At 70.6% G+C, this 57671-nt stretch carries 49 protein-coding genes and 1 riboswitch (1 of these 50 running past the window's edge); of the genes, 30 read left to right on the forward strand and 19 right to left on the reverse strand.

Annotation, left to right across the window (positions count from 1 at the left end; genetic code table 11):
• Both lpdA and AB0D85_RS05445 read right to left on the reverse strand, forming a co-directional pair.
• Nucleotides 1–1370 carry the 5' portion of a dihydrolipoyl dehydrogenase gene (gene lpdA, locus AB0D85_RS05440; RefSeq protein ID WP_362313951.1) on the reverse strand. The gene continues 19 nt to the left of window position 1, outside the view, so 1370 of the gene's 1389 nt are visible here — the first part of the coding sequence; it begins with the start codon at nt 1368–1370; the stop codon falls past the left edge of the window.
• Nucleotides 1371–1705: 335 nt separating this feature from the next.
• Nucleotides 1706–3241 (reverse strand): leucyl aminopeptidase, encoded by a 1536-nt coding sequence (locus AB0D85_RS05445; protein ID WP_362313953.1) that lies wholly within the window; start codon nt 3239–3241, stop codon nt 1706–1708.
• 239 nt (nt 3242–3480) lie between these two features.
• Here AB0D85_RS05445 and AB0D85_RS05450 point away from each other — a divergent pair, with 239 nt between their 5' ends.
• Entirely contained in the window at nt 3481–4290 is an 810-nt protein-coding gene (locus AB0D85_RS05450) for an endo alpha-1,4 polygalactosaminidase (protein ID WP_362313956.1), read from the forward strand.
• A gap of 6 nt (nt 4291–4296) precedes the next feature.
• On the opposite strand, the gene AB0D85_RS05455 is transcribed toward AB0D85_RS05450, so the two are convergent.
• Nucleotides 4297–5088 carry an adenosylcobinamide-GDP ribazoletransferase gene (locus AB0D85_RS05455; protein ID WP_362313958.1) on the reverse strand — a complete coding sequence of 264 codons (792 nt, stop codon included), beginning with the start codon at nt 5086–5088 and terminating at the stop codon, nt 4297–4299.
• A 72-nt stretch (nt 5089–5160) separates the two neighbouring features.
• On the opposite strand from AB0D85_RS05455, the gene AB0D85_RS05460 reads away from it, so the two are divergent.
• Nucleotides 5161–5928: a hypothetical protein gene (locus AB0D85_RS05460; protein ID WP_362313962.1), complete on the forward strand. Its 768-nt coding sequence runs from the start codon at nt 5161–5163 to the stop codon at nt 5926–5928.
• On the opposite strand, the gene AB0D85_RS05465 is transcribed toward AB0D85_RS05460, so the two are convergent.
• The 3 genes from AB0D85_RS05465 to cobT form a co-directional block, all read right to left on the reverse strand.
• Complete coding sequence (locus AB0D85_RS05465) at nt 5865–6590, reverse strand: hypothetical protein (protein ID WP_362313964.1); 726 nt, start codon at nt 6588–6590, stop codon at nt 5865–5867. The two genes, AB0D85_RS05460 and AB0D85_RS05465, sit on opposite strands and share 64 nt — an antisense overlap.
• 10 nt (nt 6591–6600) lie before the next feature.
• Entirely contained in the window at nt 6601–8406 is a 1806-nt protein-coding gene (locus tag AB0D85_RS05470; protein WP_362313967.1) for a phosphatidylglycerol lysyltransferase domain-containing protein, read from the reverse strand.
• A 463-nt stretch (nt 8407–8869) separates the two neighbouring features.
• Nucleotides 8870–9940 carry a nicotinate-nucleotide--dimethylbenzimidazole phosphoribosyltransferase gene (cobT, locus tag AB0D85_RS05475; protein ID WP_362313969.1) on the reverse strand — a complete coding sequence of 357 codons (1071 nt, stop codon included), beginning with the start codon at nt 9938–9940 and terminating at the stop codon, nt 8870–8872.
• 153 nt (nt 9941–10093) lie between these two features.
• On the opposite strand from cobT, the gene AB0D85_RS05480 reads away from it, so the two are divergent.
• A complete protein-coding gene (locus AB0D85_RS05480; protein WP_362313971.1) occupies nt 10094–11068 on the forward strand; it encodes a class I SAM-dependent methyltransferase in 975 nt (324 codons plus the stop codon).
• 12 nt (nt 11069–11080) lie between these two features.
• On the opposite strand, the gene AB0D85_RS05485 is transcribed toward AB0D85_RS05480, so the two are convergent.
• The gene (locus AB0D85_RS05485; RefSeq protein WP_362313974.1) at nt 11081–12280 is read right to left on the reverse strand and encodes a bifunctional adenosylcobinamide kinase/adenosylcobinamide-phosphate guanylyltransferase; all 1200 of its coding nucleotides are present in this window, start codon (nt 12278–12280) and stop codon (nt 11081–11083) included.
• Between the two features lie 212 nt (nt 12281–12492).
• Between AB0D85_RS05485 and AB0D85_RS05490 the strand changes: the two genes are divergently transcribed.
• Nucleotides 12493–12705, forward strand: coding sequence for a hypothetical protein (locus tag AB0D85_RS05490; RefSeq protein WP_362313977.1), 213 nt, complete (start codon nt 12493–12495; stop codon nt 12703–12705).
• A gap of 58 nt (nt 12706–12763) precedes the next feature.
• Here the strand turns inward: AB0D85_RS05490 and AB0D85_RS05495 are convergent, their stop codons facing one another.
• The 3 genes from AB0D85_RS05495 to AB0D85_RS05505 all read right to left on the reverse strand — a co-directional run bounded on the left by AB0D85_RS05495 (nt 12764) and on the right by AB0D85_RS05505 (nt 15390).
• A complete protein-coding gene (locus AB0D85_RS05495) occupies nt 12764–13843 on the reverse strand; it encodes a trypsin-like peptidase domain-containing protein (RefSeq protein ID WP_362313980.1) in 1080 nt (359 codons plus the stop codon).
• 87 nt (nt 13844–13930) lie between these two features.
• Entirely contained in the window at nt 13931–14632 is a 702-nt protein-coding gene (locus AB0D85_RS05500) for a methyltransferase domain-containing protein (protein WP_362313982.1), read from the reverse strand.
• Between the two features lie 83 nt (nt 14633–14715).
• Nucleotides 14716–15390 (reverse strand): DUF3043 domain-containing protein, encoded by a 675-nt coding sequence (locus AB0D85_RS05505; protein ID WP_362313985.1) that lies wholly within the window; start codon nt 15388–15390, stop codon nt 14716–14718.
• Between the two features lie 166 nt (nt 15391–15556).
• On the opposite strand from AB0D85_RS05505, the gene AB0D85_RS05510 reads away from it, so the two are divergent.
• The 6 genes from AB0D85_RS05510 (at nt 15557) to AB0D85_RS05535 (ending at nt 24315) form a co-directional block, all read left to right on the forward strand.
• The gene (locus tag AB0D85_RS05510; protein WP_362313987.1) at nt 15557–16348 is read left to right on the forward strand and encodes a PspA/IM30 family protein; all 792 of its coding nucleotides are present in this window, start codon (nt 15557–15559) and stop codon (nt 16346–16348) included.
• Nucleotides 16349–16376: 28 nt separating this feature from the next.
• A complete protein-coding gene (locus AB0D85_RS05515) occupies nt 16377–16655 on the forward strand; it encodes a hypothetical protein (protein WP_362315177.1) in 279 nt (92 codons plus the stop codon).
• A 70-nt stretch (nt 16656–16725) separates the two neighbouring features.
• Nucleotides 16726–17970, forward strand: coding sequence for a sensor histidine kinase (locus AB0D85_RS05520; protein WP_362313990.1), 1245 nt, complete (start codon nt 16726–16728; stop codon nt 17968–17970).
• Nucleotides 17967–18650 carry a response regulator transcription factor gene (locus tag AB0D85_RS05525; RefSeq protein WP_362313993.1) on the forward strand — a complete coding sequence of 228 codons (684 nt, stop codon included), beginning with the start codon at nt 17967–17969 and terminating at the stop codon, nt 18648–18650. Before AB0D85_RS05520 ends, AB0D85_RS05525 begins: the two co-directional genes overlap by 4 nt.
• Before the next feature lie 172 nt (nt 18651–18822).
• Nucleotides 18823–21936, forward strand: coding sequence for an efflux RND transporter permease subunit (locus AB0D85_RS05530; RefSeq protein WP_362313995.1), 3114 nt, complete (start codon nt 18823–18825; stop codon nt 21934–21936).
• A 114-nt stretch (nt 21937–22050) separates the two neighbouring features.
• Nucleotides 22051–24315, forward strand: a complete 2265-nt coding sequence (locus AB0D85_RS05535) for a PQQ-binding-like beta-propeller repeat protein (protein WP_362313997.1) — start codon at nt 22051–22053, stop codon at nt 24313–24315.
• Nucleotides 24316–24331: 16 nt separating this feature from the next.
• Here the strand turns inward: AB0D85_RS05535 and nadA are convergent, their stop codons facing one another.
• A complete protein-coding gene (gene nadA, locus AB0D85_RS05540; protein ID WP_362314000.1) occupies nt 24332–25516 on the reverse strand; it encodes a quinolinate synthase NadA in 1185 nt (394 codons plus the stop codon).
• A gap of 304 nt (nt 25517–25820) precedes the next feature.
• Between nadA and AB0D85_RS05545 the strand changes: the two genes are divergently transcribed.
• Nucleotides 25821–26177, forward strand: coding sequence for an iron-sulfur cluster assembly accessory protein (locus AB0D85_RS05545; RefSeq protein ID WP_030951236.1), 357 nt, complete (start codon nt 25821–25823; stop codon nt 26175–26177).
• 67 nt (nt 26178–26244) lie between these two features.
• Here AB0D85_RS05545 and AB0D85_RS05550 read toward each other — a convergent pair whose 3' ends face one another.
• Both AB0D85_RS05550 and AB0D85_RS05555 read right to left on the reverse strand, forming a co-directional pair.
• On the reverse strand, nt 26245–28266 hold the full coding sequence (locus AB0D85_RS05550) for a hypothetical protein (RefSeq protein WP_362314004.1): 2022 nt from the start codon (nt 28264–28266) through the stop codon (nt 26245–26247).
• A 113-nt stretch (nt 28267–28379) separates the two neighbouring features.
• The gene (locus tag AB0D85_RS05555; protein WP_362314007.1) at nt 28380–28589 is read right to left on the reverse strand and encodes a hypothetical protein; all 210 of its coding nucleotides are present in this window, start codon (nt 28587–28589) and stop codon (nt 28380–28382) included.
• Between the two features lie 133 nt (nt 28590–28722).
• Here AB0D85_RS05555 and AB0D85_RS05560 point away from each other — a divergent pair, with 133 nt between their 5' ends.
• Nucleotides 28723–29697, forward strand: coding sequence for a carbohydrate kinase family protein (locus AB0D85_RS05560; protein ID WP_362314009.1), 975 nt, complete (start codon nt 28723–28725; stop codon nt 29695–29697).
• A gap of 61 nt (nt 29698–29758) precedes the next feature.
• Here AB0D85_RS05560 and AB0D85_RS05565 read toward each other — a convergent pair whose 3' ends face one another.
• A complete protein-coding gene (locus AB0D85_RS05565) occupies nt 29759–31135 on the reverse strand; it encodes an aminotransferase class V-fold PLP-dependent enzyme (protein ID WP_362314012.1) in 1377 nt (458 codons plus the stop codon).
• 300 nt (nt 31136–31435) lie between these two features.
• Between AB0D85_RS05565 and coxB the strand changes: the two genes are divergently transcribed.
• The 4 genes from coxB (at nt 31436) to AB0D85_RS05585 (ending at nt 35949) form a co-directional block, all read left to right on the forward strand.
• Nucleotides 31436–32398 carry a cytochrome c oxidase subunit II gene (gene coxB / locus AB0D85_RS05570; protein ID WP_362314014.1) on the forward strand — a complete coding sequence of 321 codons (963 nt, stop codon included), beginning with the start codon at nt 31436–31438 and terminating at the stop codon, nt 32396–32398.
• On the forward strand, nt 32395–34128 hold the full coding sequence (gene ctaD, locus AB0D85_RS05575; RefSeq protein WP_362314016.1) for a cytochrome c oxidase subunit I: 1734 nt from the start codon (nt 32395–32397) through the stop codon (nt 34126–34128). Before coxB ends, ctaD begins: the two co-directional genes overlap by 4 nt.
• Nucleotides 34125–34523: a cytochrome c oxidase subunit 4 gene (locus tag AB0D85_RS05580; RefSeq protein WP_362314019.1), complete on the forward strand. Its 399-nt coding sequence runs from the start codon at nt 34125–34127 to the stop codon at nt 34521–34523. The genes ctaD and AB0D85_RS05580 overlap by 4 nt, the downstream gene beginning before the upstream one ends.
• A gap of 163 nt (nt 34524–34686) precedes the next feature.
• Nucleotides 34687–35949: an Ig-like domain-containing protein gene (locus AB0D85_RS05585; protein ID WP_362314022.1), complete on the forward strand. Its 1263-nt coding sequence runs from the start codon at nt 34687–34689 to the stop codon at nt 35947–35949.
• 121 nt (nt 35950–36070) lie between these two features.
• On the opposite strand, the gene AB0D85_RS05590 is transcribed toward AB0D85_RS05585, so the two are convergent.
• Nucleotides 36071–36472 carry a hypothetical protein gene (locus AB0D85_RS05590; RefSeq protein WP_362314025.1) on the reverse strand — a complete coding sequence of 134 codons (402 nt, stop codon included), beginning with the start codon at nt 36470–36472 and terminating at the stop codon, nt 36071–36073.
• Nucleotides 36473–36650: 178 nt separating this feature from the next.
• Here AB0D85_RS05590 and AB0D85_RS05595 point away from each other — a divergent pair, with 178 nt between their 5' ends.
• From AB0D85_RS05595 to AB0D85_RS05620, 6 genes are all read left to right on the forward strand, one after another.
• Nucleotides 36651–37271: a heme-copper oxidase subunit III gene (locus AB0D85_RS05595; RefSeq protein ID WP_355723383.1), complete on the forward strand. Its 621-nt coding sequence runs from the start codon at nt 36651–36653 to the stop codon at nt 37269–37271.
• A 75-nt stretch (nt 37272–37346) separates the two neighbouring features.
• Nucleotides 37347–38159, forward strand: a complete 813-nt coding sequence (locus AB0D85_RS05600; RefSeq protein WP_362314030.1) for a cytochrome c — start codon at nt 37347–37349, stop codon at nt 38157–38159.
• Nucleotides 38156–39214, forward strand: coding sequence for a Rieske 2Fe-2S domain-containing protein (locus AB0D85_RS05605; RefSeq protein WP_362314032.1), 1059 nt, complete (start codon nt 38156–38158; stop codon nt 39212–39214). Before AB0D85_RS05600 ends, AB0D85_RS05605 begins: the two co-directional genes overlap by 4 nt.
• Nucleotides 39211–40848, forward strand: a complete 1638-nt coding sequence (locus AB0D85_RS05610; protein ID WP_362314035.1) for a ubiquinol-cytochrome c reductase cytochrome b subunit — start codon at nt 39211–39213, stop codon at nt 40846–40848. The genes AB0D85_RS05605 and AB0D85_RS05610 overlap by 4 nt, the downstream gene beginning before the upstream one ends.
• Before the next feature lie 133 nt (nt 40849–40981).
• Nucleotides 40982–42046: an anthranilate phosphoribosyltransferase gene (gene trpD, locus AB0D85_RS05615; RefSeq protein WP_362314038.1), complete on the forward strand. Its 1065-nt coding sequence runs from the start codon at nt 40982–40984 to the stop codon at nt 42044–42046.
• Nucleotides 42047–42200: 154 nt separating this feature from the next.
• A riboswitch (SAM riboswitch) is annotated at nt 42201–42317 on the forward strand.
• A gap of 164 nt (nt 42318–42481) precedes the next feature.
• Nucleotides 42482–43846, forward strand: coding sequence for an aminotransferase class V-fold PLP-dependent enzyme (locus AB0D85_RS05620; protein WP_362314041.1), 1365 nt, complete (start codon nt 42482–42484; stop codon nt 43844–43846).
• Between the two features lie 118 nt (nt 43847–43964).
• Here AB0D85_RS05620 and AB0D85_RS05625 read toward each other — a convergent pair whose 3' ends face one another.
• Both AB0D85_RS05625 and AB0D85_RS05630 read right to left on the reverse strand, forming a co-directional pair.
• Nucleotides 43965–44246 (reverse strand): Lrp/AsnC ligand binding domain-containing protein, encoded by a 282-nt coding sequence (locus AB0D85_RS05625; RefSeq protein WP_355723363.1) that lies wholly within the window; start codon nt 44244–44246, stop codon nt 43965–43967.
• Nucleotides 44243–44986, reverse strand: coding sequence for a rhomboid family intramembrane serine protease (locus tag AB0D85_RS05630; protein ID WP_362314045.1), 744 nt, complete (start codon nt 44984–44986; stop codon nt 44243–44245). The genes AB0D85_RS05625 and AB0D85_RS05630 overlap by 4 nt, the downstream gene beginning before the upstream one ends.
• A gap of 152 nt (nt 44987–45138) precedes the next feature.
• Between AB0D85_RS05630 and AB0D85_RS05635 the strand changes: the two genes are divergently transcribed.
• The 5 genes from AB0D85_RS05635 to AB0D85_RS05655 all read left to right on the forward strand — a co-directional run bounded on the left by AB0D85_RS05635 (nt 45139) and on the right by AB0D85_RS05655 (nt 50514).
• Nucleotides 45139–45378, forward strand: a complete 240-nt coding sequence (locus AB0D85_RS05635) for a hypothetical protein (RefSeq protein WP_207821641.1) — start codon at nt 45139–45141, stop codon at nt 45376–45378.
• Nucleotides 45379–45418: 40 nt separating this feature from the next.
• Nucleotides 45419–46762 (forward strand): NYN domain-containing protein, encoded by a 1344-nt coding sequence (locus AB0D85_RS05640; RefSeq protein ID WP_362314048.1) that lies wholly within the window; start codon nt 45419–45421, stop codon nt 46760–46762.
• Between the two features lie 210 nt (nt 46763–46972).
• Nucleotides 46973–48007: an NlpC/P60 family protein gene (locus tag AB0D85_RS05645; protein WP_362314051.1), complete on the forward strand. Its 1035-nt coding sequence runs from the start codon at nt 46973–46975 to the stop codon at nt 48005–48007.
• Between the two features lie 266 nt (nt 48008–48273).
• Complete coding sequence (locus AB0D85_RS05650; protein ID WP_362314053.1) at nt 48274–49287, forward strand: NlpC/P60 family protein; 1014 nt, start codon at nt 48274–48276, stop codon at nt 49285–49287.
• A 30-nt stretch (nt 49288–49317) separates the two neighbouring features.
• On the forward strand, nt 49318–50514 hold the full coding sequence (locus tag AB0D85_RS05655) for a hypothetical protein (protein ID WP_362314055.1): 1197 nt from the start codon (nt 49318–49320) through the stop codon (nt 50512–50514).
• A gap of 14 nt (nt 50515–50528) precedes the next feature.
• On the opposite strand, the gene AB0D85_RS05660 is transcribed toward AB0D85_RS05655, so the two are convergent.
• Complete coding sequence (locus AB0D85_RS05660; protein WP_362314058.1) at nt 50529–51764, reverse strand: glycosyltransferase 87 family protein; 1236 nt, start codon at nt 51762–51764, stop codon at nt 50529–50531.
• A gap of 115 nt (nt 51765–51879) precedes the next feature.
• On the opposite strand from AB0D85_RS05660, the gene AB0D85_RS05665 reads away from it, so the two are divergent.
• The gene (locus AB0D85_RS05665) at nt 51880–53022 is read left to right on the forward strand and encodes a glycosyltransferase family 4 protein (RefSeq protein WP_362314061.1); all 1143 of its coding nucleotides are present in this window, start codon (nt 51880–51882) and stop codon (nt 53020–53022) included.
• A 127-nt stretch (nt 53023–53149) separates the two neighbouring features.
• Entirely contained in the window at nt 53150–54733 is a 1584-nt protein-coding gene (locus AB0D85_RS05670) for a GMC oxidoreductase (RefSeq protein WP_362314064.1), read from the forward strand.
• A gap of 24 nt (nt 54734–54757) precedes the next feature.
• Here AB0D85_RS05670 and AB0D85_RS05675 read toward each other — a convergent pair whose 3' ends face one another.
• Complete coding sequence (locus AB0D85_RS05675; RefSeq protein WP_362314067.1) at nt 54758–56554, reverse strand: AMP-dependent synthetase/ligase; 1797 nt, start codon at nt 56552–56554, stop codon at nt 54758–54760.
• A gap of 316 nt (nt 56555–56870) precedes the next feature.
• Between AB0D85_RS05675 and AB0D85_RS05680 the strand changes: the two genes are divergently transcribed.
• Nucleotides 56871–57668: a metallophosphoesterase gene (locus tag AB0D85_RS05680; protein ID WP_362314070.1), complete on the forward strand. Its 798-nt coding sequence runs from the start codon at nt 56871–56873 to the stop codon at nt 57666–57668.
• The last annotated feature ends 3 nt before the right edge of the window (nt 57669–57671 follow it).

Genomic DNA, 57671 nt, shown 5'->3' on the forward strand with positions numbered 1-57671 from the left:
GGCTTGCCGGCCAGGGCCAGGTGGGCCTCGCCCATCGCCTCGTTCTGCGTCGGGTGGGCGTGGATGAGCTGGGCGACCTCGGCGGGCAGCGCTTCCCAGTTGTAGATCAGCTGGGCCTCGCCGACCTGCTCGCCCATGCGGTCGCCGACCATGTGGACGCCGACCACGGCACCGTCCTTCACCTGGACGAGCTTGATCTCGCCCGAGGTGTTGAGGATCTTGCTCTTGCCGTTGCCCGCCAGGTTGTACTTCAGGGCGACGACCTTGTCCGCGCCGTAGATCTCCTTGGCCTTGGCCTCGGTGATGCCGACGGAGGCGACCTCGGGGTGGCAGTACGTCACCCGCGGCACGCCGTCGTAGTCGATCGGGACGGCCTTCAGACCGGCCAGCCGCTCCGCCACCAGGATGCCCTCGGCGAAGCCGACGTGCGCGAGCTGGAGCGTCGGGACGAGGTCGCCGACGGCGGAGACGGTCGGGACGTTGGTCCGCATGTACTCGTCGACGAGGACGTAGCCGCGGTCCATGGCGACACCCTGCTCCTCGTAGCCGAGACCGGCGGAGACGGGGCCGCGGCCGACGGCGACGAGCAGCACCTCGGCCTCGAACTCCTTGCCGTCGGCGAGGGTGACCTTGACGCCGTCGGCGGTGTACTCGGCCTTCGAGAAGAAGGTGCCCAGGTTGAACTTGATGCCGCGCTTGCGGAAGGCGCGCTCAAGAAGCTTGGAGGAGTTCTCGTCCTCGACCGGGACGAGGTGCTTGAGGCCCTCGATGACGGTGACGTCCGCACCGAAGGACTTCCAGGCGGAGGCGAACTCGACGCCGATGACACCGCCGCCCAGGATGATCGCGGACTTGGGCACGCGGTCCAGGACGAGGGCGTGGTCGGAGGAGATGATCCGGTTGCCGTCGATCTCCAGGCCCGGCAGGGACTTCGGCACGGAACCGGTCGCGAGGAGCACGTGGCGCCCCTGGATCCGCTGGCCGTTGACGTCCACGGAGGTGGGGGAGGACAGCCGCCCCGTCCCCTCGATGTACGTCACCTTGCGGGAGGCGATGAGACCCTGCAGGCCCTTGTACAGACCGGCGATGACGCCGTCCTTGTACTTGTGGACGGCCGGCACGTCGATGCCCTCGAAGGTGGCCTTGACACCGAACTGCTCGCTCTCGCGGGCCTGGTCGGCGATCTCGCCCGCGTGCAGCAGGGCCTTGGTGGGGATGCAACCCCGGTGCAGGCAGGTACCGCCGACCTTGTCCTTCTCGATCAGGGCGACGTCCAGGCCCAGCTGCGCCCCGCGCAGGGCCGCGGCGTAACCACCGCTACCACCGCCGAGGATCACTAGGTCGAAAACGGTGCTGGCGTCGTTCGCCACGTCACGTCCTCCATGCATGTGCGCCGTACGCCGGTCAACGGTGACCGGTCGGCGGCTGGTGTCCGGCCGCTCTTCTTCGGCCCTGTGGGTGGGGCCCTGTCCTGCCGAGCCCCATCTTCGCACTTGTCGGAGGTGAACGAGACGCGGGGCCGGGGTGTGAGACACCACACGCTCACTTGATAACGCAGGGGAGGACAGCGCCCCGACAGGGGCGCGGGGAACTGCGCGACCAGCCCCCACCGGCCCGCAGTCGCCGTACGACGTCACGGACCGAGTCAATGGGCGACGGGGCCTCGCCCTACCCGCGCGCGAGGCCCCGCCCACAAAACCCGACGTCAGCCCAGGTCGCCGGCCGCGGTCAGCTCCGCCAGCCGCACCAGCGTCCGCACCGCCGACCCCGTGCCACCCTTCGGCGTGTACCCGAACGCCCCGCCCTCGTTGAACGCGGGCCCGGCGATGTCGAGGTGCGCCCAGGTGATCCCCTCACCCACGAACTCCCGCAGGAAGAGCCCGGCGACCAGCCCGCCGCCCATCCGCTCCCCCATATTCGCGATGTCCGCCGTCGGCGAGTCCATCCCCTTGCGCAGGTGCTCCGGCAGCGGCATCGGCCACGCCGGCTCGCCGACCTCCTCCGCCGCCTCGTACACCGCGGAGCGGAACGCGTCGTCGTTGGCCATGACACCGAACGTCCGGCTGCCCAGCGCCAGCATCATCGCCCCGGTCAGAGTCGCCACGTCCACGATCGCGTCCGGCTTCTCCGCCGACGCCGCCCACAGCGCGTCGGCGAGCACCAGCCGCCCCTCCGCGTCCGTGTTGAGCACCTCGACCGTCTTGCCGCTGTACATGCGCAGCACGTCACCGGGCCGCACCGCGGACCCGGACGGCATGTTCTCGGCCAGCGCCAGCCACCCGGTCACATTGACCTCGAGACCGAGCCGCGCCGCCGCGACGACGGCCGCGAAGACCGCCGCCGCCCCGCTCATGTCGCACTTCATCGTCTCGTTGTGGCCGGCCGGCTTGAGGGAGATGCCGCCGGAGTCGTAGGTGATGCCCTTGCCGACGAGGGCGAGGTGCTTGTCCGCCTTGGCGTGCGTGTACGACAGCTTCACCAGCCGCGGGGTCGCGGCCGAGCCGCCGCCGACGCCGAGGATGCCGCCGTAGCCGCCCTTGACGAGCGCCTTGTCGTCGAGCACCTGGATCTTGAGCCCGTGCTCCTTGGCCGCGTCCTGCGCGATCCCGGCGAAGATGGCCGGCGTGAGGTCGTTCGGCGGGGTGTTGATCAGGTCACGGGCGCGGTTGAGCTCCTCGGAGACGGCGGTGGCGCGGGCCAGGGCCGCCTTGTGGGCCGCGTCCCGCGGCTTGCCGCCGAGCAGCGCGGCCTCGGCGAGCGGCGCCTTGCCGTTCTTCGCCTTCGCGGCGCCCGCCGCCTGACCGCCGTTCTCCTTGTACGTGTCGAAGGAGTACGCGCCGAGCAGCACGCCCTCCGCGATGGCGCCGACGGCGGCCGCGTCCTCGACGGGCAGCGCGAAGGCCGCCTTCTTCGCCCCGTTCAGCGCGCGGGCGGCGACACCGGCCGCCTTGCGCAGCGCCTCGGCCGGGTAGTCGTGGTCCTCGGACTCGGCGCCCAGGCCGACCGCGATGACGAGCGGGGCCTTGAAGCCTGCCGGTGCGGGCAGCTTCGTCAGTTCGCCCTCGGCACCCGAGGCACCGAGGGTCTCCAGGACGCCGGCGAGCTTGCCGTCGTAGGCCTTGTCCACGGCCTCTCCGCCCGGCGCTACGGCCGGGCCCTTGGCGCCCTTGGCGACACCGATCACGATCGCGTCGGCCCGGAGGCCGGGCGCCGCTGAGGTGCTGAGAGTGAGAGCAGTCACGGTGGTGGAATCTCGCTTCCGATGTTGAGTTGCTGTGGCCGAGTGGGTGGGTCGACCGGGCCCGGGAAGCGACCCTAGGCGTGTCCTCAGGGCGCGTTGCGACCGGGGCCTTCACCCTGTCGGCGAACACCCGGGACGAGCCTACGCGTGTGTGTGCGTTCGCTCATTCCTACGGGCGTTCACCTGAGGGTGGCGTCGTCGCCATGTGCGGCCCCTCTGCACGGGATGAGAGATCATCCATGAGGTACCGTGCCGCACACCCAGGAGCCCGACCGGTGAATCCCCGCGCCATACCCCTGCTCGCCCTCCCGGCCCTGCTCGCCGGCTGCACCCAGGCCTCCGACGACGCCGGGCGCTGGCAACCGAAGCCCGGGGTCAGCTGGCAGTGGCAACTGAGCGGCCGTGTCGACACCTCCGTCAAGGCGTCCGTCTACGACATCGACGGCTTCGACCAGTCGAAGGCGACGGTCGCCACGCTGCACCGCGCCGGCCGCAAGGTCATCTGCTACATCTCCACCGGCGCCTTCGAGGACTGGCGCCCGGACGCGAAGAAGTTCCCCAAGTCGGTGCTGGGGCGCGGCAACGGCTGGGAGGGCGAGCGCTGGTTCGACATCCGCCGTACGGACGTCCTGAAGCCGTTGATGGCGGCGCGCCTCGACATGTGCAAGGACAAGGGCTTCGACGCGGTGGAGCCCGACAACATGGACGGCTACAAGAACCGCACGGGCTTCCCCCTCAAGGCGGCCGACCAGCTCCGCTACAACCGGCTCATCGCCCGACTCGCCCACGACCGGGGCATGTCGGTGGGCCTGAAGAACGACCTGGACCAGATCCCGCAGCTGGTGGGGGACTTCGACTTCGCGGTGAACGAGCAGTGCGCCCAGTACGGCGAGTGCGACGACCTGAAGCCGTTCATCGAGGCGGACAAGGCGGTCTTCCATGTGGAGTACGAACTGCCGACGAGCAAGTTCTGCGCCCAGTCACGGAAGTTGGGGCTGAGCTCGCTGGAGAAGAAGTACGAACTCGGGGTGTGGCGCAAGGCCTGCTGACCTCGGTCAGCCGAGGCAGAGAACGACCAGCGCGGTCGTCGCGGCGGTCTCGGCGAGCGCCCCGAACACATCGCCGGTCACCCCGCCGAACCGCCGCCTGCAGTGCCGCAGCAGTACGTCGGTCGCCATCTCCGCGGCCACCACCGCGAGCAGCGCCCGCAGACTCTCGCCCGAGCCGATCGCCGCCCCCGCGCCCGCCGCCGCCACCATCACCGCGACCGTGACCACCGAGGCCCCGACCTTCGGCACCACCCCCGCGACCGCCGCCCCCAGCCCCTCCGGCCGGGCGGCGGGCACCCCGTCCACCGCGGCCAGCGTCAGCGCCAGCCGCGCCACCGTCGCCGAGACGACCGCGGCAAGTGCCCCCCGCTGCCACGAGTCCCCGTACGCCTGGGCCAGCGCGGCCACCTGCCCGAGCAGCACGAGGAGGAGCGTGATCACGCCGAACGGCCCGATGTCCGACTGCTTCATGATCCGCAGCGCGTCCTCCGCGGGCTTGCCGCTGCCCAGCCCGTCGGCCGTGTCGGCGAGGCCGTCCAGGTGCAGCCCCCGGGTGAGCACGGCCGGTACGGCCACGGCGGCGACCGCGGCCACCAGCGCACTCGCACCGGCCGCGAGCAGCAGCGCGCCGACCGCGCCCGCGCAGACGCCGACCGCGAGGCCGGCCAGGGGAGCGCACAGCATGCCGCCGCGGGCCGCCTCGCGGTCCCAGCGGGTGACCTTCACGGGGAACACGGTGAGGGTGCCGAAGGCGAAGCGGAGGCCGTCCGGCCAGGGAGTCGCAGAGGTCGCAGCCACCGGCGCAGGTTACCCGGTGGTCAGGAAGGCCCGTCTCCCGGCCGTACCCACGCCCGGGGATAAAGTGCGCACATGGGACATTGGCTTGAACGGAACATCATCGAGCCGGGCAAACTCCCGCTGCTGCTGGCCCTGACCGCCTTCGTCCTGACCTTCGTGATCACCCGGGTCATCACCCGGCTGATCCGGGCGGGAAAGGGCCCGTTCGGCAATGTGAGGGCGGGCGGGCTGCACATCCACCACGTGGTCCCCGGGGTCGTCCTCATCGTCGTCGGCGGTTTCGGCGCGGTCGCCAGCGCCCGCCAGGGCCTCGGTGCGGCCCTCGCCGCGATCGTCTTCGGCGTCGGCGCGGGGCTCGTCCTCGACGAGTTCGCGCTGATCCTGCATCTCGACGACGTCTACTGGACCGAGGAGGGCCGCAAGAGCGTCGAGGCCGTCGTCATCACCGCGGCCCTGGTCGGGCTGCTGCTCGCCGGGTTCTCGCCGTTCGGCGTCAACGACCTCTCGGCCGACGAACTCCAGAGCCGGGGGACCGTCATCGCGAACATCGTGGCGAACTTCGCCTTCTCGCTCGTCGCCCTGAGCAAGGGCAAGGCCCGCACCGCGATCTTCGGCGTGATCGTCCCGCTGGTCGCGATCGTCGGCGCGGTCCGGCTGGCCCGCCCCGGCTCGGCCTGGGCCCGCCGCTTCTACGGCAACCGCCCCCGCGCCCGGGCCAGGGCCGGACTGCGCTCCTACCACCACGACCGCCGCTGGGCCCGGCTCAGTCGGACGCTTCAGGACTGGATCGGCGGCAAGCCCGACCGCCCCGAGCCGGTACGGCTGCCCGGCCGCCGCTGACCGTACCGGTTCCACAGCCGCCGCCCCGCCACCACCGCCCCGCACAGCGCCGCCACGCCCGCCATGGCCGCCAGGTGTTCCTTGCCGGCGAGGTTCCCCTTCACCGCCACCTCGACCGTCATCGCCGCCGCCACCGCGCCCGCGGTGACGTACGCGCCGTACCGCCACCCGAGATAGACCGCGAGCCCGACGACGGCGGCCGACGGCCCGGTGTCCACGACCCGCGCGTCCGAGGCGGGCAGCCCCAGCAGGCCGTCCGGGCCGAGCGCGATGCCCAGGCGGGCGTACAGCGTCCCGGCGAGTGTCGCCACGTACGCGATGGTCAGGGTCCGCCACCAGCCCAGGCACACCTCGGCGATGCCGAGCACGACCAGGATCTGCACCAGCGCACCCCACACCGGCAGGTCCAGCGCCGGTACGAACAGCGACAGGGGAGTGCGCAGCAGGGCCAGCCGGAGCGGGTCCTCGGCGCGTACCGCCCCGATGTCCTGGACGAACCGGTAGCCCCACGGCTGGTTCTGCGTGAACTGCAGCACCGTCGTCAGGCACACCGCCGCGACCGTCATCGGCACCGCCCCCAGCCCCCGCTTCGCCAGCGGGCCGTGCACGGTGGCGTACAGCAGCTCCCACTCGACGCGGGCCCAGCGGGCGAGCGGCTTCATGCGGTGGTCCTCATCCGTGCGAATCCCTGTGCGTGTCCAGGTGCTTGCGGTGCACCCACTTCGGCAGGCCCGGTGACACCGGCCCCAGGAACCCCTCCGCGCGCGCCGACGCGAGGCCGATGCGGGGAAGGTCCGCGCTCTTCTCGAAGAGCAGGAACCGGGGCTCCCAGATGGGCCGGTACTTGGCGTTCGCCCGGTACAGGGACTCGATCTGCCACCACCGGGAGAAGAAGCTCAGCAAGGACCTCCACAGCCGCAGCACCGGCCCCGCGCCGAGACGCGCACCACGTTCGAAGACCGACCGGAACATCGCGAAGTTGAGCGAAACCTGCGTGATCCGGATCTCTCCGGCGCGCCGCAGCAGTTCGATGACCATGAACTCCATCAGCCCGTTGTCGGAGTCCCGGTCCCGGCGCATGAGGTCGAGGGAGAGCCCGCCGGGCCCCCACGGCACGAAGGACAGCAGGGCCCGCAACTCCCCCTCCCCGTCCGTGCACTCCAGCATCACGCACCGCCCGTCCCGGCCGTCCCCGAGCCGGCCGAGCGCCATGCTGAACCCGCGCTCGGTCGCCCCGTCCCGCCAGTCGTCGGCGCGCCGGATCAGATACGACATCTCGGCCGCCGGGATGTCCTCGTGCCGGCGGATCCGCACCGCGTACCCCGCCCGCTGCACCCGGTTGTAGGCCTGCCGGACGGTGCGCATGGCCCGCCCCTCCAGCGTGAACTCGGCGACCTCGACGATCGCCTCGTCACCGAGCTCCAGCGCGTCCAGCCCGTGCCGTGCGTAGACGGTCCCGGCTTCCTCGCTCGCCCCCATCACCGCCGGAATCCACCCGTGCGCCCGCGCCTCGCCCAGCCACGGCGCGATCGCCCCCGGCCAGGCCTCCGGGTCCCCGATCGGATCCCCGGAGGCGAGCGACACCCCGCCCACGACCCGGTACGCCACCGCCGCCTTGCCGGTGGGCGACCACACGACGCTCTTCTCTCTCCGCAGCGCGAAGTACCCGAGGGAGTCCCGCTCCCCGTGCCGCTCCAGCAGCACCCGCAGCCGCTTCTCGTCGTCCTCGGTGATCGGGTCGACGGCACGGCGGGAGCGGAAGGCGGCGTAGAGGACGGCGAGCACGAGAAGCGTGCTGAGCACGTTGATGGAGACGTTCACCCAGTTGGGCGGTGCGATGCCCGGGAACCGGGAGGGGTCGGCGGCGACCGACACCAGGCGCAGGGTGCCGTAGTGCCAGCGCTCCGCGAACGTCGAACGCCCGGCGTGCGGGGCCTCGTTGGTGACGGTCACGAGAAGGGCGGCGAGCAGCGAGGCGGCGATCCCACCGCCGACGGCGACCGTGGCGGCGAGCCGGGGATTCGACCGGTCGCCCTTCGCGTAGAACTCCCGCCGCCCGACGAGCAGCGCCCCCACGAACGCGGCGGTCAGCACGATCGAGATCCAGTTCTGCGCGTACCGCCGGATCTCCGGGAAGGCCATGGCGAACGCGAACAGTGCGAGGAACAGCCCGCTCAGCACGAGGTTGAGAATCCAGGCGGCCCGTTTCCGGCGCCGCATGGTGATGGCGAGGAACGCGGTGAACACGCCGGAGGCGAAGCCGGCGGTCAGCAGGTAGGGCGTGAAGAAGTTCTCCTGGTTGTGCCGCCGCACGTCCTGCCCCAACGACACCCACACCGCGCTGAGGAAGTTGACGAAGGCGACGCCCCGCAAATACCACACGGCAAACGCGGCACCCCGCTGGGAAACCCCGCCGCCCCACCGCCCCCGCTCTTCACGTCCATCACGCTGCTCAACGGCAATTCGGGCATCTCCCATGGAGAAGGATCATATGGGCGTCCCCATGACGAACCCGACCATCCAGCCCAACGCCACCACTTCTCGCGACCCCCTTTCACCCAACCCCCACCCCAGGCCTTTTCACCCCGCCGGTCTCTCCTGCCCGCCGCAACGGCGATCAGCCGGGACGGCGTTTGCCGGCGGTGCCGTCCCGGCCGTGACCACCGGCTCTCGACTTCCCCGCCGGTCCCTCTCCTGCGCCGGTTCCCCGCTCCGCAGGCCCCCTTCTCCACCGGTCTCTTCTGTCCACCGGCTCTTCTGTCCGCCGCAACGGCGATCAGTCGGGACGGCGCTCTTCGGCGGTGCCGTCCCGGCCGTGACCCACCGGTTCTCTGCTTCCCTGCCGGTCCCTCTCCTCCGCCGGTCTCTCATGTCCGCCGCAACGGCGATCGGCCGGGACGGCGCTCTTCGGCGGTGCCGTCCCGGGCGTGGCTCGGCGGGGCTACTCCTCCGGCTTCTGTTCCGGTTCCGGCTTTTCCGGGAGTTCCGCCGCCAGTGCCGCCGCCGCCTGGACCAGCGGCAGGGCGAGCAGCGCGCCCGCGCCCTCGCCCACCGTCACGCCCTGCTCCAGGAGCGGCTCAAGCGCCATCCGGTCCAGCGCCTTCGTCTGGCCCGGCTCCCCGCTGTCGTGCCCGGCCAGCCACCAGTCCGGCGCCCGGAACGCGACCCGCTGCGCGACCAGCGCACACGCGGCCACCACCACGCCGTCCAGCACCACCGGCAGCTTCCGCACCGCCGCCTGCAGCAGGAACCCGGTCATCGCCGTGAGGTCCGCCCCGCCGACCGTCGCCAGCAACTGCAACTGGTCCCCGAGCACCGGCCGCGCCCGCCGCAGCGCATCCCGGATCGCCGCACACTTCCGCATCCACGCGAGGTCGTCGATGGCGAGCCCGCCCCGCCCGGTCACCACCGACGCGTCGGTCCCGCACAACGCCGCGACCAGCACGGACGCCGCCGTGGTCCCGCCGACGCTGACGTCACCCAGCACCACCAGGTCCGTCCCCGAGTCGGCCTCCTCGTCGGCCAGCGCGACGCCCGCCCGGAAGGCCGCCTCCGCCTCCTCCGCGGTCAGCGCGTCCTCGATGTCGATACGGCCGCTGCCGCGCCGCACCCGGTGCCGTACGACCTCCTCGGGCAGCGAGTCCGGGTCGCAGTCCAGCGCCATGTCCACGATCCGCACCGGCACCCCGAGCCGCCGGGCGAGCACCGCCACCGGGCTGGCGCCCTCCAGGATCTCCCGCACCAGCAGCTCGGCACTGCCCGCGGGCCGCGCGGAGACGCCCAGTTCGGCGACGCCGTGGTCACCGGCGAAGAGCAGCACCCGCGGCCGTTCCACCGGCCGTACCGGTACGGAACCCTGCGCGGCGGCCAGCCACTCACCCAGGTCGTCGAGGCGGCCCAGCGACCCGGGCGGCACGATCAGCCGCTCCCGGCGCGCCTCGGCGTCACGGCGCACACCGCCGTCGGGGCGCTCGATCAGATCGGTGAAGTCGTCGAGATTAAGCGAGCTCATTCGCCGAACAGTACCGGCACGGAACGAACGGTTCGGCGTCAGATCGCCACCACACCCGCACGGCGTCTTGGCACACAAGATCGGTATCCCATACGTTCCGGTTTGAAGTGGATTGCGTACAGGGAGCAGTACAGGGAGCACAGGGAGCCGCCCATGCCGCCCACACCCGAACTCGCCCCGGGCACCGACCGGTTCCACGAGCCGTGCCGTGAGGACTGCCCCTGGTGCGGCTCCAGACGCCTGCGCAGCCGGCTGCGCGCGCCCGACCTGCTCCACCACAGACCCGGCAGCTTCGCCGTCGACGAGTGCCGCGACTGCGCCCACGCCTTCCAGAACCCCCGGCTGTCCCTGGAGGGCTTCACCCTCTACCACCGGGACTTCTACGAGGGCCGCCTGGAGGACTACGCCGAACGGTTCCGCGCCACCCGCACCGGCCGCCGCCGGCACCGCGCCGCGGCCCGCGCGCTGCTGGCGCTGCCGGAGCCGGAGAGCTGGCTGGACGTGGGGACGGGCCACGCCCACTTCCCGCGCACGGCGCGGGAAGTCTTCCCGTACACGTCCTTCGACGGCCTGGACGCGACCCTCCGCGTCACCCGGGCCCAGGCCGAGGGTCATATCGAGGAGGCCCACTGCGGCCAGCTGACCGCCCCCGAGGTCCTGGCCCGCCTCCGCGCCCGCTACGACGTCGTCACCATGTTCCACCACCTGGAACACGCCCCCGACCCGCGCGCCGAACTCCGCGCCGCGCTCGCCGCGCTGCGCCCCGGCGGCCACGTCCTCATCGAAGTCCCGGACCCCGGCAGCGTGTTCGCCCGGCTGCTGGGCAAGTGGTGGCTCCCGCACGGCCAGCCCCGCCATCTGCATCTGATGCCACTGGACAACCTGCGGGCGGAACTGGAGTCCCAGGGCTGCCGGATCCTGAAAACCGACCGGAAGACCCCCCACCTGCCGTACGACATCTCGGCGGCGCTCTTCCTCGCCCTGGGCCGGCTCCTGCCGAAGCCGTGGCTACGGGCGACGGTCCCGTTCGTGTCCCTGGCGGCGGCCGTCGACCACGCCCTGGCCCCGCTGCTGCGCCGGACGCGCTTCTCGAACGCGTACCGGATCATCGCGAGAAAGGAGGAATGACGGCCGCCCCGGTCAGCGCAGTACGACCGCCTGCCCCGCCACCACCAGCACCACCTGCTCGCACTCGCCCGCGAACGCCGCGTTCAGCCGCCCCAGTTCATCCCGGTACCGCCGCCCCGACGCCGTCGCCGGCACGATCCCCGACCCCACCTCGTTCGACACGGCGACCACCGTCCGCCGGGTCGCCCGTACCGCCTCCGTCAGCTCCCGCACCCGCTCCCGCAGCGCCTTCTCCCCGCCCGACGCCCACTCCGTGTCGTCCCATGCCCCCACCGCGTCCATCGCGTCCGTCAGCCACAGCGACAGACAGTCCACCAGCAACGCCGGCCCGTCCTGCGCCAGCAACGGCACCAGGTCGCACGTCTCCGTCGTACGCCACGAACCCGGCCGCCGCTCCCGGTGCGCGGCCACCCGGTCCGCCCACTCGGTGTCCCCGCCGCGCGTCCCGCCCGTGGCCACGTACAGCACGTCCGGGAAGGACTCCAGGCGCCGCTCGGCCTCCACCGACTTCCCGGACCGCGCCCCGCCCAGCACCAGCGTCCGCCGCGGTACGTCGGGCACGTCCTCGTACACCCCCACCGTCAGCGTCGTACCGTCCGGCACCGCCCGCGCCCCGGCCGCGGCCAGCCGCCGCCGCAACTCCGCGCCCGGCGGCACGTCGTGGTCGAGATGCACGGCGACCACATCCGTGGCCGGCCCCACCGAACCGACCGCCCGCAGCCGCGCCAGCGCGTCCGGCCGCCCCACGACGTCCAGGAGCACCATGTCGTACGACTCCGCGCTCCCGTTCTCCAGCCCGGCCGGCGCACCGCCCGGCGGCAGGTACAGCAGCCGCTGCCCGTCGGGACCGGTCACCGCGTACCCGGTGCCGCCCGCGTCCATCGCCACCGCCCGCACCCGATGCCCCGTCAGCAGCGCCAGCTCCCGCCCGTCCGGCACCCGCGCCGGCTGCGGCAGCCCGGCCGGCACCTCGACGGGGGGCCCGTCGTGCGGATGCGACAGCAGCGCCTGCCGTACGCCCCCGAGCGACCGCCCGGCCCGGGCCGCCGCGAACGCCGCGCCGGGCGTCAGGTCGAGCAACAGCGTCCCGTCGACGAGCAGCGCGGTGGCGGCCCGGGCATCCTCCCCGACGGCACACGCACAGGCCGCACAGGAACAGCCGGGGCGAGGCAGCCCCGCAGGAGCACCGGTACCGAGCAAAGTCACTTCCACGCCCTGATTTTCACCCGTCCCAACGGTTCTCGCTTCAGCGGGCGCCCCGTACAGCGCGCCCCCAAGGGGCGCGGGGCTGTATTCATATGCGGCTCCGCCGCGTGGGCGCGACCAGCCCCACGCACCCGCAGACACCCCACAACCTGCGGAGTTATATCGGCACCCTCACCACACGGCATACGATGCATCAGTTGGATCAAAGGGAGGCCTACATGGCGGCATGGACGTGGCGGTTCGAGAAGGCCGACGGGACGGAGGTCCAGCCCGCGGTGGAGCCCGAGGAGTTCACCACACAGGGCGACGCCGAGTCCTGGATCGGCGAGCAGTGGAAGGCCCTGCTGGCCGGCGGCGCCGATCAGGTGCGCCTCTTCGAGGACGCCACCGAGATCTACGGCCCGATGAGCCTGCACGCGGACGAGGCCTAGGACCCGTCCGCGCACGTCGGTCGGGGCGGCCGCGGTCGGCCGCCCCGCCGGCGCCGTGTCACTGCTCGCTCAGCGTCACATCCGCCGTCTTCTGGACGCCGTTGCGGCTGTACGCCACCGTCGTCCGCTGCCCCGGCCGGTCCGCGGCGAGCGACTCGGCCAGTGAGGTGATCGTGGTGATGTCGTCGCCACCCACCTTGGTGATGATGTCCCCGGGCTGGATACCCGCCCGGCCGGCCGCGCCGTCCGGTTGCACGGTCACCACGGCGACCCCGGCCGGCTGGTAGTTCTCGTCGACGACCGTACGACCGGTGATGCCGAGCGCGGCCCGCCCCGAGTCGACGACCGTGCCGTGCTTGATGATCTGGTCGGCGACCGTCTTCACCATCGACGCCGGGATGGCGAACCCGATCCCGGGCGCCGCGCTGCCGCCGAGGTCGGGGTCGCTCGCGGCGAGCGTCGGGATGCCGACGATCTGACCGTTCAGGCCGACCAGGGCGCCGCCGCTGTTGCCGGGGTTGATGGCGGCCGAGGTCTGCACCATGTTGGCGATGGTGGCGCCCGTACCGCCGCCGGAGGGGTTCTCGCTGACGGTCCGTCCGGTCGCCGAGACGATGCCCTCGGTCACGCTGGACGACAGTCCTAGCGGCGAGCCCATGGCGAGCGTGATCTGACCGACCTGGACCTTCTCGGAGTCCCCGAAGGAGGCCGCCTTCAGTCCGTCCGGGACCTTGTCGAGCTTGATGACCGCCAGGTCCTGCTCGGGGTAGGAGTGGACGAGGGACGCGGTGAGCGGTTCCTCGTTGTTTGCGGTCGTCACCTTGAACGTCTTCTCGTCCCCGACGACGTGCGCGTTGGTGACGATGTGCCCGTTGCCGTCGTAGACCACGCCCGACCCCAGGTCGCGACTGGCCTGGATCTGTACGACCGACGGCAGGACGTCCTTGATCACCTTCTGGTACTGGTTCTCCAGGTCGGTCGCCGCCATGGGGACGGCCGCCGCCCGGGCGGCCCGGTCCGCCGAGGTGTCCTCGGCGGTGTCGGTCCCGAAGGCGGAGCATCCGGAGACGAGGGCGAGGCAGCAGCAGCCGAGCACGGCGGTCGTGCGGAGGGTCCGGCGAGCGGGGGAAGCGTCCATGCCCCGAGTCTCGCGTCGGCGGTGAAGGACCGGCTCGCGCTGCTGACCCGAACGAGCAGCCCCCGGACGAGCTGCACCCGGACGAGGTCAGCCGCGGACCCCGCACAGGTGCAGCAGCGCGGCGACCGACCGGTACGGATCCGTCCGCCCGGCCCGCTCCTCCGCCGCCAGCAGCGTCTGCATGTCGGCCGGCACCCCGGTGTCGTCGGCGGCCGTGTCGGTGAACACCCGCACCCCGTACCAGGAGTGCAGCGGCGCCCCGATCCCGGCGAGGGTGGCCGTCAGCGTGCCCAGCCGGTCCGCCCGTACATCGAGGCCGAGCCGGTTGCGGTAGGAGACGGTGTCGAACGCGCCGAGCGCCCCCGCCCAGTCCCCGGAGAGCCCCGGCCGCATGGCCAGCGCCTCGGCGTTGCGCACGAGCAGTGACAGCAGCCCGCCCGGGGCCAGCATCCGGGCCATCCCGGCCAGCAGCGCGTCGGGCTCCTCGACGTACATCAGCACACCGTGGCAGAGCACCACGTCGAAGCTGCCGGGCAGGAAGTGGACGCCGGTGTCCCGGCCGTCCCCCTGGACGATCCGCACGCGCTCGCGGATCCCCTCCGGCTCACCGGCCAGGGCCTCGCGCGCGGCCGCGATCATCGCCGGTTCCTGCTCCACGCCGGTCACCTGGTGCCCGGCGCGGGCCAGCCGCAGCGCCTGCGTGCCCTGGCCCATCCCGACGTCGAGCACCCGCAGCCGCTGCCCGACCGGGAACCGTCCCGTTATCTGCTCGTCGAGCTGCCGGGCCACCAGTTCCTGTCGTACGACATCACGCAGCCCGCCCAGTCTGGTCAGCCAGGCCTTCGCCGCACCTTCGGAGAACGGCTCTGTGCTCAGGGCCGCTCTCCGCGCTTGACCTGCGGTTTGGGCAGCCGGAGCCGGCGCATCTGGAGGGAGCGCATCAGACCGTAGGCGACGGCGCCCTTCTTGTTCTGGTCCGGGAAGCGCTCGGCCAGGCGCTTGCGCAGGCGGAAGCCGCTGACGGCCGCGTCGAGCACGATCAGCACGATCACGACCAGCCACAGCAGCAGCGCGAGGTTCTTGATCGCGGCGTTGTTGACCACGCTCATGACCAGGATGACCACGGCCAGCGGCAGGAAGAACTCCGCCACGTTGAAGCGCGAGTCGACCCAGGCACGGGCGAACCTGCGGACGGGGCCCTTGTCACGGGCGGGCAGGTACCGCTCGTCGCCGCTGGCCAGCGCCTGGCGCTGTCGCTCCATGGCGGCGCGCCGGTCGTCGCGCTGACGCTTGGCGGCGTCCTTGCGCGTCGTCGGCGTACTGGCCACGCTGCGGCGCTGGGACTGGGCCTCACTGCGCTTGGGCGTGGGCCTGCCCTTCGGGGCCTGCGGGTCACGGGTCTGCTTGGAGTCGGTCACCGCCGCCTTGTCGGCGGGGGCCTTCTCATCCTTGGCACGGCTACGGAACACAAAACCCAAGGGTACGGGGTGGTGGGGTGTGAGCCCTAGTCCGGGCGGGAACGATCCCGCAACGCCGGGCGTCTCCATGGGGGAGACACCTACTACCTGTGCCGGAGCGGAGCGGTCCGTAGTCGTCCTTGGGGATGAGCGCATCGGCCCCCGAACAGTGCGGTAATGGAGGCAGGGCCCGTACTGTGGGTCCTGTCGCAGGATCTGTGAGCTGGAGTCCGTCAGAAGGGGGCGCGCGAAGCCCATGAGCGGTGTCATGAAGCGTATGGGGATGATCTTCCGCGCGAAGGCGAACAAGGCCCTGGACAGGGCCGAGGACCCGCGCGAGACCCTCGACTACTCGTACCAGAAGCAGCTCGAACTGCTGCAGAAGGTCCGCCGCGGCGTCGCCGACGTGGCGACCAGCCGCAAGCGGCTCGAACTCCAGCTGAACCAGCTGCAGCAGCAGTCCACCAAGCTGGAGGACCAGGGCCGCAAGGCGCTGGCGCTCGGCCGCGAGGACCTCGCCCGTGAGGCGCTGTCCCGCCGCGCCGCCCTCCAGCAGCAGGTGACCGACCTGGAGACGCAGCACGCCACCCTCCAGGGCGAGGAGGAGAAGCTCACCCTCGCCGCCCAGCGGCTGCAGGCCAAGGTGGACGCCTTCCGTACGAAGAAGGAGACCATCAAGGCCACCTACACCGCCGCCCAGGCCCAGACCCGCATCGGCGAGGCCTTCTCCGGCATCTCCGAGGAGATGGGCGACGTCGGCCTCGCCATCCAGCGTGCCGAGGACAAGACCCAGCAGCTCCAGGCCCGGGCCGGTGCCATCGACGAACTCCTCGCCTCCGGCGCCCTGGACGACCCGACCGGCATGGCGAAGGACGACATCGCCGCCGAGCTGGACCGCCTCTCCGGTGGTACGGATGTGGAGCTGGAACTGCAGCGCATGAAGGCCGAGCTCGCCGGAGGTCAGCCCCAGCAGGCGATCGAGGGCGGCACCGGCCAGGGCCAGCAGTCGCAGCAGCCGCAGGACACCCCGCGCTTCGACAAGCAGTAGCCGACGCCTGGAGGGCGACATGGCCGACATGGTCGTAAGGATCATGGGGGAGGGCCAGGTGAGGCTGGCCGACAGCCACCTCACCGAACTGAACAAGCTGGACGACGAACTCCTGCACGAGATGGAGACCGGCGACGAGCCCGCGTTCCGCCGCACCCTGACCGCCCTCCTGGACAGGGTGCGAGAACGCGGCGAGCCGCTGCCGGACGACGCCCTGGAACCCTCGGACCTGATCCTCCCGTCCCCGGACGCGACCCTGGAGGAGGTCCGGGCGCTACTGAGGGACGACGGCCTCATTCCGGGCTGATCCGGGCGGTGCGGGGAGCGGGCCGAAGCCATGGTTCCGGCCCGCGACAACCCGCCGTACCGTTCAGAACGTGAGCACATTCGACAAGGCCCGCTGCAGAGCCGACGCCCACCCGCTCGCGGTGGACGCGGCGGTCGCCGTCGGCGTCCTCCTCTGCATGGTCGCCGGCTCCTTCGTCGTCCCCCACGGGGCGCACGGCGTCAAGTGGGGCGTCCGCACCCCGGACCCCCTCAGCCTCGTCCTGATGACGCTCGCCGCCGCGGCCCTGGTGTTCCGCCGGCACGCCCCCAGGTCGGTCCTCGCCTTCACCGGCGCCGCCTCCGTCGTCGAGTGCCTCACCGGCAACCCCCGCGCCCCTGTCGCGATGGCGGCCGTGATCGCCCTCTTCACCGTCGCCGCCACCACCGACCGCCGTACCACCTGGCGCTGCGGTCTGCTCACCATGACCGTGCTGACCACCGCCGCGATGGCCGCAGGACCGCTGCCCTGGTACGCCCAGGAGAACCTCGCGATCTTCGCCTGGACCGGTATCGGCGCCACCGCCGGGGACGCCGTCCGCAGCCGGCGTGCCGTCGTCCGGGCCATCCGGGAGCGCGCCGAGCGGGCCGAACGCACCCGTGAGGAGGAGGCCCGCCGCCGGGTCGCCGAGGAGCGGCTGCGGATCGCCCGCGATCTGCACGATGTCGTCGCCCACCACATCGCCCTGGTCAACGTGCAGGCGGGCGTCGCCGCGCACGTCATGGACAAGCGGCCCGACCAGGCCAAGGAAGCCCTCGCCCACGTCCGCGAGGCCAGCCGCTCCGCGCTCAACGAACTGCGGGCCACCGTCGGCCTGCTCCGCCAGTCCGGCGATCCCGAGGCACCGACCGAACCCGCGCCCGGTCTGCACGTCCTCGAAGAGCTCGCCGACACGTTCCGCAACGCGGGCCTCCAGGTCGAGGTCGCCCGCGCCGACCAGGGCACCACCCTGCCCGCCGCCGTCGACCTGGCCGCCTACCGGATCGTCCAGGAGGCCCTCACCAACGTGCAGAAGCACGCGGGCCCGGATGCCAAGGCCGAGGTCAGCGTCGTACGGGTAGGACCGGACATCGAGGTCACCGTCCTCGACAACGGCTCCGGCGAGGACACCGCCCCCGAGGCCGGCGGCGGCCACGGCCTGCTCGGCATGCGCGAGCGCGTCACCGCCCTGCGCGGCACCCTCACCACCGGCCCCCGCTACGGCGGCGGCTTCCGCGTCCATGCGATCCTGCCGGTCAAGGCCGACACCGACGGCCGTACGGACCGCCGTACGGCCGCCCTGGGGGATTCCGTATGACGATCCGTGTCCTGCTCGCCGACGACCAGGCACTGCTGCGCAGCGCGTTCCGCGTGCTCGTCGACTCCGAGTCCGACATGGAGGTGGTCGGCGAGGCCTCCGACGGCGCCGAGGCGGTGCGGCTGACCCGGGAGCGGCAGGCCGACGTCGTCCTGATGGACATCCGGATGCCGGGCACGGACGGGCTGGCCGCCACCCGGCTCATCAGCGAGGACCCCTCCCTCGCCCGGGTCCGTGTGGTGATCCTGACCACCTTCGAGGTCGACGACTACGTCGTGCAGGCGCTGCGCGCGGGCGCCTCCGGGTTCCTCGGCAAGGGCAGCGAGCCCGAGGAGCTCCTCAACGCCATCCGGGTCGCCGCGGGCGGCGAGGCGCTGCTCTCCCCGACGGCCACCAAGGGCCTGATCGCCCGCTTCCTCGCCCAGGGCGACGCGGGCGACGACGGCCGCGACCCGGCCCGCACCACGCGGCTCGACGCGCTCACCTCCCGCGAGCGCGAGGTCCTGGTCCAGGTCGCCGGCGGGCACTCCAACGACGAGATCGCCGAGCGCCTGGAGGTCAGCCCGCTGACCGTGAAGACGCACGTCAACCGGGCCATGGCCAAGCTGGGCGCCCGGGACCGGGCACAGCTCGTGGTCATCGCGTACGAGTCGGGGCTGGTCCGCCCGAGGATGGAGTGATCTCCACCCGGGCGTACTGCGGCGGGAGTAGGAACCGGATAAGGGAACGGCACCCAGGGCCTACGTGAGCAGGGCCTTCGATGGGCGAGGGTGGTGGGGTGGGCGCTCACAGGTGCCCCCTGTGCAGCTCATCCGCCGCTCACAGCAGCTCACCGGAAAGAGACCCTGACCCATGTCCTGGCTGTCACGATTCAGCCTCGCGCAGCGGGCCCTGATAGGCCTCGTGTCATTGATCGCGCTCGTCTTCGGGGCGATCGCCATCCCCCAGATCAAGCAGCAGCTGCTGCCCACCATCTCCCTGCCCGTGGTGTCGGTCGTCGCCCCCTACCAGGGAGCGGCGCCCGACGTCGTCGAGAAGCAGATCGTCGAGCCCATCGAGAACAACCTCGAAGGCGTCGACGGCATCACCGGTGTCACCTCCACCGCGAGCGAGGGCAACGCCGTGATCATGGCGTCCTTCGACTACGGCAACGACACCAAGCAGCTGGTGGCCGACGTCCAGCTGGCCGTCAACCGCGCCCAGCTCCCGGACTCCGTCGACCCGCAGGTCATCTCCGGTTCCACGGACGACATGCCCACCGTGGTCCTCGCCGTCTCCTCCGACAGGGACCAGCAGGCCCTCGCCGACCAGCTGGACAGGACGGTCGTCCCGGACCTGAAGAACATCGACGGCGTCGGCCGCGTCCAGGTCGCCGGCGTACGGGACGTCCAGGTCACCGTCACCCCCGACGACGCGAAGCTGGCCAGGGCCGGTCTCACCTCCGCCGCGCTCGCCCAGTCGCTCCAGGCGGCCGGCGCGACCGTCCCGGCGGGCTCCTTCGACGAGAACGGCGCCAACCGCACCGTCCAGGTCGGCGGCGGTCTCACCTCGCTGCAGCAGATCGAGGACCTGATGGTCACCGGGCAGGGCGTCAAGAAGCCCGTGCGCCTCGGCGAGGTGGCCGCGGTGGAGCAGCAGGAGGCCCCGGCCGACTCCATCACCCGCACCGACGGCCGCCCCAGCCTCGCTGTGAACGTCACGATGGACCACGACGGCAGCGCGGTCTCCATCTCGAACGCGGTCAAGGACAAGCTGCCCAAGCTGCGTCAGGACCTCGGCTCCGGCGCCACCCTCACGGTCGTCAGCGACCAGGGCCCGGCGGTCTCCAAGTCCATCAAGGGCCTCACCACCGAGGGCGCCCTCGGACTGCTCTTCGCGGTCCTGGTCATCCTGGTCTTCCTGGCCTCGGTCCGCTCGACCCTGGTGACGGCGGTGTCCATCCCGCTGTCCGTGGTCCTCGCGCTGATCGTGCTGTGGACCCGCGGACTCTCCCTCAACATGCTCACGCTCGGCGCGCTCACCATCGCCATCGGCCGGGTCGTCGACGACTCGATCGTGGTCCTGGAGAACATCAAGCGCCACCTCGGCTACGGCGAGGAGCGGCAGTCCGCCATCCTCACGGCGGTCCGCGAGGTGGCCGGCGCGGTCACCTCCTCCACCCTCACCACGGTCGCCGTCTTCCTGCCGATCGGCCTGGTCGGCGGCATGGTGGGCCAGCTGTTCGGCCCCTTCAGCCTCACCGTCACCGCAGCCCTGCTGGCCTCCCTCCTGGTCTCGCTGACCGTCGTACCGGTCCTCGCGTACTGGTTCCTGCGTGCCCCCAAGGGCACCCCCGAGGACACCGAGGAGGCCCGCCGCAAGGCCGAGGAGAAGGAGGCGAACAGCCGCCTCCAGCGCGCCTACGTGCCCGTCCTGCGCTTCGCGACCCGGCGCCGCCTCACCAGCGTGCTGATCGCGATCGTGGTCCTGGTCGTCACGTTCGGCATGTCCGGGCTGCTGAAGACCAACTTCTTCGACCAGGGCGACCAGGAGGTCCTCACCGTCAAGCAGGAGCTGAAGCCCGGCACCAGCCTGGCGGCGACCGACACCCAGGCGAAGAAGGTCGAGAAGCTGCTCGCCTCCATCGACGGGGTGAAGGACTACCAGGTCACCGTCGGCTCCTCCGGCTTCATGGCGGCCTTCGGCGGCGGCACCGACACCAACCAGGCGTCGTACTCGGTGATGCTGGACGACGCGAAGTCGTACGACAGGGTGCAGAACGCCATCGAGGACGGCCTGCACAAGCTGTCCGGGATCGGTACGACCACGGTGTCGGCCGGTGACGGCTTCGGCAGCCAGGACCTGAGCGTCGTCGTGAAGGCGGCCGACGGGAACGTGCTGCGCAAGGCGTCCGAGCAGGTCCGGGCCGCGGTCGCCGGGCTGGACGACGTCACCGACGTCACCAGCGATCTGTCGACGAGCGTTCCGCGTATCTCGGTGAAGGCCAACTCCCGGGCCGCGGCGGCCGGGTTCGACGACCAGACGCTGGGCGCCGCCGTCACCCAGGCGGTCAAGGGCACGACGGCCGCGAAGGCCACCCTCGACAACACCGAGCGGGACGTCGTCGTGAAGTCGGCGAAGCCCGCCGAGACCCTGGCCCAGCTGCGCGCCCTGCGCATCGGCGGGGTGCGGCTGGGCGACATCGCCACGGTGAAGCCGGTCGCCGGACCGGTGTCGCTGACCCGGATCGACGGCCAGCGCGCCGCGACCGTCACCGCGAAGCCCACCGGTGACAACACGGGCGCGGTCAGCACCCAACTCCAGTCCAAGATCAAGGCGTTGAAGCTCCCGGCGGGCGCGACGGCCTCGATCGGCGGGGTCACCTCGGACCAGGACAGCGCGTTCAAGAACCTGGGCCTGGCGATGCTCGCGGCGATCGCGATCGTCTTCATGCTCCTGGTCGCGACCTTCCGCTCCCTCGTCCAGCCGCTGATCCTGCTGGTCTCCATCCCGTTCGCGGCCACCGGCGCACTCGGTCTGCTGGTCGCCACCGGCACCCCGATGGGCGTCCCCGCGATGATCGGCATGCTGATGCTGATCGGCATCGTGGTGACCAACGCGATCGTGCTGATCGACCTCATCAACCAGTACCGGAGCCAGGGCCACGGCGTCGTCGAGGCGGTGATCGAGGGCGGTCGGCACCGTCTGAGGCCCATCCTCATGACGGCCCTGGCGACCATCTTCGCCCTGCTCCCGATGGCGCTCGGCGTCACCGGCGAGGGCGGCTTCATCGCCCAGCCGCTCGCGGTGGTGGTGATCGGCGGTCTGATCACCTCGACGCTGCTCACGCTGCTGCTCGTGCCGACGCTGTACGCGATGGTCGAACTCCGCAAGGAGCGCAGGGCCAGGAAGCGGGCCGCGAAGAAGGGCCCGACGGTCACGGAGTCCGCCCCGGCCTCCGAGGAGCCTGAGCCCGCCTCCGTGTGACGGTCCCGTGATCGGCGGCCGGTTCCCGGAAACCCACCGGGAACCGGCCGTCGGCGCGTTTCCGTTCCGTATGCTGACGCATCGAACAGCCATGCGGCGAAGAGGAGTTTGAGCGTGCCGCTGCGCAAGGACGACCCGAGGTCCGTCGGCGGTTACAAGCTGATCGACCGGCTCGGGGCCGGCGGCATGGGGGCCGTCTACCGGGGCCGGTCGCGCTCCGGGCGTGAGGTCGCCGTCAAGGTGGTGCACGCCCAGTACGCCGAGGACCCCGTCTTCCGCTCCCGGTTCCGGCAGGAGGTCGAGGCGGCCCGCCGGGTGAGCGGCGCCTTCACCGCACCCGTCGTGGACGCCGACCCGGAGGCCGCCCGGCCCTGGATGGCGACCCAGTACGTGGCCGGACGCTCGCTCGCCGACCGGCTGCGCGACCGCGGTTCCCTGCGCGGCGCCGAACTGCGGCGGCTGGCCCTCGGGTTGACGGAGGCGCTGCGGGACATCCACCGGGCCGGGGTGGTGCACCGGGACCTCAAGCCGGCCAATGTGCTGCTGGCGGAGGACGGTCCGCGCGTCATCGACTTCGGCATCTCCCGCGCGGCCGAGAACCACCACACCCTCACCGAGACCGGCCAGATGATCGGCACCCCGCCGTTCATGTCCCCGGAGCAGTTCACCGACGCCCGTACGGTCGGCCCCGCCTCGGACGTCTTCTCGCTCGGCGCGCTGCTGGTGTACTGCGTCACCGGGCGCGGCCCCTTCGACGCCGACAGCCCCTATCTGACCGCCTACCGGGTGGTCCACCACGAGCCCGTGCTCGACGGCGTGGGCGAGCCGCTGCGCACGGTCCTGGAGGGCTGTCTGCACAAGGAGGCCGCCCGGCGGCCCGGACTCGACGAGCTGGCGGGGCAGTTGGCGGCCGTCCTGCCCGAGCCGACGGAGGACGAGTCGGGGGCGCTCGACCACCCGGCCGAGGGCGACCTGGCCACCATGGGCCTGCGCGGGGAGGCCTGGCCGGCCGACGCGGCGACCGGCCCGGTGAGCGGCGAGCGCTCCCGCCGCCGGCGCCGCGCCCGCCCCCTGTGGGCGGCGGCCGGCACGGCCGGGGCGCTGGGCCTCGGCCTGCTGGCCTACGGCACGTACGGCCCCGGCCTCCCGCAGTTCTGGAACAGCGAACCGAGTCCAGGGGCGACCGCGCGCTGGGCCGCGGTGCCCACCGGCTGGCGGCCCTGGAAGACAACGGTGTACGAGCCGGCGACCCGGGGCGAGGTCAACGCGCTGGGCGCGGGCGACGGCCGGCCGGCGGGCACCCGGCCCGGCTGCCTGAGCCAGGGCGACGGCGTCTACTGCGGCGGCGACGGCATCCTGCCGGTACGGCTGGACGGCCGGACCGGAGAGACGCTCTGGCGCGCCTCCCTCGGGGCGCCCGGCAACGACCCCTCCCAGTACAACTCGACGGTCCTCGGCGTGTACGACGGCACGGTCGTCGTACGGGAGACCATCTCCAAGGAAGGCGCCGCGAACAACCCGGCCTACGTCGTCGCCCTCGACGCACAGAGCGGCAACGAACTGTGGACCCGCAGGGTCGACGACGACAACATGGACCTGATCATGGCCGGCGACGTCGTCCTGACCGCCGGCACCGACGGCCGCACGGTGGTGGCCCGCTCCCCGCGTACGGGCAGGGCCCGCTGGGCGCTGGAGCTGCCCGCCACCACCTACTGCACGTTCCTGTCGTCCGGCACCGACGTGTTCGTCCAGTGCTACCCCACGCAGCAGAACGCCAAGTACTCCTCGCTCCTGAAAGTGAGCCGCACCGACGGAACGGTCGTCGCGCGCCAGCAGATCCCCTTCGAGAGCGGCTTCCTCGGTGTCGTCGAGGGCCTCGTGGCCATGGTCCTCGCCGACGGCCAGAGCGGCTCGGTGTCCCTGTCGGACTCCACCTTCGACAAGATCCTCCTGACGGAACCGAAGACCGGGGGCCAGACGACGACGAAGCTCGCGAAGACGTACGAGGGCTCGGTGACGCTGGCCGCGGGCACCGTGTGGATCACGGGCTCGAACGGCCAGGTGACGGCGGTGTCCCCGCTGACCGGCAAGGAACTGTGGAGCACCCGCACCAGCGTGGAGAACTCCGGCTCCCCGACGTACGACTCCCGCACCCACACCCTCTACCTGGCCAGCCCCAGCGGCCGGGTGGCGGCCCTGGACACCCGTGAGGGCACCCTGCTCTGGCAGACCAACCCCCGGGTGCAGGGAGCCTCGACGGGCGACTCGGCCGACCCCGAGGCCCTCCTCGACGGCGGCGCCCTGGCCGTGCTGACCCCCGACGGCACCCTCTTCAGCATCGACCCCGCCCACCCCGACCGGACGTCCGCGTCGGGGTGACGGCGAGGCCAGGGACCTACGGCAGGGCGAGCATCCGCTCCAGCGCCAGCTTGGCGAACGCCTCCGTCTCCTTGTCGACCTCGATCCGGTTGACCAGGTTGCCCTCGGCCAGCGACTCCAGGGTCCAGACCAGGTGGGGGAGGTCGATGCGGTTCATGGTCGAGCAGAAGCAGACCGTCTTGTCGAGGAAGACGATCTCCTTGCCCTCCGGCGCGAAACGGTTCGCGAGGCGGCGGACCAGGTTCAGCTCCGTGCCGATCGCCCACTTGGAGCCGGCCGGGGCCGCCTCCAGGGCCTTGATGATGTACTCGGTCGAGCCGACGTAGTCGGCAGCGGCGACGACCTCGTTCTTGCACTCGGGGTGGACCAGCACGTTGACACCCGGGATGCGCTCGCGCACGTCGTTGACCGAGTCCAGGCTGAAGCGGCCGTGCACCGAGCAGTGGCCGCGCCACAGGATCATCTTCGCGGCGCGCAGCTCGTCGGCGGTCAGGCCGCCGTTCGGCTTGTGCGGGTTGTAGACGACGCAGTCCTCCAGGGACATGCCCATGTCCCGGACGGCGGTGTTGCGGCCCAGGTGCTGGTCGGGGAGGAAAAGGACCTTCTCGCCCTGTTCGAAGGCCCACTCCAGGGCCCGCTGCGCGTTCGACGAGGTGCAGATGGTGCCGCCGTGCTTGCCCGTGAACGCCTTGATGTCCGCGGACGAGTTCATGTACGACACCGGCACGACCTGCTCGGCTATGCCGGCCTCGGTCAGCACGTCCCAGCACTCGGCGACCTGCTCTGCGGTGGCCATGTCCGCCATCGAGCACCCCGCCGCCAGGTCCGGAAGGACCACCTTCTGGTCGTCCGAGGTCAGGATGTCGGCGGACTCGGCCATGAAGTGCACACCGCAGAACACGATGTACTCGGCCTCCGGGCGTGCGGCCGCGTCCCGGGCCAGCTTGAAGGAGTCGCCCGTGACATCGGCGAACTGGATGACCTCGTCGCGCTGGTAGTGGTGGCCGAGCACGAAGACCTTGTCGCCGAGCTTCTCCTTGGCCGCGCGGGCACGCGCGACCAGATCCGGGTCGGACGGCGAGGGCAGGTCGCCGGGACACTCGACGCCCCGCTCGCTCCTCGGGTCGGCCTCACGGCCGAGCAGCAGCAGGGCGAGCGGAGTCGGCTGTACGTCGAGTTCCGGGGTCTGGGCGGTGGTCACGGCACGCACCCTTTCTACTTTTCGTCGATCTGACGTTATCTATCATAACCGGTTCACGTCACTTTGACGATGGCCATAGCGTCGATGTGACATGAATCCCGGTGCCGTGCGGGAGAGTTGCGGGGAGGTGGCCATGGGGGGACAGTCACAGCCGCTGTGCGTGACTTCGGGCGTGTGCGAGCATGAATCCGTAGAGAAAAAACGAGAAAACGCGAGAAGGCGAACGCCGGCCCGGAATGAATCAGCGGACCCGCCGGTTGCACTCGTCGGCAAGCAGTCTCCGTACAACCCGGGAGAGATGTAGATGTCCGTATCGGACGAGACCAGCACCGCCACCGACGGCATCATCCTGAGCGACGCCGCCGCGGCCAAGGTCAAGGCCCTGCTCGACCAGGAAGGGCGTGACGACCTCGCCCTGCGCGTCGCCGTCCAGCCCGGTGGCTGCTCCGGCCTGCGCTACCAGCTCTTCTTCGACGAGCGGTCCCTCGACGGCGACGTCGTCAAGGACTTCGGCGGTGTCAAGGTCGTCACCGACCGCATGAGCGCCCCGTACCTGGGCGGCGCGTCGATCGACTTCGTGGACACCATCGAGAAGCAGGGCTTCACGATCGACAACCCGAACGCGACCGGCTCCTGCGCCTGCGGCGACTCCTTCAGCTGAGCCCGGCGGCAGACAGCACGAAGGCGGCGGCCCCTCACCACGAGGGGCCGCCGCCTTCTTCTGCGCTTCAGCCCACCTGCGGGTTCAGCGTCGTAGCCTTCTCCTTCGGAACCGCCCTGCCGTCCGTGCCGACCACCTTCCGCCCGTCCAGCGGCGCGTCCAGGTGGATCGTCCGGTGGTACTGCTTGGCGATCATGACGCAGATCTTGTCCGGCCAGGGCGTCGCGGTCACCTTGACCACCACCTGCTCGGAACCCTCGTCCGCCGTCACCTTGTAGTCGGCGCACACCCCGCCCGTGAACGCGACGGTCAGATCACGGCCGTCGGCCGTGTAGCCGTCCACCTTCACGTCCTTCGGAGCGGCACTGGCGCTCGCCGAGGGCGTCGAGGACGAGGCCAGGTACGCCGGGTCCACGGCCGGATAGGTCACCGTGTACGAGTCCGCCGCGCCGCGCACCTGGAACAGCCAGGACGGCACGAGCGCCTGCCTGCCGGCCACCGACTGCGACGCCAGCCCGAACACGGCCTTCTCGATCACGGCCGAGGACGCGGACGGCGTCGACGCGGCGCACGGCTGCTCCAGCCGGTCCTTCAGCGGTACGGAACTGGCACAGCCGCCGATGCCCATCCGGTGGCCGGAGCCCGGCGCCGCGTTCATCAGGGCCAGCGTCTTCGCGGCGCTCAGCACGGGATACGTGTCGCCCTTCGCAGGCGCCGCGAGCATCCCGTTGCCGCCGACCACCTCGCCCTGCCTGCTCACGGTCAGCCCGGTCGACCAGCCGTACGTCGGCAGTCCGCCGACCTCCGGAGCGGCGTTCACCACCCGCTGCGCGCCCATCACCTGGCTCGCGTCGAGCTTCGCGTCGTCCTGACCGAGCGCCTTCAGCACCGGCGCCGCCGCCTTCTCCGCCGCGGAGACGCTCACCGGGTCACCCGCCGGTGCCGCCGGGTCCTGCGTGCACACCAGGCCGCTCTTGCAGTTGTCGGTGCCGGGCGCGTAGCGGCTGTACGTCCAGATGCCCGGGGCGGCCCGGTTCACCTGGAGGCTTCCGCCGGAGCCGTCGCTGTCGGTGCCGACCTTCCACACCTGCCCCTCGGAGACCGGGGTCCCGTCGATCCCGAGCGCCTTCGCCAGCTCGGCCACCCGGTCCTTGGAGACCTCACCGGACGGCTGGTACACCGCGGCCGAGCCGGGGCCGCCGGGAAGCGTGCCGCTCGCCTTGTAGGTGACGCCGTAGGGGTTGGGCTCGCCGGGGGCTATGCCGTTGCCGCCGCTGCCTCCGGAGGAGTAGCCGTCCAGGGCGAGCGGCGGGGGAGTGGACCCCCCGGACGCGGCGCCGCTGCCGCCGCCGGAACCGGTGTGCGCGGCCAGGTAGGCACCACCGCCGCCGACCAGCAGCACGGCGGCGGCCACGGAGGCGACGACGAGGGCGGGGGACCGGCGCGCGCCGGGACGACCGGCCGCAGCGGCCTCCACAACACCGGCACCATCGGACAGAGAGGCGACGACTTCCGCCTCGGGAGCGGTTTCCGCGACGGGGGAGGCTGCCGCTGCGGATTCGGAGGCCTCGGTGGTGGCGCCGGCTGCGGGCTGGGGGGCTGCCTCTGCGGCGGGGACGGCTGCCGGCTGCTCCTGGGCCGTTCCCGGGGCGGCGACTGTGTCTGCCTCGGGGGCGGTTTCCGCGGTGGGGGTGGCTGCCGGCTCCGGGGCTGTTGCCGGGGCGGCGGGTTCGGCCGGCTCGGGGGGCGTCGCGGATTCGGGGGAGGCCTCGGTGGCGGTGGGCGCTGCCGGCTCGGGGGTTGCCTCTGCGGCGGGGGTCTTCTCCGGCTCGTGGGTCGCCGTGGCCGGGGCTCGGGCCGGTTCGGAGGGATTCTCCGGCTCCGGGAGTGCCGGCTCGTGGGTCTGCGCCGGGTCCGAGGGCGTTTTCGGCTCCGCGGCGTTCGACTCCGGGGCTTCGGCGCCCTCCGTGTCGGCGCGGGCGTCCGTCTCGGCAGCCTCCGGCGACTCCGTGGCCCCCTGGGCCTCGGGGGGCTCCCCCGCGGTGCCCGCGGACGCGTCGTCGTCGTTCTCGGGTCGCTCGCTCTTCACCGCATCGCTCCTTGCCTGCGTCGTATCCCGCCTCCCCTTCACGGGGGACGGCGATGGGACGCGGGAGGGGAGCGCGCGGTTCCCCCGAAACGCGCCGGGCGGAACCCGGCCGCTCAGTCGCCGTAGTCGGACATCGCGTCCAGCAGCCTGGCGGACTTCTTCGGCACAGTCACCCCGTGGATGAGTGACAGCGGCACCGGGCGGGCATCGCTGTGTTCGGGAACCCTCCAGTGCGGGGCCATCCGGGCGCAGTCACCGCGCAGCGACGCGAGGTCGCCGTCGAGGTCGGCCGAAGCGGGGACGTAGACCTTGAGGTTCGTCATGATGGAACCGTAGGCACGTCGGGGGCTGCGAAGAAAGATCTACTATCGGGTAGTTTTGGCACCTTCAGGGTGCCCACGCCGACCCGGTAGCGTTAACTGTCAATAACGCCTCCCCCTCAGGAGAGTCCCAGCCGTGCGCATCGCAGTCACCGGCTCCATCGCCACCGATCACCTCATGACCTTCCCCGGCCGCTTCGCCGACCAGTTCGTCGCGGACCAGCTGCACACGGTCTCGCTGTCCTTCCTGGTCGACAACCTGGACGTACGCAGGGGCGGCGTCGGCGCGAACATCGCGTTCGGCATGGGACAGCTCGGCACCCGGCCGATCCTGGTCGGCGCGGCGGGCTTCGACTTCGACGACTACCGGGCCTGGCTCGACCGGCACGGCGTGGACACGGACTCCGTGCGTATCTCCGAGACCCTGCACACCGCGCGTTTCGTGTGCACGACCGACGCCGACCACAACCAGATCGGCTCCTTCTACACGGGCGCGATGAGCGAGGCCCGCCTGATCGAGCTCAAGACGGTGGCCGACCGGGTCGGCGGCCTCGACCTGGTCCTGATCGGCGCGGACGACCCGGAGGGCATGCTCCGCCACACGGAGGAGTGCCGTACCCGGTCCATCCCCTTCGCCGCCGACTTCTCCCAGCAGATCGCCCGGATGAACGGCGACGAGATCCGGATACTGCTGGAGGGCGCGACGTACCTCTTCTCCAACGAGTACGAGAAGGGGCTGATCGAGACGAAGACGGGGTGGACCGACGAGGAGATCCTCGCGAAGGTCGGCCACCGGGTCACCACGCTCGGCGCGCGCGGGGTGCGGATCGAGCGGGTCGGCGAGGAGGCCATCGAGGTCGGCTGCCCCGACGAGGAGCGCAAGGCCGACCCGACGGGCGTCGGCGACGCGTTCCGGGCCGGGTTCCTGTCCGGGCTCGCGTGGGGGGTCTCGCTGGAGCGGGCGGCCCAGGTGGGCTGCATGCTGGCGACTCTCGTCATCGAGACGGTGGGGACGCAGGAGTACCAGTTGCGCCGGGGGCACTTCATGGAGCGGTTCACCAAGGCGTACGGGGATGAGGCGGCCGAAGAGGTCCGGGGTTATCTGGTCTGAGTTTCGGGTGCGGGTGCGTGGGGGCTGGTCGCGCAGTTCCCCGCGCCCCTTATGGGGCGCATCAGCTGGTCCGGCGGACCAAGTAGGCCGTTCCTCTTTCTGCCTTCTCCTCGCCCACGTACTCCTGGCCCCGCATCTCGCACCACGCCGGGATGTCCAGGCGGGCCGCCTCGTCGTCGGACAGGACCCGGACCGTGCCGCCCACCGGCACGGTGCCGATGACCTTCGCCAGTTCGATGACCGGGATCGGGCAGCGCTTGCCGAGTGAGTCGACGACCAGCACGTCCGCCTCCGTGACAGCGACCGGCGCCGGGGCGCCCAGCTTCTGCCGCACCCCCGCCACCACCCCCGGCAGCACCGCCAGGAACCGTTCCACCTCCGCCTCCGCCGTCCCCGCCGGCAGCGACACCCGCACGTTCCCCTCGCTCAGCACGCCCATCGCCCTGAGCACATGGCTCGGCGTCAGCGTGCTGCTCGTGCAGGACGATCCCGAGGAGACCGAGAAGCCCTCCCGGTCCAGCTCATGGAGCAGTGTCTCTCCGTCGACATAGAGACAGGAGAAGGTGACGACCCCCGGCAGTCGCCGCTCCGCGTCCCCCACCACCTCCACGTCCGGCACCAACTCCGGTACCCGCGCCCGGATCCGCGCCGTCAGCTCCCGCAGCCGTACGGCCTCCCGCTCGGCCTCCGCCCGTACGGCCCGCAGCGAGGCCGCGGCCGCGACGATCGCCGGCAGGTTCTCGAACCCGGCAGCCCGTCCCGACTCCCGCTCGTCCGAGGCCCCTTGGACGGCGAACCGCACCCCCTTGCGCACCACCAGCAGCCCGACTCCGCTCGGCCCGCCCCATTTGTGCGCACTCGCCGTCAGCAGCGACCAGCCGCCCTCGACCCGCCCCCACCCCAGCGACTGCGCCGCGTCCACCAGCAACGGCACCCCGGCCGCCCGGCACACCTCGGCGACGGCCGCCACCGGCTGCTCCGTGCCCACCTCGTGGTTGGCCGACTGGAGACAGGCGAGCGCGGTGTCGGGGCGGAGCGCGGCCTCGTACGACTCGACCTCCACCGCACCCGTCCGCCGCACCGGCACCCGGGTCACCTGACCGCCGTCGGCCTCCCACGCCTCCGCCGAATGGAGTACCGAGGAGTGTTCGACGGCAGACACGATCAGGTGACGTCCCGTCCGCCGCCGACCGGCCAACGCCCCGGCGATGCCCGTGTGGACCGCCCGCGTCCCCGATGGGGTGAAGGACAGTTCGTCGGCCCGGCACCCGACGGCCTCGGCGGCCGCCTCCCGGGCCGCGTCCAGCAGCATCCGCGCCTTCCGCCCCTCCCGATAGAGACGAGAGGGGTCGGCCCATCCGTCGTCCAGAGCGGCCAACAAGGCCTGACGGGCAACGGGGTGGAGCGGGGCAGCGGACGCAGCGTCAAAGTAGGACACAGGGCAACGTTAAAACGTCCCTGGGGGCGGCCGACCCAGGGGCGCGGGGAACGGCGCGACAAGCCACAACGCACCCGCACCCGCAACGCAAACCGCCCCAACCCGAGCTATTGGGCGCCCATTCCCACCCTTAAGGAGTGACCGGCGGCGCGTATGCCCCCCTCCCCGCGAACCCTCAGAACGCGTCGGCTAGGGTTTGGTCCGCATAAACATCCAAACCCCTGCCCGACGCAGGGCGGCGACCGACCAGCGAGAAGGCCGCAGCCAACCGCGCGGGCGAGACTCTCGGGAAGGCGCTACGTGAGTCCCAACGGCTCCGACCGCTCGCCGCGGCGCCCGATGCGGCGGAAGCTGCTGCAGGCAATGACCGCGGGCCTGGTCCTGGTATCCGCTACCGGATGCACATACAAGGACTTCCCCCGCCTTGGTATGCCCACCCCGACCACGGAAGAGGCTCCGCGGATCCTCTCCCTGTGGCAGGGCTCCTGGGCCGCCGCGCTCGCCGTCGGCGTGCTGGTGTGGGGTCTGATCATCTGGAGCGCCATCTTCCACCGGCGCAGCCGCACCAAGATCGAGGTCCCGGCGCAGACCCGGTACAACATGCCGATCGAGGCCCTGTACACGGTGGTCCCGCTCATCATCGTCTCGGTGCTGTTCTACTTCACCGCGCGGGACGAGACGAAGATCCTCAGCCTCACCGACAAGAAGCCCGACGTCACGGTCAACGTGGTGGGCTTCCAGTGGAGCTGGGGCTTCAACTACATCACGCCCGTCGACGGTGTCGCGGGTGACGCGAAGACCGACGCGAACCTGGCCGCCATTCCGGACCGGTTCAAGAAGGACTTCCCGGCGGCCGCCGGTGGTGTCTACGACGTCGGTACGCCGGGCACGAAGAACCCGCAGACCGGCAACCCGGGTCCGACGCTGTGGCTCCCCAAGGGCGAGACCGTCCGCTTCGTCCTCACCTCGCGTGACGTCATCCACTCCTTCTGGGTGGTGCCGTTCCTGATGAAGATGGACGTCATCCCGGGTCACACCAACGCGTTCCAGGTGACTCCCAACCAGGAGGGCACCTTCCTCGGCAAGTGTGCCGAGCTCTGCGGCGTCGACCACTCCCGGATGCTGTTCAACGTGAAGGTCGTCTCCCCCGAGCGTTACCAGCAGCACCTCAAGGACCTCGTCAAGAAGGGGCAGACCGGTTACATTCCCGCCGGCATCGCGCAGACGAGCCACGAGAAGAACCGGGAGACGAACAACCTGTGAGCATCCTCAACGAACCCCAGGGTGCCGCGGCAGCTGAAGGCTCTTACGCAGATGAGCTGCCGGTCAGGCGCAAGCAGCCCGGCAACGTGGTCATCAAGTGGCTCACCACCACCGACCACAAGACCATCGGAACGCTGTATCTGGTCACGTCGTTCGCGTTCTTCCTGATCGGCGGTGTGATGGCGCTGCTGATGCGCGCCGAGCTCGCTCGCCCCGGTCTGCAGATCATGTCGAACGAGCAGTTCAACCAGGCGTTCACGATGCACGGCACGATCATGCTGCTGATGTTCGCGACGCCGCTGTTCGCCGGCTTCACGAACTGGATCATGCCGCTCCAGATCGGCGCTCCGGACGTCGCCTTCCCGCGACTGAACATGTTCGCCTACTGGCTCTACCTGTTCGGCTCGACCATCGCCGTCGGCGGCTTCCTCACCCCGCAGGGTGCGGCCGACTTCGGCTGGTTCGCCTACTCCCCGCTGTCGGACGCGGTCCGCTCGCCGGGCCTCGGCGCCGACATGTGGATCATGGGTCTGGCCTTCTCCGGCTTCGGCACCATCCTCGGTGCGGTCAACTTCATCACCACGATCATCTGCATGCGTGCGCCGGGCATGACCATGTTCCGCATGCCGATCTTCGTGTGGAACGTGCTGCTGACCGCCGTGCTGGTCCTGCTCGCCTTCCCCGTCCTCGCCGCCGCGCTGTTCGCGCTGGAGGCGGATCGGAAATTCGGGGCACATGTCTTCGACGCGGCGAACGGCGGAGCACTGCTCTGGCAACACCTCTTCTGGTTCTTCGGACACCCAGAGGTGTACATCATCGCGCTGCCGTTCTTCGGCATCATCTCCGAGGTCATCCCGGTCTTCTCCCGTAAGCCGATGTTCGGTTACATGGGTCTGATCGCGGCCACGATCTCGATCGCCGGTCTGTCCGTGACCGTGTGGGCCCACCACATGTACGTCACCGGCGGTGTGCTGCTGCCGTTCTTCTCCTTCATGACCTTCCTGATCGCGGTCCCGACCGGTGTGAAGTTCTTCAACTGGATCGGCACCATGTGGAAGGGATCGCTGTCCTTCGAGACACCGATGCTCTGGGCCACCGGCTTCCTGATCACCTTCACCTTCGGTGGTCTGACCGGTGTCATCCTGGCCTCGCCCCCGATGGACTTCCACGTCTCCGACTCGTACTTCGTGGTGGCCCACTTCCACTACGTGGTCTTCGGTACGGTCGTCTTCGCGATGTTCTCCGGCTTCCACTTCTGGTGGCCGAAGATGACGGGCAAGATGCTCGACGAGCGCCTCGGCAAGATCACCTTCTGGACGCTGTTCATCGGCTTCCACGGCACCTTCCTGGTCCAGCACTGGCTGGGCGCCGAGGGCATGCCGCGTCGTTACGCCGACTACCTGGCGGCCGACGGTTTCACCACGCTGAACACGATCTCGTCGATCAGCTCCTTCCTGCTCGGCCTGTCGATCCTGCCGTTCCTCTACAACGTGTGGAAGACGGCCAAGTACGGCAAGAAGGTCGAGGTCGACGACCCGTGGGGCTACGGCCGTTCGCTCGAGTGGGCGACCTCCTGCCCGCCGCCGCGGCACAACTTCCTCACCCTGCCGCGGATCCGCAGCGAATCGCCGGCGTTCGACCTGCACCACCCTGAGATCGCCGCCCTGGAGCAGCTGGAGCACGGCCACGCGGCCGGCGCCGTCGCGGGCAGCAAGGAGGCCGGCAAGTGAAGATCCAGGGCCGCATGTTCGTGTGGCTGAGCGTCTTCGTCCTCGCCATCGCGATCGTCTATGGCGTGTGGTCGAAGGAGCCGGCCGGTACCACGGCGCTCTTCCTGGCCTTCGGCCTGTGCATCATGATCGGCTTCTACCTGGGCTTCACGGCCTCGCGGGTGGACGCCGGTGCCCAGGACAACAAGGAGGCCGACGTCGCGGACGAGGCCGGCGAGGTGGGCTTCTTCAGCCCGCACAGCTGGCAGCCCCTCGCCCTCGGTGTCGGTGGCGCGCTGGCCTTCCTCGGTGTCGCCGTCGGCTGGTGGCTGCTGTACTTCTCGGCGCCCATCATCATGATCGGCCTCTTCGGCTGGGTGTTCGAGTACTACCGCGGTGAGAACCGCACCCAGTAGGCATGCGCCGAGCGCACCGGGAGCCCGGATCCTCCGTCAGGAGGGTCCGGGCTCCCGCTCTTTACGGCGCCTTTTCCGGCCGCTCCTGCCTCCGGCGCAGTGTCGATCCCTCGTACGGGTGACCCACCATGCCGGTACGGAAAACATCTCATAACGTGACAATATGAGTCACTCTCCGTGCGCCCGTACCGTCGTCAGCTGCACCCTGCTGGTGATCGCCCTCGGCGCGGGCGTCACCGCCTGCGGTTCGAACGGCAACCCGCTGGCGGACAAGCCGTACGACGCGGCGGACCAGGTCTCCTTCAACACCCCCACCGGCAAGGGGAAGCGGGTCGACCCGGACAAACCCCTGGAGGTCGTCGTCAAGAACGACGACGACCGCATCACGGACGTCACGGCCGAGGACGCCACAGGCCGCTATGTGGCGGGCGAACTCGACACCGATGGCCGACGCTGGCACAGCACGTCCCCGCTGGCCGCCAACGCCCACTACACGGTCCAGGTCAGCATCGAGGACGAAGACGGGGCGCCCGGCCGCAAGACCCTCACCTTCGACACCAGCCAGCCCACCAGCAAGCAGCGGCTGAAGGTCACCTTCGGCCCCAAGTCGGGCGAGTACGGCGTCGGCCAGCCCGTCACCGCGCAACTCGACCACGAGGTCAAGGACAAGGCCCAGCGCGCCGTCGTCGAGCGCGCCCTGAGGGTCGACTCGGTCCCCGCCGTGCAGGGCTCCTGGTACTGGGTGAGCGGCAAGGAACTCCACTACCGCCCCAAGGACTACTGGCCCGCCCACGCCACCATCCAGGTACACAGCAACCTGGACGGCGTCAGGATCAGCGACCGCCTGTGGGGCGGCGCGGCCGCACCCGTCAAGCTCACCACCGGCGACAAGCTGTTCGCGCTCACGGACGCCGGCTCCCACCAGATGACGGTCTACAAGAACGACAAGGTGGTCAACACGATCCCGATCACCACCGGCAAGCCCGGCTACGAGACCCGCAACGGCGTCAAGGTCGTACTGGAGAAGCAGTACTTCGTACGCATGCGCAGCACCACGGTCGGCATCGCCGAGGGCACCTCGGACTCGTACGACCTGCCGGTCTACTACGCCACCCGGGTCACCTGGTCGGGTGAGTACGTCCACGCCGCGCCCTGGTCGGTGGGCTCCCAGGGGTACGCGAACGTCAGCCACGGCTGCACCGGGATGAGCACCTCCAACGCCGAGTGGTTCTTCGGCACCTTCCACCCGGGCGACCTGGTGCAGGTCGTCAACTCCAACGGCCAGCAGATGGAGAACTTCGGCAACGGCTTCGGAGACTGGAACATCGCCTGGAAGGACTGGCGCAAGGGCAGCGCCCTCACCAACGGCACCCCGGACGCCCCGAACCCGCAGAACGCGGCGAGAGTCCAGCCGGCCACCCTCTGAATCGCCCCGAGGGGCAGCCGACCCAGGGGCGCGGGGCTGTGACATGTGCGGCTCCGCCGCGTGGGCGCGAACGGCCCCCACCGGCCCGCACGCGCGCACGAGACCCGCGCCCCGCCCCCTCTCAGGCGCTCTGAAGCTTCCTCTGCCGCAACAGAGACGCCAGGGAGGCCGCGAACTCCACCGGGTCCACCGGCAGCGTCACAGCCGCCTCCGCACGGCTCCACGTGGCCAGCCACGCATCCTGCGGCCGCCCGATCAGCAGCAGCACGGGCGGGCAGTTGAAGATCTCGTCCTTGATCTGCCGGCACACCCCCATGCCCCCCATGGGCACGGCCTCCCCGTCGAGGACGCACACATCGACGCCCCCGCGGTCCAGCTCGCGCAGCACCGCCGCGGGCGTCGCGCACTCCACGAACTCGACGAACGGGACATCGGGAGCCGGTCGCCGGCCGGCGGCCAGCCGTACCTGCTCGCGGGTGTTGGAGTCGTCGCTGTAGACCAGCACCGTGGCGGTCGGCTGCATTGTTCCTCCGAGACGTCAGCGTCGTACGGACAGGACCGATGCGCCGGATGCTACTCCCATGAACACCTCGTCAACACCTGTTGGAACACCGCTTCGATGGGCCATCCGGGCAGTACACACGGGGCGGACACTCCGAACGGCACCCCCCGGAGTGAGCGCGAGATAAGCGACCGACATAATGTCGGTCGTGGCGACAGCAACGACAGTAGAAACCGGGCACGCGCACCCGTCGGTCAACCGGCCGAACCTCACCAGCGTCGGAACCATCATTTGGCTGAGTTCCGAGCTGATGTTCTTCGCGGCCCTCTTCGCGATGTACTTCACCCTGCGATCGGTGACCGGTCCGGCGCACTGGAAGGAGATGGCGAGCCATCTCAACCTTCCGTTCTCCGCGACCAACACCACGATCCTGGTGCTCTCCTCGCTCACCTGCCAGCTCGGCGTGTTCGCCGCCGAGCGCGGGGACGTGAAGAAGCTCCGGGGCTGGTTCATCGTCACCTTCATCATGGGTGCGATCTTCATCGGCGGTCAGATCTACGAGTACACCGAGCTGGTCAAGAAGGACGGGCTCTCGCTCTCCTCCGACCCGTACGGCTCGGTCTTCTACCTGACCACCGGCTTCCACGGCATGCACGTGACGGGCGGCCTCATCGCCTTCCTGTTCGTCCTGGGGCGCACCTACGCGGCGAAGAGGTTCACGCACGAGCAGGCGACCGCGGCCATCGTCGTGTCCTACTACTGGCACTTCGTCGATGTCGTCTGGATCGGCCTCTTCGCCACGATCTACCTGATCAAGTAGCCGGGCCGGCCCACGCGCCGTAGAAGCGCACAACCAAACGCATCGACGCAGAAGATCCTGACACCGGGGTAATCCGTGAAAAAGCTCTCCGCACGACGACGCCATCCGCTGGCGGCGGTCGTCGTCCTACTCCTCGCGCTGGCATGCACAGGGGGGCTGTACGCCGCGTTCGCACCCGCGGGCAAGGCGCAGGCCGATGAAACGTCCCAGTCCCTGACCATCGAGGAGGGCAAGAAGCTCTACTCGGTCGGCTGCGCCAGCTGCCACGGCACCGGCGGTCAGGGTTCGTCCGACGGACCCAGCCTGGTGGGCGTGGGCGCCGCGGCCGTCGACTTCCAGGTCGGCACCGGCCGTATGCCGGCCGCCACCTCGCAGGGCCCGCAGGTCGTCAAGAAGAAGAACATCTACACCCAGGCCCAGATCGACCAGCTCGCGGCGTTCATCGCCTCGCTGGGTGCCGGTCCCGCGGTTCCGACCAAGGACCAGTACGGCCCTGACGGTGCCGACATCGCCGCGGGTGGCGAGCTCTTCCGCACCAACTGCGCGCAGTGCCACAACTTCGTCGGTTCGGGTGGCGCGCTGACCAAGGGCAAGTTCGCGCCGAGCCTTGAGGGCGTCGACCCGAAGCACATCTACGAGGCCATGCAGACGGGCCCGCAGAGCATGCCGTCCTTCCCCGACACGACGCTGTCCGAGAAGAACAAGAAGGACATCATCGCGTACCTCGACGCGGTCAACAGCCCCAAGACGGTGAACCCCGGCGGTCTCAACCTGGGCGGCCTCGGGCCGGTCAGCGAGGGTCTGTTCGCGTGGATCTTCGGTCTCGGCCTGCTGATCGCGGTCGCCGTCTGGGTCGCCGCTCGGACCGCAAAGGCCAAGAAGTCATGAGTAGCCAAGACATTCCAGAAGAGAACCTGCCCGCTGAGCAGGACCACGCGCACGGCGCCGTGAGCGTCGCGGACGAGAAGAACCCGTTCGCGGACCCGGGTCTGCCGCCCCATGAGCACCGGATCCAGGACATCGACGAGCGGGCCGCCAAGCGGTCCGAGCGCGTCGTGGCCATGCTGTTCACGGTGTCGATGCTGGCCACGGTCGGCTTCATCGCCTCCTATGTGACGATCCCGAAAGACAAGTCGATCTTCGTCTTTCCGCTCGGTCACATCAGCGCGCTGAACTTCGCCCTGGGCCTGACCCTCGGCGCTGCGCTGTTCTGCATCGGCGCGGGCGCGGTCCACTGGGCCCGCACCCTGATGTCCGACGTGGAGGTCGCCGACGAGCGGCACGCCATCTCGGCGGAGCCGGAGGTCAAGGCCAAGGTCCTGGCCGACTTCAAGCAGGGCGCCAAGGAATCGGCCATCGGCCGGCGCAAGCTGATCCGCACCACGATGTTCGGCGCGCTGACCCTGGTCCCGCTCTCCGGCGTCGTGCTGCTGCGCGACCTCGGCCCGCTGCCCGGCACCTCGCTGCGCCACACGGCGTGGTCGAAGGGCAAGCTCCTCGTCAACATGAACACCAACGAGCCGCTGCGTCCCTCCGACGTCGCCGTCGGCTCGCTGACCTTCGCCAAGCCCGAGGGCCTGGAGGAGACCGACGAGGAGTTCCAGAACGAGATGGCCAAGGCGGCCCTGATGATCATCCGGCTGCAGCCGGACAACATCAAGGACAAGCGCGAGCTCGAGTGGTCGCACGAGGGCATCGTGGCCTACTCGAAGATCTGCACCCACGTCGGTTGCCCGATCTCGCTGTACGAGCAGCAGACCCACCACGTGCTCTGCCCGTGCCACCAGTCCACCTTCGACCTCTCCGACGGCGCCCGAGTGATCTTCGGCCCGGCCGGTCACGCCCTGCCGCAGCTGCGCATCGGCGTGAGCGAGGAGGGCTACCTCCAGGCGCTGGGCGACTTCGAGGAGCCCGTCGGTCCTGCATTCTGGGAGCGCGGATGAGCACTTCAGAAAACTCAGAGTCCCGCGAGCGCGGGAAGGCTCCGGCCGGCGAGCGTGTCGCCGACTGGGCCGACGGACGGCTCGGGATCTACTCCCTCGCCAAGTCCAACATGCGCAAGATCTTCCCCGACCACTGGTCGTTCATGTTGGGCGAAGTGTGCATGTACAGCTTCATCATCATCATCCTGACGGGTGTCTATCTGACGCTGTTCTTCCACCCGTCGATGAACGAGGTGGCGTACCACGGCAGCTATGTCCCGCTCCAGGGACAGCTGATGTCCGAGGCGTTCAACTCGACCCTGCACATCTCCTTCGACGTGCGCGGTGGTCTGCTCATCCGGCAGATCCACCACTGGGCCGCGCTGATCTTCCTCGCCGGCATGTTCGTGCACATGATGCGCGTGTTCTTCACGGGCGCGTTCCGCAAGCCGCGTGAGATCAACTGGCTGTTCGGCTTCCTGCTGTTCGTCCTGGGCATGTTCACCGGCTTCACCGGTTACTCGCTCCCGGACGACCTGCTCTCCGGCACCGGTGTCCGCTTCACCGAGGGCGCGATCCTGTCCATGCCGATCGTCGGCACGTACATCTCGTTCTTCCTCTTCGGCGGGCAGTTCCCCGGCCACGACTTCGTCGCCCGGTTCTACTCGATCCACATCCTGCTGCTGCCGGGCATCATGCTCGGCCTGATGGTGGGCCACCTGATCCTGGTCTTCTACCACAAGCACACGCAGTTCGCGGGTCCCGGAAAGACCGAGAAGAACGTCGTCGGCATGCCGCTGCTGCCGGTCTACATGGCCAAGGCCGGAGGCTTCTTCTTCCTGGTCTTCGGTGTCATCGCGGCCATCGCGGCGACCACCCAGATCAACCCGATCTGGGCCATGGGCCCCTACCGTCCGGACCAGGTGTCCACCGGCGCCCAGCCCGACTGGTACATGGGCTTCGCCGAGGGTCTGATCCGGTACATGCCGGGCTGGGAGATCAACTTCTGGGGCCACACCCTGGTCCTGGGCGTCTTCATCCCGCTGGTCCTGTTCGGTCTGGTCCTCGCGGCCATCGCGGTCTACCCGTTCATCGAGTCCTGGGTCACCGGCGACAAGAGCGAGCACCACATCCTGGACCGCCCGCGCAACGCCCCGACCCGCACCGCCTTCGGTGTCGCCTGGGTGACCGTGTACATGATCGGCCTGATCGGTGGTGGCAACGACCTCATCGCCACCCACTTCCACCTGTCGATCAACGACGTGACCTGGTTCGTCCGGATCTTCTTCTTCGCCGGACCGGTGATCGCGTTCATCATCACCAAGCGGATCTGCCTCGGCCTGCAGCGCCGGGACAAGGACAAGGTGCTGCACGGTCGCGAGACCGGCATCATCAAGCGCCTGCCGCACGGTGAGTTCATCGAGATCCACGAGCCGCTCTCCCAGGAGCAGCTGCACACCCTCACGGCTCACCACCAGTACGAGCCGGCCCAGGTCGGTCCGGCGGTCGACGAGAACGGTGTCGAGCGCAAGATCAAGGGTTCCGAGAAGCTCCGCGCCAAGCTGAGCAGCGCCTACTACGGCGAGGACAACCAGATCCCGAAGCCCACTGTGGAGGAGTACAAGGAGATCACGAGCGGCCACGGCCACCACTGATCGACGCGTCGCCACGCCACGGCGAAGGGCCCCCGTCCGGTGTACGGACGGGGGCCCTTCGCCGTGCCCGGGGCTGGATAGGGTAGGCCCTGACACTGCCTTTTTCATCGGTACGACGATCAGGAGCGGCCTTATGAGCGCTGTGACCCCCGCTGGAGGCGATATCGCGGCGGGCCGTTCCTGGCCCGGGGTACTGAACGCGCTGCTGTACGGCCAGGACCAGAGCGCCGAGGCGACGGCCTGGGCGATGGACCAGATCATGCGCGGCCAGGCGACCGACGCGCAGATCGCGGGCTTCGTCGTCGCCCTGCGGGCGAAGGGCGAGACGGTCGAGGAGATCAACGGCCTCGTCCGCACGATGTACGAGCACGCGAACGTCATCGAGGTGCCGGGCCGCACGGTCGACATCGTCGGCACCGGCGGCGACGGCGCGAAGACGGTGAACATCTCCACGATGTCGGCGCTGGTGGTGGCCGGCACGGGCGCGAAGGTCGTCAAGCACGGCAACCGTGCGGCCTCCTCCGCGTCCGGTGCCTCGGACGTCCTGGAGAAGCTCGGCGTCAACCTCGACCTGACCCCGCAGCGGGTCGCCGAGGTCGCCGAGGAGGCCGGCATCACCTTCTGCTTCGCCGTGAAGTTCCACCCGGCGCTGCGCCATGTGGGCGCCGCGCGCGGCCAGTTGGGCATCCGCACGGTGTTCAACATCCTCGGCCCGCTGACCAACCCCGCGCGGGTGCGGGCCCAGGCGGTCGGCGTCGCGGACCCGCGCATGGCACCCGTCGTCGCGGGCGTCTTCGCGGAGCGCGGCAACTCCTCCCTGGTCTTCCGCGGCGACGACGGCCTCGACGAACTGACGACGACCGCCACGTCCCGCGTGTGGATCGTCCGCGACGGCAAGGTCACCGAGGAGACCTTCGACCCGCGTGACGTCGGCATCGACCTGGTCCCGGTGGAGGCCCTGCGCGGCGGCGACCCGTCGTACAACGCGGAGGTCGCCCGCAGGCTCCTGGACGGCGAGACCGGCCCGGTACGGGACGCGGTCCTCCTGAACTCGGCGGCGGCCCTGGTTGCCCTCGATCCGGGCCCGGGAACGCTCGCCGAGCAACTCCGCGCCGGCATGGCCAGGGCGGCCGAGTCCATCGACTCGGGTTCCGCCAAGCGGGCGCTGGAGCGCTGGTCGGCGGCGACGCACAAGTAGGGGCCGCGGCCGCCGGGTCGAGGCGCGGTTCGGCACCGCCGGACCGCGCCGTCGCGGCTGATCGCCGTAGCGGCGGAGAAAAGGGAGACTCCCCTGTCCCGTCATCCGGACAGGAGTTGCGCGTCCGCGATCACTTCCCCTACGTTTTTCCCCAGGTCATGAGTGACAGTCATGAGGCCCCGGCCGACTGTCCGGCAACCCTCCGTCCGTGGCGGGGTGCCCCGGGTGAAGACCAGGCCGTAGGCAGCGAGGTCTACGGCAAGCGCGGACCCCTCGACACACCAGGGGTCCTGGTCGTACGAGGGAGCCTTCTGTGAGCAAGCGAATGCGATAGGGCGTAGAGCCCCGCCTCCGCGTACCCCTTTGCACTTTTCCCCGTGTCGTCGACGTACCGTCCGGCGCGGCGGTTCCGCTCACCCTCACAGGAGTTTCGCCATGTCCGTCTCCACCGCTGCCTCCGCCCAGTCCGTTTGTGCCCCCCTGCCCGTTCTGGGCCGGGATGTCACCGTCCCGCTCGTGACCGGCGGCGAGGTCACCTACGCCGCCCTCGACTACGCGGCCAGCGCCCCCGCCCTGCAGCGGGTCTGGGACGACGTCGCGGCGTACGCGCCGTACTACGGCAGCGTCCACCGCGGCGCCGGCTACCTCTCCCAGCTCTCCACGGACCTCTTCGAGAACGCCCGCAGGACGGTCGCCGAGTTCCTGGACTGCCGCCCGGACGACCAGCTGGTCTTCACCCGCTCGACGACCGACTCCCTGAACCTCCTGGCCCGCGCCCTCCCCGCCGACTGCCAGGTCTTCGTCTTCGAGACCGAGCACCACGCCTCCCTGCTGCCCTGGCAGGACGCGCGGGTCACCTACCTCGACGCCCCGCGCACCCCGCGGCAGGCGGTGGCGACCCTGGAGCGCGCGCTCGCCGACCGCGACCCGCACGGCCCGGCCCTGGTCTGCGTCACCGGCGCGTCCAACGTCACCGGCGAGCTCTGGCCCGTACGGGAGCTCGCGGCCGCCGCGCACGCGCACGGCGCCCGGATCGTCCTGGACGCGGCCCAGCTGGCCCCGCACCACCCCGTGTCCGTCCGTGACCTGGACGTCGACTGGGTCGCCTTCTCCGGCCACAAGCTGTACGCCCCCTTCGGTTCCGGCGTCCTCGCCGGCCGCGCCGACTGGCTGCGGGCCGCCGAGCCGTACCTCGCGGGCGGCGGCGCCAGCCGCAGGGTCACCCGGCGCGAGGACGGGGGAGTGGCCGTGGAGTGGCACGAGAGCGCCGCGCGGCACGAGGCCGGGTCGCCCAATGTCATCGGCGCCTACTCCATCGCCTCCGCCTGCAAGGCGCTGACCGAGGCCGGCTTCGACACGCTGGTCGCCCGGGAGCGGCACCTGATCGAGAAGGTGCGGGCGGGGCTGGCCGAGGTCCCGGAGGTACGGATCCTCTCCCTCTTCGGGGACGACGCCCCGCGCGTCGGTGTGATCAGCTTCGTGGTGGACGGCTGGAACAGCTCCCACTTCGCGGCCGCGCTCTCCGCCGAGTACGGCATCGGCGTCCGCGACGGCCTCTTCTGCGCCCACCCCCTGGTCCGCACGCTCCTGGGCTCCGCCCCCCAGACCCAGGGCGAGTGCGGGGCGCCGGAGGCGGCACCGGGGGAGAAGTCCCTCAACGCGATCCGCGTCAGCTTCGGCGCGGGAACGCCGGACGAGCATGTGGAGCGGTTCGTGACCGCGGTGCGGGAACTGGTGACCGACGGTGCGAAGTGGTCCTACCGCACGGAGGACGGCCGCTGCGTCCCGGCGGTGAGCTGACCTACCTGTTTTTAAGGGGCGCGGGGAACTGCGCGACCAGCCACGACGCACCCGCAGGAGACCACACCGCGGGCCGGTGGGGGCTGAGCGCGCAGTTCCCCGCGCCCCTTGCGGGGCGCTAGCTGTCCAGGCCGATCGCGAACGCCGCCTCCAGGTCGTGCTGCGAGTACGTGCGGAACGCGACGTGCGTGTCGGTGCCCTCCACGCCGGGGATCTTGCTGATGCGGCCCGGGATGACCTCGGCCAGGTCCTCGTGCTGCTGCACCCGGACCATGGCGATCAGATCGTACGTACCGGTGACGGAGAAGACCTCGCTCACACTCTCCAGCGCGGCGATCTGTTCCGCGATCTCGGGGATCCGGTCCACGCTGGTCTTGATGAGGACGATCGCGGTGATCACGGCTGGTTCTCTCCCTCGGGTGCCGGGGCTCGGGCGGTCCTCACTTTAGTCCTACGGCCGTACCGCCCCCACGCGTAGCCGAAGCCGAGTCCGAAGCCGACCAGGTGGGCGAGGTAGGCCACGCCGGGGCCCGCGGGGGCCTGGCCCAGGGCCAGCCACTGCAGGGCCGCCCAGAAGGGGAGCACCACCCAGGCCGGGAAGCGCAGGGGCAGGAAGAAGAGGAAGGGGAGAAGACTGGTCACGCGGGCGCTGGGGAACAGGTACAGGAACGCTCCGAGGACCGCCGAGATCGCCCCGGACGCCCCCACCAGCGACTGCTGGGACGTGGCGTTGGCGGCCGCGTAGCCGAGCAGCGCGAGATAGCCGCAGCCGACGTAGAAAAGGGTGAACTCCACGCGGCCCATCCGCTCCTCGGTCATCGCCCCGAAGACGAAGAGGAAGAGCATGTTGCCGAGCAGGTGCACCCAGCTGCCGTGGATGAAGAGGGCCGTGGCCGGGGTGAGCGCCTCCCGCGCCGGGCCGTCGAACAGGCCGGCGGGGACCACCCCCCAGTGCCGGAAGTACGCCCGCTGCGCGGCCGCCAGGGCCTCCCCGGTGCCGTAGGACGGCGTGAAGCCGGAGGCGGGGCCGAGCACGAAGATCAGGCAGCACACGGCGATCAGGGTGTACGTCATGGGCGCGGATGTGCCCTTCAGGCTCCGCAGGGTCCGGACGGCCGTCGTGTTCCAGTTGCCGATCATGGACATAGAGCATGGCGTAACAGGACGCACCGGTGCAGATCGCCTCGCCGCCGTGGACGGGCGGGCGTCGAGTACCCGCCAGGCCGTAGGGTTACGAGCCACACGCGCCGGGACGGCGCGTCACGGACACTAGAAGGAAGCGAACAGTCACGATGACGGTTCCCCTGCCGACCGCCACGACGCGGTGGCGCTGCACCCTCTGCGGCAACCTCACGCGCTTCGACGTGACCCGCTCGTCGAAGGTCGTCGAGTACCTGCACCTCGACCTGGCCGGGGAGCCCAAGGTCGAGGAGCGCGAGGTGGTCAGTGAGACCATCGAGTCGGTGCGCTGCCGCTGGTGCAACGCGGTGGACCAGGTGGAACTCGTGGACAGGCCGGGCGCCGACTCCTGAGACCGGGAGGCGGCCCCGCACAGGTGATGGGGTGTGACGGATGGTGGAGACCACAGGCGGGGGGCCGGGCGACGGCACCGCCGAGGTGCTTGACCGTCCGTTGCCCGACGGTGTGCGGCGGCGCGTCGTACAGATCGTGTCGGACGGTTTCGGCGGGCTGACCCTGGCCGAACTGCCCGCGCAGCTGCGGCAGTACGCCCGCTTCGCCCCGAACCGGCGGGCGAAGTTCGCCGGGAACGCCATGGCCGCGGCGCTGGAGAGCGACACCCTCTTCCGGCAGCGGATCGGGGAGAAGCTGAGAGAGGCCCAGCCGGAACTGGCCGGCGCTCTCGACTCCGGCTCCCCGCCCCCGGCCGCGGACCCGCTCGATGTGGCGGCCGCGGCCTATGTACTGCGCCCCACGGGCTGGGTGAAGCTCGTGGCGGCGGCCGGCGAGGAGGCCCAGCGGGCCGACGCCGAGCGCGCGGACGAGGAGAGCCGGGCCGAGCTGGACCGGCTGCGCGAGGAGCTGGCCCGGGCCCGGGAGCAGACCCGTGCCGAGACGGAGCGGCTGCGTGCCGAGCTGGACGCGGCGAAGAAGGAAGCGGAATCGCTTCACCGTAAGCTCCGTGCCGCCCTCAGCGACGTCAAGCGCGGCGAGGCCGCGCTGCGCAAGATGCAGGGCGAGATGGAGGCGGGGCGCGCCGAGGGGCAGGCCCAGGTGTCCGCGGCGGAGAGCGAGAGCAGACGGCTCAAGGCCCGGCTCGGTGAGGTCGAGGCCGCCCTGGAGGCCAGCCGCCGGGCCGCCCGCGAGGGACGCAGCGTCGAGGACATGCGGCTGCGGCTGCTGCTCGACACCGTCCTCGACTCGGCCCAGGGGCTGCGCCGCGAACTGGCGTTGCCGCCGGTGTCGATGCGGCCGGCCGACACCGTGGACGCGGTCGAACCGGGGCGGATGACCCCGAAGGACATCGCCGCCCGTGCGCTGTCCGAGCATGATCCCGCCATCCTCGATCAGCTGCTCGCCCTGCCGCAGGCGCACCTGGTCGTCGACGGCTACAACGTGACCAAGACCGGTTATCCGCAGATGCCGCTGGAGAAGCAGCGGCTACGGTTGCTCGGTCAGCTCTCCCAGCTCGCCGCGCAGACCGGCGCGGAGGTCACGTGTGTCTTCGACGGTGCCGAACTGGCCGCACCGGTGCTGCTCGCCCCGCCGCGCGGGGTCCGGGTGCTCTTCTCGAAGCCGGGTGTCACGGCGGACGAACTGATCCGCCAGCTGGTGCGTGCCGAGCCGCCGGGCCGTCCGGTGATCGTCGCCTCGACCGACCGCGAGGTCGCCGACGGGGTCGCCAAGGCGGGGGCCCGTCCGGTCGCTTCTGCCATGCTTCTGAAGCGACTGTCCTGAACGTTCAATACGCATATGCAATGCCCGAATTGACCGAACTGTCGCGCAACGTAGTGTCAATCGGGCATCACGGCACGTGAGTTATGTGCAAAGAGTGCGTTGCGTGACCAGATTTTTCTCTGTTGGGTTTGAACTGATCACAGGGAGGTCACTAGGGTCGGGCCTCGAACCTCCATACGGGTGATCACTCAAACGAAGGAGCCCGTCTCCGTGGCGTCCCATCGTCGACCCAAGCAGCCGAGCCGCGCACGCGTGACCGTGCTGACCACCGCAGCCGCCGCTGCCGTCGTCCTCAGCGCCAACGCCGCCAACGCGGCGCCCAGCGAGAAGCTGAGCAAGGGCGAGGTCAAGGCCAAGGTCGACAAGCTCTACGAGGAGGCCGAGCAGGCCACCGAGAAGCTGGACGGCGCCCAGGAGAAGCAGCAGAAGCTGCAGAAGGAGATATCCACGATCCAGGACAACGTGGCTCGTGGTCAGGAAGACCTCAACAAGCTGCGGGACAGCCTCGGTTCGCTGGCCACCGCGCAGTACCGCTCCGGCGGCATAGACCCGTCGGTCCAGCTCTTCCTCTCGTCCAACCCGGACGACTACCTCGACAAGGCCTCCACGCTCGACCAGTTGAGCAGCCAGCAGGTCGAGGCCCTGAAGAAGATCCAGGACAAACAGCGCGAACTCGCCCAGGAGCGGGCAGAGGCCTCCGACAAGCTCAAGGACCTCTCCGCCACCCGCGCCGAGCTCGCCAAGCAGAAGACCGCCGTCCAGGGCAAGCTCGCCGACGCGCAGAAGCTCCTCAACACCCTGACGGCCAAGGAGAAGGCCGCCCTGGACCAGGAGCAGGCCCAGGCCGCCAGCCGCGCCTCCTCCCGCGTGAACCTCGGCAACACGGGCTCCGCCTCCAGCCGGGCCGCCGCCGCCTTCGCCGCCGCTCAGACCCAGCTCGGCAAGCCGTACGTCTACGGCGCCACCGGCACCGCCTCCTACGACTGCTCCGGCCTGACCTCCTGGGCCTACGCCCAGGCCGGTGTCACCATCCCGCGCACCTCCGAGGCGCAGGCCAACGCCGGCACCCGCATCTACAGCGAGAGCGACCTCAAGGTCGGCGACCTGGTCATCTTCTACGGCGACTACCACCACGTCGGCCTCTACGCCGGCAACGGCCAGGTGCTGCACGCCCCGCACACCGGCGCCGTGGTCCGCTACGAGTCGATCAGCGACATGACGTTCGAGTTCGGCGTCCGGATCTGACCACCCCATCCGGTTAAGCCGACACCCGTACGGCCGAAGATCAACTCGACGTGGCGCCCGAACGGGCGAATCACGGCAACCGGAACTGACTCCACGCCCCGCCGATGACCTGCGTCAGCGGCGGGGCGCTCACGTTCCGTGGCCGCCGAGGACTTTGGACGGGGTGCGGTCGCGCGGTTACTGTCGGCGCGTTTCCTCCGGCGCCGGGACACCCCTGTTCACGGCACCGGGCGAAGCGGTATCTGTCCGCCAGCAGAAGGACCGCCGTGGGGTTTCATCGCCGTCTCGCACCGTCCGGGTTCGACCGGGGCGCCGGTGCCGCCCTCTGCGTGCTGTCGGCTGCGGCCGCCACGCTCGGCGCCGTACCGGCGAACGCCGCCCCGCACGGCGACGCCCGTGCCGAGGTGGACCGGCTGTACCAGCAGGCCGAGGAGGCGACGCAGGCCTACGACAAGGCCGACGAGCGGGCCGGGGCGCTGCGCCGCGAGGTGAACGACGCCCAGGACCTGATCGCCCGCCAGCAGCTGCGCGTCAACTCCATGCGGGAGGCGCTCGGTTCGCTCGCCGGTGCCCAGTACCGCTCCGGCGGCATCGACCCCACCGTGGCCCTGCTGTTCTCCGACGACCCCGAGGACTACCTCGCCAAGGCCTCCCTCCTCGACCGGATCGACGCCCGCCAGGCCGGGCAGCTCAAGGAGCTCCAGGCGGCCCTGCGCGAACTCGCCCAGGAGCGCGCCGAGGCCGCCGGGAAACTCACCGAACTGGAGCGCAGCCGCAAGGCCGTCGCCTCCCACAAGGCCACCGTGGAGGGGAAACTCGCCAGGGCCCGGCAACTCCTCGGCGGGCTGCCCGCCGCCGACCGCGCCGCCTTCGAGCACGCCTCCCGGGGCGACCGCGCCGATCTGCCCGACCTCTCCGGCGTCGTCCCCCCGAACGGCCGCGCCGCCGCCGCGCTCGCCGCCGCCCGAGCGGCCCTCGGCAAGCCCTACGTCTGGGGCGCCAGCGGCCCCTCCGGGTTCGACTGCTCGGGCCTGATGCAGTGGTCGTACGCCCACGCCGGAATCCACCTCCCGCGCACCTCGCAGGAGCAGCGCCACGCCGGCCACCAGGTCCCGCTCTCCCAGGCGCAACCCGGTGACCTGGTCGTCTACCGCTCCGACGCCAGCCATGTCGCCATGTACGTCGGCCACGGCCAGGTCATCCACGCCCCCTACCCGGGCGCCCCGGTCCGCTACGACCCGGTCGGGATGATGCCCATCTCCTCCGTCACCCGGCCCTGACTTTCGGCCCTCGGCCCGTACGATCGGAAAGTGGCTGGTCGTAGGCGGGCGTGGCGCTCAGGAGCGGTGGGGCTGTGTCTGCTGCTCCTGCCGCTGACCGGATGCGGGGGCGGACAGTCGCCGACCGCGACGGCGATGACCGAGGTGCAGCAGGTCCTGGACCGGCGCTCGGCCGCCGTCCTCGGCCACGACGAGCGGGCGTACGGCGAGACCGGCACCCGGAGCTCCTACGCCGACCTCCGCGCCGTACCGCTCGCGCAGTGGGGCTACCGGGTGACCGCCGTACACCGGGACGGCACCGGGGCCACCGCCGACGCCCGGCTCAGCTACCGGATCCAGGGCTACGACAAGGCGCCGGTGACCGCCGACCGCACGCTCACCCTCGACCGCACGGCCGACGGACAGTGGTACGTCACCGACGACGAGCCCGCCGGGAAGTCCGGCCAGCAGCTCTGGGACCAGGGCAGGGTGACCGCCGTCAGGGGCGCCCACAGCCTGGTCCTCGGCGTCGGCCAGTCCGGCACCGCGCTGCGCGCCTACGCCCGCCTCGCCGACACCGCCGTCCCCGAGGTCTCCGGCGCCTGGGGCACGGACTGGCCCCGCCACGTGGTCCTCCTCGTGCCGAAGTCGCTGAACGGTATGGCGGGCCTGCTCGGCGCCCCCGCCTCCAACTACCGGGGCATCGCCGCCGTCACCACCGGCGAGGTGGGCGGCTCCGGCGCGACCCCGGCGGACCGGGTCATCCTCAACCCGGAGGCGTACGCGGTCCTGGGCCCGGTCGGCAGACAGGTGGTGCTGACGCACGAGACGACCCATGTGGCCACCCGCGCCCACACCACGGCCGCCACCCCCCTGTGGCTCTCCGAGGGCTACGCCGACTGGATCGGCTATCTGCACACCGGCCGTACCGCGACCGAGGCGGCCCCGGAACTCGGCCGCGCCGTCCAGGCCGGGGACGCCCCCGACGGCCTCCCGGCGGACAAGGACTTCGGCTTCACCGACGACCCCGCCAAGCTGGCCCAGGCCTACGAGGGCGGCTGGCTGGCCTGCCGGATGATCGCCGCCCACTGGGGCGAGGAGAGGCTCGGCGCCTTCTACCGGGCCGTCGGCGCCCGCAAGGAGCGGGCGGGCGCGGTCGAGGAGGCACTGAAGAAGGAACTGGGGACGACCCTGCCGGACTTCACCGAGCGGTGGCGGGAGTATCTGAGGGCTCAGCTCGGCGACTGAGTCGGCCGCTCGGGTCAGGAGGAGACCGGGGTCTCCTTCGTGCGGGTCGCCTGAGCCGGGAACGGGGCGACCGGGGTGTCGGTCACCGTGGAGCGCCACAGCACCCGGGCCGCCGTGACCGTCGCCGCGACCAGCAGGCCGTTGCGCAGGAGCAGCAGCGTGACGCCGTACCAGTCGCTCACCACGATGTGCGAGAAGCCGACCGGGAACTCCAGGACCGTCACGAAGGCCGCCAGCAGGAGCAGCACCGCCGGCACGGTCATCCGGCCGGCCCGGAAGCAGAGGCAGACGGCGGCCAGGCCCACCAGCCACACCAGGTACTGCGGGCTGATCACCCGGCTGGTGACCGTGAACATCAGTACGGCGGTGAAGGCCGCGTCCGCGAGGGTGTGGGACCGGAAGCCGACCGCCGACAGCCGCCACAGCAGCAGCCAGCCGAACGCGAGCACCGTCAGCAGCAGGGCCGCCGTGCTCACCGCCTTCACCTGCGGGCCGAGGAATTCGATCGAGCCGTAGTTGAGCAGCACCTCGCCGTGCCAGCCGTAGTGCCGGGCGATGTGGAAGACGAGCGCGCCGAGCGACTCCACCTCGGTGCCCCGGTCCCGCTGGAACGTCAGGAACGAGAACGCGCCGGGCATGGCCACCGCGAACAGCGCGCCGACCGCGCCCGCCGTGAGCGCCGCCGACGCCCAGGCCCACCGCCGTACGGCTCCCACCAGCAGCAGCGCCGGCCACACCTTGACCATCGCGCCGAAGCCCACCAGCGCGCCCATGATCCTCGGATGCCGGGCCCCGGCGAGCAGCGCGGCGACGGCGACGGCGGTGACCATCAGGTCGTAGCGGGAGTAGACGGTCGGGCCGAGCAGCGGGACGCCCAGCACCCAGACCCCGGCACCGCGCAGGGTGCGGCCGGGGCGCAGGCCCGTGTAGAGGAGGAGGGCCAGGACCGCCAGGTCGGCGAGGAAGGCCAGGACGAAGAAGGCCGTCGGATAGTCCAGGAAGGGCAGCAGCCCGGGGGAGAGGATCGCCAGGGCGGCCGCGGGCGGGTACTGCCAGGTGACGTCGTCCAGGGGAAACGTTCCGTGCCGCAGGACCTCGTACCAGCCCTGGTAGATCACCGACACGTCGGTCGTGACGTCCGCGCCGGGAAACACGAACACCTTCAGCACGAACAGCAGCAGCACCAGCCGGGTGATCCCCCAGATCCCCAGCAGCACCACGAGGGCACGCTTCACGCCCGTCCTGTCCACCTGAGCCCCTTGTCCGTCGGCGTGCCGTCCCGCGTGGGAACACATGATCTCCCGCCGCCCTGTGCGGGGGCCATGAAGCACGGCCGAACACACTGTGCGGGTAGGGTCTGCGGCGATGCACAAGACCCTCATCGTGACCAATGACTTCCCGCCCCGGCCGGGCGGCATCCAGGCCTTCCTGCACAACATGGCCCTGCGGCTGGACCCCGAGCGCCTCGTCGTCTACGCGTCCACGTGGAAGCGGGGCCGGGAGGGCGTCGAGGCCACCGCCGCGTTCGACGCGGAGCAGCCCTTCACGGTCGTACGTGATCGTACGACGATGCTGCTGCCGACGCCCGGGGCGACCCGGACGGCGGTCGGGCTGCTCCGGGAGCACGGGTGCACATCCGTGTGGTTCGGTGCGGCGGCTCCGCTCGGGCTGATGGCGCCGGCGCTGCGGAAGGCCGGGGCGGAGCGGCTGGTCGCCACGACCCATGGGCACGAGGCGGGCTGGGCCCAGCTGCCCGCCGCGCGGCAGCTGCTCGGGCGGATCGGCGAGGCGACGGACACGATCACGTATCTCGGCGAGTACACGCGGTCCCGGATCGCCGCCGCGCTGAGTCCGCAGGCCGCGGGGCGGATGGTCCAGCTGCCGCCGGGGGTGGACGAGAAGACGTTCCATCCCGGGTCGGGGGGCGACGAGGTGCGGGCGCGGCTGGGGCTGAGCGATCGGCCGGTGGTCGTGTGCGTCTCGCGGCTGGTGCCGCGCAAGGGGCAGGACACGCTGATCCTCGCGATGCCGTTGATCCTGGCCGCTCAGCCGGACGCGGTGCTGCTGATCGTGGGCGGCGGGCCGTACGAGAAGGAGCTGCGGCGGCTCGCGCGGGAGACCGGGGTCGAGGAGTCGGTGCGGTTCACGGGGGCCGTGCCGTGGGCCGAGCTGCCCGCGCACTTCGGGGCGGGGGACGTGTTCGCGATGCCGTGCCGGACCCGGCGGGGCGGGCTGGATGTGGAGGGGCTCGGGATCGTGTACCTGGAGGCCTCGGCCACCGGGCTGCCGGTGGTCGCCGGGGACTCGGGCGGGGCGCCGGACGCGGTGCTGGACGGGGAGACCGGGTGGGTCGTGCGGGGCGGCTCCGTGGAGGAGGCCGCCGAGCGGATCGTCGTGCTGCTGGGGGATCCGGAGCTGCGGCGGCGGATGGGGGAGCGGGGGCGGCGCTGGGTCGAGGAGCGGTGGCGTTGGGACCTGCTCGCGGAGGGGCTGAAGGAGCTCTTGTAAAAGTCTGTTCCAAGGGGTTGCGGCAAAGGGCGTCGTACCTCTAGGCGGAAGCTGAAAATCCGCACATGCTGCGCACATGACAGCAAAACTGATGCAGCGTCAGCTGACTAGGCGTCACATTCTGGGCATGATCGCCCTCCAGACCGCCGCCGCGGCCGGTCTCACCCGGGTCGGGCTCCAGTCGGCGCAGGCAGCCGAGGAGGCCGCCGCCGTCGACAGCGCGCCCGCGATCGTGATCGGTTCGGGGTACGGCGGGGCCGTGGCCGCGCTGCGGCTCGGGCAGGCCGGGGTGCGGACCCTGATGATCGAGATGGGGCAGCTGTGGAACACAGCCGGCTCCGACGGCAAGATCTTCTGCTCCACCGCCGCCCCGGACAAGAGATCCATGTGGTTCAAGTCCCGCACGGAGGCCCCGCTCGCCACCTTCCTCTGGCTGGACGTCGTCAACAAGGACATCACCCCCTACGCGGGAGTGCTCGACCGGGTGCACTACGACAACATGTCCGTGTACGTCGGACGCGGTGTGGGCGGCGGGTCGCTGGTCAACGGGGGGATGGCGGTGACCCCGCTCCAGTCGTACTTCGCCGAGCAGTTCCCGACCGTGGACGCGAGCGCGATGTACAACACGTACTTCCCGCGCGCCCGCACCATGCTGGGCGTCAACACGATCGACAGCACCTGGTTCGAGTCGACCGAGTGGTACCAGTTCGCCCGGACCTCCCGGAAGGCCGCGGCCAACACCGGGCTCAAGACCACCTTCGTGCCCAACGTCTACGACTTCGGCTACATGGAGCAGGAGGCCGCCGGCACCGCCACCAAGTCCGCGCTCGCGCAGGAGGTCATCTACGGCAACAACTACGGCAAGAAGAGCCTCGACAAGACCTACCTCGCCGCCGCCCTCGGCACCGGCAACCTCACCATCCACACACTGGAGAAGGTGAAGGCCATCACGAGGGCGAGTGACGGGTCGTACGTGCTGAGCGTCGACCGGATCGACACGACCGGGGCCGTCGTCGAGAGCAAGCAGTACAGCTGCACCTATCTGTTCCTCGGGGGCGGCAGCCTCGGGACCACCGAACTGCTCGTCCGGGCGCGGGACACCGGTGCGCTGCCCGCGCTCAACTCCAGTGTGGGGGGCGGCTGGAGCACCAACGGCAACACCATGCTCGGGCGCGCCAACCACATCTGGGACACCACCGGCGCCAACCAGTCGACCATGCCGGTCATGGGCATCGACGACTGGGCCAACACCGACAACCCTGTCTTCGCGGAGATCGCCCCGCTGCCCATCGGGTTCGAGACCTGGGTGAGCCTGTACCTGGCGATCACCAAGAACCCGCAACGGGCGTCCTTCACCTACGACTCCGCGAGCGACGGGGTGAAGCTCGGCTGGACCGCGGCGCAGAGCGCGGTCTCGGTCGCCATGGCCAAGAAACTGTTCGACCGGATCAACTCGGCCAACGCGACGATCTACCGGTACGACCTGTTCGGCTCGTCCAGCAAGGTGTTCGCGGACGACTTCTGCTACCACCCGCTGGGCGGCTGCGTGTTGGGGCAGGCGACCGACGACTACGGCCGGGTGAAGGGGTATTCGAAGCTGTACGTCACGGACGGCTCGCTCGTGCCGGGAAACATCGGCGTGAACCCGTTCGTGACCATCACCGCGCTCGCCGAGCGGACGCTGGAACGGGTTCTCGCCGAGGACTTCTGAGCCCGAAGAGGCTTGTGAAGCCCGCTACTTCTGGTAGAGGGCCTCGATCTCGTCCGCGTAGTCCTTCGCCACCACATTGCGCTTGAGCTTCAGGGACGGCGTCAGGTGGCCCGAATCCTCCGAGAACTGGGAGGACAGAATGCGGAACTTCCGCACCGATTCCGCCTTCGACACCGCGGCGTTGCCGTCGTCGACAGCGGCCTGGATCGCCGCGATCAGATCCGGGTCGTCACGCAGCGACGCCGCGGTGGCACCAGCCGGCTTGCCGTGCTCGGCCGCCCAACGGCCCAGGAACTCCTCGTCGACGGTGACCAGCGCGCCCACGAACGGCCGCCCGTCGCCCACCACCATGCACTCCGCGACCAGCGCGTGCGCGCGGATCCGGTCCTCGATCACGGCCGGGGCGACGTTCTTGCCGCCCGCGGTGACGATGATCTCCTTCTTGCGGCCGGTGATCCTGAGGTAGCCGTCCTCGTCCAGGGTGCCGATGTCACCCGTGTGGAACCAGCCGTCGGCAAGGGCCTCGGCCGTCGCGGCCTCGTTGTTCCAGTAGCCCTTGAACAGGTGCTCGCCGTGCAGCAGCACCTCGCCGTCGTCCGCGATCCGGATCACCGAGCCGGGCAGCGGCTGACCGACCGTGCCGATCTTCTGCCGGTCCCAGGGGTTGAACGCGGTCGCCGCACAGGACTCGGTCAGGCCGTAGCCCTCCAGGACCGTGAAGCCGATGCCGCGGAAGAAGTGGCCGAGGCGCTCGCCGAGCGGGGCGCCGCCGGAGATGGCGTACTCGCCCTTGCCGCCGAGCACCGCGCGCAGCTTGCTGTAGACGAGCTTGTCGAAGGTCCTGTGCTTGATCTTCAGGCCGAGGGACGGGCCCGACGGGGTGTCCAGCGCCTTGCTGTACGCGATCGCGGTGTCCGCGGCCCTGTCGAAGATCTTGCCCTTGCCGTCCGCCTGTGCCTTGGCGCGCGCCGAGTTGTAGACCTTCTCGAAGACGCGTGGGACGCCCAGGATCAGCGTCGGCCGGAAGGCGGCCAGTTCGTCGGTGAGGTGCTTGATGTCCGGGACGCAGCCCAGCTTGATCGGCGCCATCATCGGGGCGATCTGGACCAGCCGGCCGAAGACGTGCGCGAGCGGGAGGAAGAGGAGGACCGAACACTCGCCGGTGCGGAAGAGGGGGCGCAGCCGCTCCACGATGTTCCCGCACTCGGCGAAGAAGCTGCGGTGGGTGAGCACACAGCCCTTGGGGCGCCCGGTCGTACCGCTGGTGTAGACGATGGTCGCCGGGTCGTCGGCTCTCGCCTGCGAGCTGCGCTCCTCGACGGTCGCGTCGGTGACGCCCTGGCCGAGCCGGCCGAGTTCCTCCAGCGCGCCGGCCTCGATGCCCCAGACGTGCTTGAGGGCGGGCAGCGACTCGCGCACCGACTCGACGGCGGCCGCGTGGTTGTCGAGCTCGACGATGCAGGCGGTGGCGCCGGAGTCGCTGAGGATCCACTGCACCTGCTCCGGCGAGCTGGTCTCGTACACCGGCACGGTGATCGCGCCGGCGCTCCAGATCGCGAAGTCGAGGAGCGTCCACTCGTAGCGGGTGCGGGACATCAGGCCGACCCGGTCGCCCGGCTGGATGCCGGAGGCGATGAGGCCCTTGGCGGCGGTGTGCACCTCGGCCAGGAAGGCGGTGGCGGTCACGTCCTGCCACACACCCCCGACCTTGCGGGCCATGACGGCTACGTCGGGATGCTGCGCGGCGTTTCTGCGGACGATGTCGGTCAGATTGCCGTCCGCGGGGACCTCGTACAAAGCCGGAAGGCTGAACTCGCGCAAGACTGCTGCTCCTCATAGGGCGCCGGCGCCACGACGTTGTGCGATGCGACGGTGCGGTCCAAGGCTCGGGCAGGTACTCAGGGCTTCGCCACGGGCCACATGATCCGTTGGTTGAAATCCTGAGTACGACTGGACTGCCCGGACGTTACCCGCCGGTATGGCTTCTTCGACAGGGGGTCCCGTCGAGATGTTCGGTGCGTCACACAGGTTGGTGTTCCTTCGCGTACGGTAGTCCACGCCTTTAGTGACTGACCAGTAACCGCAGGTCCGGCCACCGCCTGTTCACGTTTGCCGCACAGGCCTACCCTTGATCACCATGGCAGCCACACCCACCGGCCCCCGAAGGACCCGCGTCCACGTGGTCAGCGACGTGCACGGCAACGCCCGTGACCTGGCCGGAGCCGGTGACGGCGCCGACGCCCTGATCTGTCTCGGCGACCTGGTCCTCTTCCTCGACTACGCCGACCACTCGCGCGGCATCTTCCCCGACCTGTTCGGAGTGGAGAACGCCGACCGTCTCGTCGAACTCCGCACCGCCCGCCGCTTCGAGGAGGCGCGGGAGCTGGGGGCCCGGCTGTGGGGCGGGATCGGCATGGACCGGGCCGCGGCCATCGAGAAGGCGGTGCGCAAGCAGTACGCCGAGATGTTCGCGGCGTTCCCGACACCGACGTACGCGACCTACGGCAATGTCGACATGCCGCCGCTGTGGCCGGAGTACGCGGGACCGGGCACGACGGTCTTGGACGGGGAGCGGGTCGAGATAGGCGGGTGGGTGTTCGGGTTCGTCGGCGGCGGGCTGCGGACTCCCATGCGCACCCCCTACGAGATCTCCGACGAGGAGTACGCGGCGAAGATCGAGGCGCTCGGCGAGGTCGACGTGCTCTGCACGCACATTCCGCCGGAGGTGCCGGAGTTGGTGTACGACACGGTGGCGCGCCGTTTCGAACGGGGGAGCCGGGCGCTCCTCGACGCCATCCGGCGCACCAGGCCGCGTTATTCGCTCTTCGGACATGTCCACCAGCCGCTGGTGAAGCGGATGCGGATCGGAGCCACCGAGTGCGTGAACGTCGGGCACTTCGCCGGTACGGGGCGCCCCTTCGCGCTGGAATGGTGACCG

It is taken from the genome of Streptomyces sp. NPDC048277 (assembly GCF_040652235.1).
GTDB lineage: Bacteria > Actinomycetota > Actinomycetes > Streptomycetales > Streptomycetaceae > Streptomyces.

Coding starts and splice junctions, on each gene's coding strand:
- AB0D85_RS05450 (WP_362313956.1), top strand. CDS start 3,481: ATGAGGTACCGTGCCGCACACCCAGGAGCCCGACCGGTGAATCCCCGC.
- AB0D85_RS05460 (WP_362313962.1), top strand. CDS start 5,161: ATGGGACATTGGCTTGAACGGAACATCATCGAGCCGGGCAAACTCCCG.
- AB0D85_RS05465 (WP_362313964.1), bottom strand. CDS start 6,590: ATGAAGCCGCTCGCCCGCTGGGCCCGCGTCGAGTGGGAGCTGCTGTAC.
- AB0D85_RS05470 (WP_362313967.1), bottom strand. CDS start 8,406: ATGGGAGATGCCCGAATTGCCGTTGAGCAGCGTGATGGACGTGAAGAG.
- cobT (WP_362313969.1), bottom strand. CDS start 9,940: ATGAGCTCGCTTAATCTCGACGACTTCACCGATCTGATCGAGCGCCCC.
- AB0D85_RS05480 (WP_362313971.1), top strand. CDS start 10,094: ATGCCGCCCACACCCGAACTCGCCCCGGGCACCGACCGGTTCCACGAG.
- AB0D85_RS05490 (WP_362313977.1), top strand. CDS start 12,493: ATGGCGGCATGGACGTGGCGGTTCGAGAAGGCCGACGGGACGGAGGTC.
- AB0D85_RS05495 (WP_362313980.1), bottom strand. CDS start 13,843: ATGGACGCTTCCCCCGCTCGCCGGACCCTCCGCACGACCGCCGTGCTC.
- AB0D85_RS05505 (WP_362313985.1), bottom strand. CDS start 15,390: ATGGAGACGCCCGGCGTTGCGGGATCGTTCCCGCCCGGACTAGGGCTC.
- AB0D85_RS05510 (WP_362313987.1), top strand. CDS start 15,557: ATGAGCGGTGTCATGAAGCGTATGGGGATGATCTTCCGCGCGAAGGCG.
- AB0D85_RS05515 (WP_362315177.1), top strand. CDS start 16,377: ATGGTCGTAAGGATCATGGGGGAGGGCCAGGTGAGGCTGGCCGACAGC.
- AB0D85_RS05525 (WP_362313993.1), top strand. CDS start 17,967: ATGACGATCCGTGTCCTGCTCGCCGACGACCAGGCACTGCTGCGCAGC.
- AB0D85_RS05530 (WP_362313995.1), top strand. CDS start 18,823: ATGTCCTGGCTGTCACGATTCAGCCTCGCGCAGCGGGCCCTGATAGGC.
- AB0D85_RS05545 (WP_030951236.1), top strand. CDS start 25,821: ATGTCCGTATCGGACGAGACCAGCACCGCCACCGACGGCATCATCCTG.
- AB0D85_RS05555 (WP_362314007.1), bottom strand. CDS start 28,589: ATGACGAACCTCAAGGTCTACGTCCCCGCTTCGGCCGACCTCGACGGC.
- AB0D85_RS05585 (WP_362314022.1), top strand. CDS start 34,687: ATGAGTCACTCTCCGTGCGCCCGTACCGTCGTCAGCTGCACCCTGCTG.
- AB0D85_RS05590 (WP_362314025.1), bottom strand. CDS start 36,472: ATGCAGCCGACCGCCACGGTGCTGGTCTACAGCGACGACTCCAACACC.
- AB0D85_RS05595 (WP_355723383.1), top strand. CDS start 36,651: ATGTCGGTCGTGGCGACAGCAACGACAGTAGAAACCGGGCACGCGCAC.
- AB0D85_RS05605 (WP_362314032.1), top strand. CDS start 38,156: ATGAGTAGCCAAGACATTCCAGAAGAGAACCTGCCCGCTGAGCAGGAC.
- AB0D85_RS05610 (WP_362314035.1), top strand. CDS start 39,211: ATGAGCACTTCAGAAAACTCAGAGTCCCGCGAGCGCGGGAAGGCTCCG.
- trpD (WP_362314038.1), top strand. CDS start 40,982: ATGAGCGCTGTGACCCCCGCTGGAGGCGATATCGCGGCGGGCCGTTCC.
- AB0D85_RS05620 (WP_362314041.1), top strand. CDS start 42,482: ATGTCCGTCTCCACCGCTGCCTCCGCCCAGTCCGTTTGTGCCCCCCTG.
- AB0D85_RS05630 (WP_362314045.1), bottom strand. CDS start 44,986: ATGATCGGCAACTGGAACACGACGGCCGTCCGGACCCTGCGGAGCCTG.
- AB0D85_RS05635 (WP_207821641.1), top strand. CDS start 45,139: ATGACGGTTCCCCTGCCGACCGCCACGACGCGGTGGCGCTGCACCCTC.
- AB0D85_RS05640 (WP_362314048.1), top strand. CDS start 45,419: ATGGTGGAGACCACAGGCGGGGGGCCGGGCGACGGCACCGCCGAGGTG.
- AB0D85_RS05665 (WP_362314061.1), top strand. CDS start 51,880: ATGCACAAGACCCTCATCGTGACCAATGACTTCCCGCCCCGGCCGGGC.
- AB0D85_RS05670 (WP_362314064.1), top strand. CDS start 53,150: ATGATCGCCCTCCAGACCGCCGCCGCGGCCGGTCTCACCCGGGTCGGG.
- AB0D85_RS05680 (WP_362314070.1), top strand. CDS start 56,871: ATGGCAGCCACACCCACCGGCCCCCGAAGGACCCGCGTCCACGTGGTC.